Source organism: Cytobacillus sp. S13-E01 (genome assembly GCF_029193815.1).
Classification (GTDB): domain Bacteria; phylum Bacillota; class Bacilli; order Bacillales; family Bacillaceae_L; genus Bacillus_BV.
Genome location: NZ_JARFVC010000018.1, coordinates 1 through 57671, shown reverse-complemented (window position 1 = coordinate 57671; position 57671 = coordinate 1). Strand labels below are relative to the sequence as shown.

Here is a 57671-nt window from a genome sequence, read left to right as displayed (position 1 = left end):
TTCTTTTGGGTACTTTGTTAAAATTTCGACTCCATTTTCAGTAATCAACAAATCATCCTCAATTCTAACTCCGCCAACACTTGGAACATATATTCCAGGCTCAACCGTATAGGACATTCCTTGTTGAAGCTGCATAGTATTCGTAGCATTCATGGAAGGGAATTCATGCACTTCAATACCTAGTCCATGACCAATTCGATGTGTAAAATATTCACCATAACCAGCGTTAGTAATTATATCTCGAGCAATTGTATCAATCATACCAATTTCTACGCCAGGTTTACTAGATTCAACTGCAGCTAATTGGGCTTTTAAAACTGTTTCATATATTTCAGTTTGTTTTTCATTAATACTTCCAAACGCAACAGTTCGCGTGATATCAGAGCAATAGCCATCAAGTACTACACCAAGATCAAATAAGACTAAATCGCCTTTTTGAACCAGATCTAATCCAGGTTTTCCGTGAGGAGCAGTCGTTTTGGAGCCAGTTAATACCATCGTCGCAAATGACATTTGACTTATCCCTTTTTTCTTTAATTCATATTCGATTGTTGCTAGAATTTCAAGCTCTGCTTTTCCTTCTGCAATCGCATTAACCCCAGCTTCGACTCCGAAATCAGCCAACTCAGCAGCCTGCCTTAATAGGGCAATCTCTTTATCATCTTTGATCATGCGAAGTTGGTGCATTTTATCCTCTGCTGCAACAATAAAGATGTTTCCGCACATCGCCTGTAGTAATTCATATCTTTCAACATTCATATGTTCTTTTTCAACGGCCACTTTTGTCGGAGATATATTACGTTTTTTCAGAGTCTCATGAATCATATTCCATGGATTATCTGTGTCGCTATATCCAATAATTTCATATTCCCAGCCCTTGGATCGTGCTTGTGCAACTTCCATATTAGGGCATATTAAAATAGGTTCTTGATTTGGAAAAACACATAAGCCTAACAGTCTTTCATGTGGATCTGTATAAAACCCACTTAAATAAAAAACATTTGGGGTTGATGTAATAAATCCAAAAGTAATATCTTCTTGTTTTAGCCAATTTGAAAATTCTTCAATTCTATGTTTCATAGTTACCCACCTTTATTCAATAGTTTTCACTCAGTTTGTATTCCTTAGTTAAGAGTAGCAACTAGATTGAAAAATGTAAACGGACCAACCCAATGTTTATACACTTTTTTATAATAGATGAATTTATAAGTGAAAGCGTAAAATTTTGTACTTAGTTTTGTGTCTAGCTCCGGCCTCCATCGGACCTGAGGTCATAACACTATTCTTGATGGAAATAGGAAAAACTGCAGGAATTTATTATTGCAAGAACGAAATAGAATAGTTAGGTGGTATAAAAAAGATAATTGGGAGATGATATTTTGAAAGTTTCGTATCATGGACATTCTGTTGTGAAAATAATAACCAGTGAAAAATCGATTCTGATTGATCCATTTATTACTGGAAACGGTTCTACGGATTTAGACACTAATGTTCAGGTTGACGTCATTTTACTTACACATGGTCACAATGACCACGTTGGTGACACAGTTGAATTGGCAAAGAAAAATAATGCCTTGGTTATAGCACCGTTTGAGCTAGCTACTTTTTTAGGTTGGCAAGGAGTTAACGTACATCCAATGCATATAGGAGGCAAACATCAGTTTGATTTCGGGACAGTAAAGCTTACACAAGCTTTCCATGGTTCGAGCTATACCGATGAAGAAACAAAACAAATCACTTATACAGGTATGCCATCTGGTATATTGTTTTCTGCCGAGGGAAAAACAATCTTCCATGCTGGAGATACAGCCTTGTTTTCAGATATGAAGCTTATTGGTGAAATGAACTCCATCGATGTCGCTTTTTTACCAATAGGTGATAACTTTACTATGGGACCAGAAGATGCTGTAATTGCAGCTGATTGGTTACGAGCAAAAGTTGTCATTCCTGTTCACTACAATACTTTTCCTGTAATTGAACAAGATCCAAACGAATTTATAAAAAAGCTAAAAAATGGTGTCGGTTATGTTCTTAAGACCGGAGATGAAATGACCGTTTAAAATGCGGTGAGAAGTGCATCTATAATTTATGATGTACTTCTTTTTTTTACTTTTTAGCATAAAATGAAACAAGCTTATGTTGGGAGGATGAAAAATGAAAAATAGATTATTGTTATGCTTACTTATTTGTGGGGTACTTCTATATTACGCTATACCTAGATTGACAATTAGTGCTGCTGGTCCTGAAGGTATTTTCGCGTTGTCATGGATTGTTTTTGCTCTGATTGTGATTGGAGGTAATTTAGTAGGATTAATGTATTCTCCAAAGAAAAACAGGAAGCAGGTCAACCGGGTTGGTAAAATGTCACAGAACAGAAGAAGATTACGTCAATATCAATAGCAATCATTGAATATACGATCTTTCACCCTTATAATGAAGAAGATAGATAATGGAAAAATCATTATTATACTCTAAGTTCATTAAAGGGTGAAGAAGCTTGGCGACAAAGCATGAGCAAATATTAGAACATATAGACAGTTTACCTATAGGTGAAAAGATATCGGTCCGCCAAATTGCTAAAGACATGAAGGTGAGCGAGGGGACTGCTTATCGCGCTATAAAAGATGCAGAAAATAAAGGGTATGTTAGTACAATTGAACGTGTTGGCACAATTCGTATCGAAAAAAAGAAAAAAGAAAATATTGAGAAATTAACATTTGCTGAGGTTGTAAACATAGTTGATGGACAAGTATTAGGTGGACGAGCGGGATTACATAAAACACTTAATAAATTTGTCATTGGGGCTATGAAACTAGAAGCAATGATGCGCTATACAGGTGCAGGCAACCTATTAATTGTTGGTAATCGAACCAATGCACATGAGTTAGCCTTACAAGCAGGTGCAGCGGTTCTGATAACAGGTGGTTTTGACACAGATGACCACGTAAAGAAAATAGCTGATGATTTACAATTGCCGATTATTTCGAGCAGCTACGACACATTTACAGTAGCAACAATGATTAATCGTGCAATCTATGACCAATTAATAAAAAAAGAAATTGTCCTAGTTGAAGACATATTGACACCACTTGAAACTACCGTGTTCTTAAGGAGTAACGATACTGTTGATAAATGGTTTACCTTTAACAAGGAAACTGGTCATAGTCGATTCCCTGTAGTTGACCAACATATGAAGGTACTTGGAATGGTGTCGGGTAAGGATATTATTGGCCAAGATCATTCTCTACCAATTGATAAAGTAATGACAAGACAGCCGATGACCGCAAATGAAAAAACATCAGTAGCTTCTGCATCCCACATGATGGTTTGGGAAGGGATTGAAGTACTTCCAGTAGTTGATCAAAGCAATAGACTGCAGGGGATTATAAGCCGTCAGGACGTATTAAAAGCATTACAAATGGTTGGCCGACAACCACAGGTAGGTGAAACGATCGATGACATTGTTACCAATCGATTTGTTGAAATTGCAGGTGAGAAAAAAGGTGAAGAAATATATCGTTGTGAAGTATCACCTCAAATGACAAACTATCTTGGAACGATTTCTTATGGAGTATTTACAACGATTGTAACGGAGGCAGCCAATCGGGTGTTACGTGTATATAAAAAAGGTGACCTTGTTATTGAAAATATAACAATTTATTTTATTAAACCTGTTCAAATCGAAAGTATGATTGATATTAGACCAAAGGTACTTGAGGTTGGTAGAAAATTCGGTAAGGTTGATGTTGAAGTTTATAATGAAGGTGTAGTAGTTGGAAAAGCATTGATGATGGTCCAAATAATTGATCGGTAAAAAGAAAAGCGAAGAGCACCCCCCGGTAGGTGCCACCCGTCTCTATGGTTAAAAGCCGACTCCTTTAAGAAGGAAAAAACCACCTTCTTTAATAAACCGTCTTATGCTTGACTTGCACGGGATGTGCTGATGTCGATGTTCGCCACAGGACGTAGCGGGTGTTAATCGACGCACCGAAAGGCGGGCGCCTTCCCGCTTTTGTTCAAAGATAAGAAAGTATAAAAGTTTGTACCTAGTTATAGTGTCTAGCTCCGGACGCCATCGGCTCGAGGTCATAAGCCAATCCCTTCCCGAAGGCAAAAAACGCCTTCAGTCAGGGCTCGTCTTATGCTTGTCGCCGATAGGCGGGCGCCCTGCGCTTTTCTTAATCATTCAATTTGCTTTGCTTCTTGAATGGCTAACGGTAAAAGGTGCTTATAAGCACGGTAGCCTGCCCAGACACTTCCACCACCAACTAGTAAAAACACGATACCAACTATTGTTGATACTGTAGAGGTGCGTAGGAAAAACTGGTTTACCGCAAAAAATGATACAAATAGACCTAAAGCCATACTAGATTTGGCAGAAATCCATTGTTTTTCCACAGGGCGTTTTGTGCGGAAATACTTAGCTTTATAGAAAATATAAAAAGAAAATGAAATGATAATTAATATTACAAAAATAGGCATTAAACTACCTCCTTGATAAATACATGCTATTGTTTATTCTACAATACTTTCATGTAAGATTTCTACCTGCAATTTTTTGAAAGATAAGAAAGCAAAAAGGTTTGTACCTAGTTTTGGTGTCATGCTCCGGCTGCCATCGGACCTGAGGTCATAAGCATGTCAAACTTCAGCGAATAGAAACTAGGGGGGAATTCAATTCCTCCTGCACAAGCAAAGAACGCTTCTTTCGTCGTATTCTTCAAAGTACGCGATGTACAAGTAGCGACATGCCACAGGACTTGGCGGTTTTTAGTCGATGTTCCTCTGGAGCGAGAGCGCCCTCCGCCTTCCTTACCACCTTTTTGAACAGAAATTTTAATTAGCACTTTGCGATTATAGTGTTATATGTTTAAATTATAGGTAAATATTAGAAATGTCAGAAGGAGAGCAAAATGAAGGATAAAATATTAGAGACGGTTAAACAGTTTGAAACTATTATTATTCACCGCCATGTTCGTCCTGATCCTGACGCCTATGGCTCGCAATGTGGACTTGCAGAGATATTGAAAGCTTCCTTTCCTACGAAAAATGTCTATATTACTGGGAAAGATGAAGAATCGTTGCTATTCCTAAAAGAAATGGATGAGATCTCTGACGAATTATATAATGAGGCATTGGTTATTGTTTGTGATACTGCTAACCAGGAAAGAATATGTGATCAACGCTATAATCTTGGGAAAACGCTTATTAAAATCGACCACCACCCAAATGAAGATAAATATGGTGATATTTTGTGGGTTGATACAAATGCTAGTTCATCAAGTGAAATGATATTTGAATTTTACAAGTATGGCAAAGATAAAGGTCTTGTACTTAGTGTAGAGGCAGCACGCCTTATTTATGCTGGTATTGTTGGGGATACGGGTCGTTTTCTATTTCCAAGTACCAATCCTAAAACCTTTACATATGCTGGTGAATTAGTTGAATTTGGTTTTTCTTTTCCAGATTTATATGAAAATCTATACTCTACGAAACAAAATGTTGCCCATTTAAGTGGCTATGTACTTCAAAACTTTAATGTAACTTCTAATGGAGTAGCTTCAATGGTAATTACGAATGATATCCTCCAAAAGTACAATGTTGAACCAACAGCTGCTTCGCAGCTTGTAAGCATATTGGGTAACATTGATGGCATAAAAGCTTGGGTGTTTTTCGTGGAAGAAGAGGATCAGATACGGGTTCGGTTAAGATCAAAAGGTCCAATTATCAATGAGATCGCAAAAAGATACAAAGGTGGAGGCCATCCATTAGCTGCAGGTGCTTCCATTTATTCATGGGAAGAGGCTGAGAAGGTTATCGCAGATTTAGAAGAACTTTGCCTTAATTAAAGAAAAAGTCGCAATTTACGACTTTTTCTTTGTTAAGGAATTTATAAAATTGTAAGGTTGTGTATAACTTTGTGTCTCTGTCTATCTACGTCTAGCTCCAGGCACCATCGGACCTGAGGTTATAAGCCATTTCCTTTAAGAAGGAAAACCCACCTTCTTGAATAAACCGTCTTATGCTTGACTTGCACAGGATGTGCTGATGTCGATGTTCGCCACAGGACGTGGCGGGTTTTAATCGACGCTCAGGTAAGCGGGTGCGCCTTTCGCTTTTCTTATTTGGCTTGTAGGAATGAAACGACATTTTCCTAAAAAAAAGGAACTCTACTTTGGTTAAGTGCTTACAATGATTTTTAAAACAGTTGATTTGTGTGTTAGTAATTTGAGGTGAAGGAAGACTTCTTATTAACTATGGATAGAACGTGGTAACTATATTTTTTCAGGTATAAACCAAGATCCAACATCGGTTACGTCTTCGTGAACTTGTAGGTTAAGTGCTTGTATTTCCTTCTTTAACAGGTTTGCAATTTCAAAAGTTTCGGCATAGGCTGAATATCCATTTTTAATTAGGTCAAGCTTTTCCTGTACAATTGTTCTTCGATTAATGATTTTCATATCCCATCTCCCCCATATATAAAGGTTTTAACTAAGACGATAAGTCCCATACGTAGCCCCTTGCTAAAAGAGAAATCAAATTTAACATAAGAACTCGCTAGAAATTTTCTAACCATTAGTGTGATCACTCAATAAATGATCCTTTTATAGTTATTATCTATTTTATACAGAGGGGATGAAAAAGGCTAGTAATTTCTGATAATTTTAAAAAATGTTCACAAATTTAAAATTATTTTACTGATTCAATCTTTAGTGATATTTCCATCGTTGTGTCAAAGAAAATCGTGTACACTTGGAGACGGTATTTTTTATCATCTATTTCATACACTTTGTTTTCAATCGTACTACGAATAAGTTCTTTATTCTTAGAAACAGTATCAATATCTTTAGCGATTAGATGGTTGAGATCTTTTATAACCTCTGTTTGTAATTCATGCTTGGTTAGACCAGCAAGATCAATTTTTTTAGGGTCAATAAATTCTACTTTTAAATCCTGTATTTTTATTTTGCTTTTATTTTCTTCATTTAATTTATCATAATCCTCTATAAGTACATTATTATGATCTGTTAACTTTTTAATCTCAGCTTGCTGTTCTTTAAGAATATGAATTTGTTTTTCTTGTAAGACTCCGTACATATAAAGAAATACGAACCAGCTAATGAGTGCGCCTATTGTAACCCCTGCAAAAAAACGTTGCCAACCAGGTTTCTGATAGTATGGTGGTATTCTCATTATGAAACATGCTCCTGGGTAAACCATAGAATAATCATCCAACCAGTTTGGGAGCCACCCATTGCTGAGATGATTAGCAGAAGTTGTTTAAAGATATCCTTCGTTTGTCCTTCAAAAATCCCGTTCTCAAAACTAGTAAATGTATCAAATGTTCCGCCGATTGCTGCAACTAATGCCCAAATTTTAAGTTTACCAGCAAACTTGAAGATTTCAGTTAGTGGTGCCTCTCCTGCTATAAATGCTCCTATCCCACCAATTAAAGCGCCCCCTAATAGTACGCCTAGTGCAATAAAATAACTGTGTATAAATGCTGGAATAAACCCTTGATTCAAATCCACAATATCACCTTCTTTTCAGTCTTAAACAGGAGTGATTTCTCTGTCAATACGAAATATACAACATCCATTACTAATGTATATGGACAAACAGAAGCAAGTATGTTTGTCGGGTGAGAGTTATATTCCAGCCTATTGGTTACTCGTATAATTTTTGGTTTATATTTGTCAGTTATTTTCATTAGCCCTATAATTAATAAAAAGGTCGACTTCAAAAAAGATAAAGGTGGGATAGCTAGTGTCCTTTGTTCATCTACAAGTACGTAGTGCTTATAGCTTATTAAATAGTCCATCAACAATAGAGGGTCTTGTAAGGAAGGCTAAGGAGTTAGGATACAAGGCGCTTGCTCTTACCGATGAAAATGTGATGTACGGTGCCGTACCATTTTTTAAAGAGTGTAAAGAGCAAGGAATCAAGCCACTCATCGGATTGACAGTATCCGTCATTGGTAATTCGAATTCTTTTGAAGACTCTAGGCCGACAACATTTCCACTAGTATTACTAGCAACAAATAACGAAGGTTACCAAAATCTTTTGAAGATAAGTAGCATAGTACAAACGAAATCAAAAGAAGGCATGCCTAAAAAATGGATTCCCTATTATAGCAAGGGGCTTATTGCGATTTCACCTGGAATCCAAGGAGAAATTGAACAGCATTTATTACGTGAAAATGAAGAAGAAGCAGTAAAAATATTAACAGGCTTCAAAAATATTTTTGGAACGAAAGGTTTTTTTCTATCCCTACAAAACCATGGGTTAATTGAGGAAACTACATTAAATGACAAGGTTATCGCACTTGCCAAAGAATACAATATAAAGCTTGTGGTGACTAACGATGTTTATTATCTAGAAAACTCTGACTCCTTTGCTCATGAATGTCTCTTATCTATTAAAAATGGAACTAAACTTTCAGATGATGATCGTAAAACACTCCCAAGTGACCAATATTATATAAAATCACCTTCTGCAATGGTAGAGTTATTTTCGAGTACCCCAGATGCTCTTGAACAAACCATTCATATTTCAAACTACTGTAACGTAGAAATAGAATTCGGAAAAATGGCACTACCGAAGTTTCCGTTACAAGATGGAGAAAACACAGATGAATACTTAACTGCGCTCTGTATGAAAGGCTTAGAGGCAAGGTGTGGTGATTATACTTCCAATTATCAGGAGAGACTCTTTTATGAACTAGACATTATCAAAAAAATGAATTTTAGTGACTATTTTCTGATTGTTTGGGACTTTATGAGATATGCTCATTCAAACAGAATTATGACAGGACCAGGTCGAGGATCTGCGGCTGGGTCTTTGGTTGCTTTTGTATTAAGAATAACAGATGTTGATCCACTCAAGCATAATCTTCTGTTTGAACGATTTTTGAACCCAGAGCGAATTTCGATGCCGGATATTGACATCGATTTTCCTGATAATCGAAGAGATGAATTAATAAAATATGTTGCTACTAAATATGGAGAACTACATGTTGCACAAATCATTACATTTGGAACGCTAGCGGCGCGAGCGGTTCTTCGTGACATTGGCCGAGTAATGGGTATTTCTCCGAAAGAGGCAGATTATCTAGCTAAGCTAATACCTGCTAGGCCAGGGATCACTCTTAAACAAGCGTATGAGGAATCAAGCTCATTAAAAGAATATATGGAAGGTTCTACACTTGCAAAAAAAATCTATGAGACTGCAATTAAATTAGAAGGACTTCCACGTCACACGTCAACACATGCCGCAGGGGTTGTCATAAGTGAGCAACCATTAACCAATCTAATTCCAATTCAAGAAGGGCATAATGATGTCTATTTAACACAGTATCCAATGGAAGTTTTGGAGGAAATAGGATTATTAAAAATGGACTTTCTCGGGTTGCGTAATTTAACGATACTAGATAACATTATGTCACTTATTAATCGAGAAACACGAAAAAAAATTAACTTGTCATCAATTCCATTTAACGACGAAAAAACCTTTCAGCTTCTAGGTAGTGGTGACACAACTGGTATATTTCAACTAGAGTCTAGTGGAATGAGAAAGGTACTTGAAGATTTAAAACCTAATGATTTGGAAGATATCGTTGCTGTCAATGCACTATATCGTCCTGGCCCTATGGAGAATATTCCAACCTATGTAGAACGCAAGCATGGAAAAAAGCCAGTTGTATATCCTCACCCAGACCTTGAACCTGTTTTGAGTAAGACCTATGGTGTTATAATTTATCAAGAACAAATTATGCAAATTGCTTCTCAAATGGCTGGCTTCTCATTAGGTGAGGCAGACCTTTTACGAAGGGCTGTAAGTAAAAAAAAGAAGGAAGTACTTGACCAGGAACGTGAGCATTTTGTCAATGGTTGTTTAAATAAGGGGTATAGCGAGAGTATTGCAAATTCAATATACGATTTGATCGTTCGGTTTGCAAATTATGGCTTTAATCGAAGCCATGCTGTTGCATATAGTGTGATTGCATATCAACTTGCCTATTTAAAGGCAAATTATCCCCTTTCTTTTACAGCAGCTCTTCTAACAAGTGTAATAGGAAATGAGGATAAAATTTCGCAGTATATTCGAGAGGCTAAACAAAAGGGGCTGGTAATACTACCACCGTCAATTAATAAAAGTCTTTATCCATTTACTGTTGAAGAAGCTAAAATTCGCTTTAGTCTAGCTGCCATTAAGAGTGTGGGTGCTGCTGCATTAAGAGAGATTATCAATGTTCGTCAAACAAAGCGGTATACTGATTTGTTTGACTTTTGTATAAGAACCTCGATGAAGAATGTGAACAGGAAAACGTTAGAAATGTTAGTCGCTTCAGGTGCTTTTGACGAATTTGGCGAAGAAAGGTCTACACTATTTGCAAGTCTTGATTTAGCAATTGAACATGCAGATTTGGTCCGACCAAGTGAGGATGGCCAGTTTGACTTATTTATAAATGATGAATTTACCTTAAAGCCAAAATATATTAATGTTGAATCTTTTTTACCTGAAATAAGGCTGAAATTAGAAAAAGAGGCGCTGGGTTTTTATTTATCAAGTCATCCAACAACACCATATAAGCAAATTTTTGAGAAAGTATATGCGAAGTTAATTAATAATTTAATACCATCAAAATTTAATTCAGCTGTTAAAACAGGAGTGTACATTACGAATGAACGAACAATTCGTACAAAAAAAGGTGAGGTCATGGCATTTCTCACGTTAAGTGATGAATCGGGTGAGATTGAAGCTGTCGCATTTCCTGCTATCTATAAAAGGTTTTCTTTACATTTAAAAAAGGGAGCGATTCTCCTTGTAGAAGGAAACTATGACATACGTCGAGACAATCGTGGACAGTTAATCATTAAAAATGTCACACCAATAGATGAAATTCAAATTCCAAAGGTAGAAAACTCAGCACTATATTTAAAAATAGAAACAAAACATAAACAAGAGAGTACAACTATAAAGGAAGTGCAACTTATTTTAAAAAAGGACAAAGGAAATATTCCCGTACTTATCTATTATGGTGATGAACAAAAAACCTATAGGCTACAGAAAGAGTATTGGGTACTAGGTAGCGAGCAATGTTTACTAAAATTAAAAGAACTATTAGGACAAGAAAATGTTGTATTAAAAAAACATTAATCTTTACATAAAGTGTGATTATGTTATATTGTAAAGATGTTGACGTGGTCAGACCACCATTGCAAGAATTGAACATAATTGGAAAATAATTTTGCAGTAGCATAATTTTTCTATTTAAATAAGGAGTGAAACCAAAATGACCCTACGTGAAGAAGCTCTACATATGCACTTCGTTAATAAAGGGAAGTTAGAATCTAAGTCAAAAGTACCTGTTCGAAATGCAAAAGATTTGAGTTTAGCATACTCACCAGGAGTAGCTGAGCCGTGTAAAGCAATCTATGATGACAAAAATAAAGTATATGATTATACAATGAAGGGTAATATGGTTGCTGTTGTTTCTGATGGAACAGCAGTTTTGGGACTCGGAAATATTGGTCCTGAAGCAGCCCTACCAGTAATGGAAGGAAAAGCTGTACTTTTTAAAAGTTTTGCGGGTGTAGATGCCTTCCCAATATGCCTAAATACTACGGACGTAGAGAAAATAATTGAAACGGTCAAGTTATTAGAACCTACTTTTGGTGGGGTAAATCTCGAAGATATTGCCGCACCAAATTGTTTTGTGATTGAAGAACGCCTAAAAAAGGAAACCAATATACCAATTTTTCATGATGATCAACACGGTACAGCGATTGTTACAGTCGCTGGCCTAGTTAATGCTTTAAAATTGGTTGATAAAAAAATGTCTGATATTAAAGTTATCGCAAATGGTGCAGGCGCAGCAGGAATTGCGATTATTAAGCTATTATATCGTTATGGAGTACGCGATATTATTATGTGTGACTCAAAAGGAGCTATTTACGAGGGAAGACCATTTGGAATGAATTCAGTTAAAGCTGAGGTTGCTAAATATACAAACAGTGCTCAAGTTGAGGGTTCACTAGAGGATGTAATTAAGGGTGCGGATGTGTTTATCGGTGTGTCGGTCGAAGGAGCACTTACTCCTGAGATGGTTGATAGTATGAACCCTGATCCAATCATTTTTGCGATGGCAAACCCAAACCCGGAAATTATGCCTGAAGATGCAAAAGCAGCAGGTGCAAAGGTTGTTGGAACAGGTAGATCTGACTTTCCAAACCAGGTTAATAATGTTCTAGCTTTTCCAGGGATTTTTAGAGGGGCACTAGATGTGCGGGCAACACATATTAATGAGCAGATGAAAATTGCTGCAGTAGAAGCTATAGCAAGCTTGGTTTCAGATGAAGAGTTAAATGCAGACTATGTCATTCCTGGTCCATTTGATGCTCGTGTAGCTCCAGCAGTTGCAGCAGGGGTGGCGAAGGCAGCAATGGAAACAGGAGTTGCAAGAATTCAAGTAAATCCAGAAGATGTTGCCGAGAAGACAAGACGTTTAGCTATTATCGGAAAAGGTGAGTGATTGTAATAAGTGACTTCTTCAAACTCAAAGGTCTATATTGAAATTTTAAAACAAATACGTTCAATTGTTGAAGAAGATGGACTTGTTGCTGGTGATAAAATCCCTTCTGAACGCGAGCTCTCAGATCGACTTAATGTAGGCCGGTCGTCTGTTCGGGAAGCACTCCGTTCGTTGGAATTATTGGGAATTATTGAAACGAGGCGAGGCGAAGGAACCTATATAAAGAATTTTGGTGACCACCAACTCGTTCAAGTTCTAGGTACGTTCATTTTACAAGATGTTAAAGTTAAAAAAGACTTAATAGAAACAAAATATATGATTGAACGAAATTGTATAACGTTAGCTTGTGAACGAATTACATTTGAACAGATTAAAAATTTAACAAAACAAATTGAGCTAGAAACATGCACTCGTCACCACTTTTTTAGGGCGATAGCTGAAATTACTAATAATCAGCTATTTATACGAATTTGGCAGGTCATTAGTGAATATTTCAACGTTATTCAAGATGTTGATAAACCAATAAATAATAGAGTAGATTACCATAACATAGTGAGTGCGTTAGCTATCAAAGATGTAAATAAAGCATTAAATGTCTATGATCAAATTGCAATCACTGAAATTGTCGAATAGCTTGTGACATATTTCAACAAAAAGTTTGGCCGTTTTTCGTTAAAGTAATGTTAACTTAAAATAACGCTAGTCACCGTTTCTAAGTGGACTACGTCTAAAGATTGCTAATAAGTAAGGGAGGTTTCTGCTTGCTAAAGGATTTATTTGTAAAGAAAAAAAAGTATGCATCGATTCCATCTGAACAGGCAAAGCAAGATGTACCTGAGGGGATAATGACCAAATGTCCAAACTGCAAAAAGATAATGTATACAAAGGAATTGAATAAAAATTTACGAGTTTGTATGAACTGTCATTTTCATCATCAAATGACAGCTTATGATAGGCTTCAAAGTTTACTAGATGAGGATTCATTCATTGAATACGATAGTGAGATGATTTCAGAAAACCCACTTGGTTTTCCGGATTATCTTGAGAAGTTGGAAAAGGATCGCAAAAAAACAACTATCAACGAAGCTGTCGTTACAGGCAATGGCAAAATAAACGGCTTTAATGCAGTGCTAGCTATAATGGATTCAAGTTTCCGTATGGGAAGTATGGGTTCAGTCGTTGGTGAAAAAATTACAAGGGCAATAGAAAAAGCTACTGAGTTACGTGTGCCTTTTATTATTTTTACAGCTTCAGGTGGAGCTAGAATGCAAGAAGGTGTCCTAAGCCTGATGCAGATGGCAAAAACTAGTTCTGCACTCAAAATGCACAGTGAACAAGGGTTGTTAATCATTTCAGTAATGACACACCCAACAACTGGTGGTGTATCTGCAAGTTTTGCATCGTTGGGAGATTATAATTTTGCAGAGCCTGGTGCCCTTATTGGATTTGCAGGAAGAAGAATTATTGAGCAGACAATTCGTGAAGAATTACCTGCTGACTTCCAAACTGCTGAATTTTTGTTGAAGCATGGACAATTAGATGCAGTTATTCACAGAGAGAATTTAAAGGATACTCTTACGAATGTTCTAGATATACACCAGCCTGGAGGTGAATTGCAGTGGTAGGAGAATTAGAATTTGAGCGCCCGGTCATAGAGCTACGTAAAAAAATCTCAGAACTAAGAGAGTATACTAAGAATGCAGATGTTGATTTATCTGATGAGATAGAAAAATTAGAAAGTAGATTATTAAAATTAGAAAACGAGATTTATGGGAATATGAAGCCATGGGATCGGGTGCAATTTGCTCGGCATCCAGAACGTCCTACTACGCTTGACTATATAGGGCGGTTGTTCACAGATTTTTTAGAATGTCATGGTGATCGATTTTATGGTGATGATGAAGCAATTGTTAGTGGTATAGCTAAATATAGAGGGCTACCAGTGACTGTAATCGGTCATCAGCGTGGTAAAGATACGAAAGAGAATATTCGCCGTAATTTCGGAATGCCACATCCAGAAGGATATCGAAAAGCTTTACGACTTATGAAACAAGCTGAGAAATTCAATCGTCCAATTATTTGTTTTATTGATACTAAAGGAGCATATCCTGGTAAAGCAGCAGAAGAACGTGGACAAAGTGAAGCAATTGCGAAAAATTTATTTGAAATGGCTGGATTATCTGTCCCTGTTGTCTGTATTGTTATCGGGGAAGGTGGAAGTGGTGGTGCACTTGCGCTTGGGGTTGGCAATCACATCCACATGCTTGAAAACTCTACATATTCTGTTATTTCTCCTGAGGGTGCTGCAGCACTTCTATGGAAGGATGCAGGACTTGCTAAAAAAGCAGCTGAAACGATGAAAATCACTGCACCTGATTTAAAAGAACTTGGAGTAATTGATGAAATTATTCCAGAAGTAAAAGGTGGTGCTCATAAAGATGTCGAAGCACAAGCAGCCTTTATTGATGGGATTCTAAAACAGTCGATTTCAACATTATGTAAAATGGAGAAAGAGGAGTTAGTTAAGCATCGTTATGAGAAGTTTAAATCGATTGGTCAATATCAAACTGTCAACGAATATAGTAGTGTTCAGTAATAAATAGCAGAACGTGCAATCTTCCAATGGTAGGGTGCACGTTCTCTTTTTTGCGTATATGCAGGGATATAGTGTAACCGAAAATTGAACTTACATCCTGCTGTAATAGATTTAGAAGCTTTAAGAAACAATACATAAAAGAAATGAAAATTCTGCAACATAGTTTCATTGTAAATTCACATGTTTTCTATTGTTTTCAATAATTCTTCATGTTATGTTAAAAATACTGTAGGCGAATGATGAGTTCACGTATAAAAAAATGTATCGGAAATTATCGTGCAGCCAACTATACTATAGAGGTGAAAATTCAATGAAAAAAATGGGTGTATTAACAAGTGGTGGCGATTCTCCTGGTATGAATGCAGCCGTACGTGCGGTTGTACGTAAAGCCATTTATCATAACATCGAAGTATATGGAGTGTACCAAGGTTATGCTGGATTAATGTCTGGCCAAATAAAAAAGCTTGAACTTGGCTCTGTTGGTGATATAATCCATCGTGGTGGGACCATGCTCTATACAGCAAGATGCGAAGAGTTTAAGACAAATGAAGGCCAGATACAGGGGATTTCGCAGCTAAAGAAATTTGGAATTGAAGGTTTAGTTGTTATTGGTGGCGATGGTTCTTATAGAGGAGCAAAAAAGTTAACTGAACACGGTTTCCCTTGTGTAGGTGTGCCAGGAACGATTGACAATGATATACCTGGAACAGATTTCACAATTGGCTTTGATACGGCACTGAATACGGTTATCGATGCAGTCGATAAAATTCGTGATACTGCAACTTCACATGAACGTACATATATAATTGAGGTAATGGGTAGGCATGCGGGTGACCTCGCACTTTGGTCAGGATTAGCAGGAGGAGCTGAAACAATTCTCATTCCTGAGGCTGACTATGACATGAATGATGTAATTGCTCGTCTAAATAGAGGTCATGATCGTGGCAAGAAGCATAGTATTATCATTGTTGCTGAAGGTGTTGGTAGTGGTGTCGATTTTGCTAAGAAAATTAAGGATGTGACACAGTTCGAAACGAGAGTAAGTGTCCTAGGACATATTCAACGTGGTGGATCTCCTACGGCATTCGACAGAGTCTTGGCAAGCCGCCTAGGTGCAAGAGCAGTTGAGCTTCTGATTGAAGGAAAAGGGGGTCGTGCTGTCGGAATTGAAAATAACAAGCTAGTCGACCATGACATTCTGGAAATATTGGACAGACCACATACGATTGAACAAGACATGTATAAACTTTCAACAGAATTGTCAATTTAGTAAGGACATGGAATCGTTTCCATTATTGATGTAGGAGGAAATTTAGAATGAGAAAAACGAAAATAGTTTGTACGATAGGTCCTGCTAGCGAAAGTATTGACATGCTAGCAAAATTGATGGAAGTAGGCCTAAATGTTGCTCGGCTTAATTTCTCACATGGTGACTTTGAAGAACATGGAGCGAGAATTAAAAATATTCGTGAAGCAGCTGAAAAAACAGGTAATACTGTTGCTATCTTACTTGATACAAAAGGTCCGGAGATTAGGACCCATACAATGGAGGGCGGTGCGATAGAACTACAAGAAGGTTCAGAAATTATTCTTTCTATGAAAGAAGTAGTTGGTACTCCGAATAAGTTTTCAATTACATACTCAGGGTTAATAGAAGATGTTCATGTTGGATCAAAAATCTTATTAGATGATGGCTTAATTGGGTTAGAAGTTATTTCGGTTGATAAAGGTAAAGGCGAAATCACAACTAAGATATTAAATAGTGGAACTTTAAAGAATAAAAAAGGTGTAAATGTACCCGGAGTTAAAGTTAACTTACCAGGAATTACAGAAAAAGATGCAAGTGATATAAAGTTTGGTATTGAGCAAGGCGTCGATTTTATAGCTGCTTCATTTGTACGTAGGGCCCAAGACGTATTAGAAATCCGTGAACTACTAGAGAGGCACAATGCTTCCCACATAGAAATTATTCCTAAGATTGAGAATCAAGAAGGTGTAGATAATATCGATGAGATTCTAGAAGTTTCAGATGGGTTAATGGTAGCTCGTGGTGATCTCGGTGTCGAAATACCAGCTGAAGAAGTTCCATTAGTGCAAAAAGAGTTAATAAAAAAATGTAATGCACTGGGCAAGCCGGTGATAACTGCAACGCAAATGTTAGACTCGATGCAGCGTAATCCACGTCCAACCCGTGCAGAGGCAAGTGATGTTGCAAATGCAATCTTTGATGGTACTGATGCAATAATGTTATCTGGTGAAACAGCTGCGGGGTCATATCCAGTAGAGGCAGTTCAAACAATGCACAATATTGCTTCACGTGCAGAGCAGGCACTTGAGTACCGTAACATGTTATCTACACGTAGTAAACAAAGTGGGATAACAATTACTGATGCTATTGGGCAATCCGTTGCTCACACAGCTTTAAATCTAGATGTTTCAGCGATCATAACGCCTACACAAAGTGGTCACACCGCTAAAATGATTTCAAAATATCGACCAAAGGCACCGATAGTTGCAGTTACAGCAAGCCAGTCTGCATCAAGAAAACTAGCTTTAGCCTGGGGAGTTTATCCTAGAGCTGGACGTCAGGCTACCTCAACAGATGAAATGCTCGATATCGCTGTTCAGGAAGGCTTGCTATCTGGCATCATAACACCAGGGGATTTAGTTGTGATTACTGCCGGAGTACCAGTTGGTGAAACCGGCACAACTAACCTTATGAAAATTCATGTGGTTGGTGATGTAATTGTGAAGGGTCAAGGTATCGGTCGAAAAACGGCATACGGAAAGGCAGTTATTGCTAATTCGGGTGATGAAGCCAACCAAAAAATGACAAATGGTGCAATATTGGTTACTGTTGGAACAGACCGTGACATGATGAGAGCACTAGAAAAGGCTTCTGCACTAATTACAGAAGAGGGTGGCCTAACAAGTCATGCGGCTGTTGTGGGCTTAAGTCTTGGTATTCCTGTTATCGTTGGGGTAGAAAATGCGACAACTGTAATACAGGATGGTCAAGACATAACAGTTGATGCTTCTCGTGGTATTATTTATGAAGGGCATGCGAGCGTATTATAGGGATTTACAAAAGCGCAGGGCGCCCGCTTATCGGCGCGTCGATTAAAACCCGCCACGTCCTGTGGCGAACATCGACATCAGCACATCCTATGCAAGTCAAGCATAAGACGGTTTATTCAAGAAGGTGGTTTTTCCTTCTTAAAGGAAATGGCTTATGACCTCAGGTCCGATGGCGCCTGGAGCTAGACACTAAAACTGGATACAAAATTTTATGCTTTCACATATAAATTCTTTCTGATATTAGGAAAAAGAGGGGGATTCCTTCTCTTTTTTGCGTTGAGGACATATAATAAGGACAAGGAACTAATTTTCTAGTTATATATATATGAAAATTCATTTTTTTACCATAATATCCCGTTTTTTTCAGCTGTTTCTTAATGTAATAGACGGAAAATCTGTTATATCATTACATCCTGTTAGGGGGAGTAAGTTGATGCGAATATTATTTGCTTTAATTATTATTGTTCCGGCAATGGAAATTGGGCTATTGATTCTTTCAGGTAATACGCTAGGTGTATGGCCTACACTATTATTAATTATAGCAACTGGTGTGTTAGGAGCATGGTTGGCAAAAAAACAAGGTCTTGAAGTAATTCGTAAAGCCAGAGAAGATATGCATTATGGCCAAATGCCTGGATATGCAATAATAGATGGAATGTGTGTATTAGTTGGTGGAACGCTATTATTAACACCTGGATTTATCACAGATTCAATCGGATTCTTTCTTTTGTTCCCAGCAACTAGAAATACTATCAAGCCATTTATCGGTAAAATCATTCAACGTATGATTAATAACGGACAATTTACAATAATAAGAAGATAGATAGAAAAAAGCCTTAACGTATTCAGCATCACGTTAAGGCTTTTTCCTATACTGTCTTTTTATCAATAATAAAGCTCCAAATATCTTTAAATACACCGGCTGAATTTAATGTTTTAATTATCACTAGTATAACCGGACCAACAATAAGGCCTAAAAAGCCGATTAGTTTAAATCCTACAAACAATGCAATAAGTGTAGCTAAAGGATCTAACCCTATACTTGAAGATAATATTTTTGGCTCCATTACCTGTCTTTGTACAATAACAATTAAATAGAGAACACCTAGACCTATTGCGAGTTGAACATCGCCACTTAAAGCTGAATAGATAATCCATGGCACAAAGACAAGCCCTGTGCCTAAGTAAGGGAGAATATCGACTACTCCTATTAACAGTGCGATAGTAATCGCATAGTCTACACGTAGCACCAATAAACCAATTAAGACGATTACGGTTGTGATTGAGATTAATGTTGCTTGAGCTCGGATAAAGCCGAATAATGCTTTTTGTAAATCCGCGAAAACGGTTTTTCCTGAATTTCGTGCTTTAGCAGGTAATACTTTTCTTCCGATTTTTAATAAGCGTTCCCAATCCTTGCTGATAAAAAACGTTGCTAAAAGAGAGAAAATAATAACGGTAGCAGCATTTGGAAGCCAACCAAGTACATTGGGGATATTTTGTAATATAGTTTGAATAAACTGCCCAACATTAGTTGCTACAGATGTGCCTACATTTTGGATATTATCAACGATTGTTGTCTGCTGACCTGTTTCTAAGTTATTGAAAAGGTTAGTAAGTTGATTATAGAATGGTATAATTTGCGCTGTTATGATTTGTTCTATATAAACTACTAGCTTTTCAAAATGCGATGGGACTACATTTGCTAAATAATTTGCACCTGCTATGATTTCAGCTATTAGTAACGTTAAAAAACCTGCAATAAGTGCAAATACTAATATTAATGCTAAAAAGACGGCTAGTGCTCTTGGCATTTTTCCTTTTATCTGGAAAAAGTTAACTAATGGATTCATTATAAATGCTATCAAAAGTGCAATAATAAAAGGATATGTAACTGTGGAAATAAAATAAAGCGTAATAAACCCTACAATAATTAAAATAACGACTACTAAAAACCTAAGAGTACTATAAAGATGTTGTCTATTCAATCTCAGCCCTCCTGTAAAGTTATGCTTATCCTTATTCTACATGCTCATGTAAATTATGGAAAGTAGTTAGTGTATTTCCTAAACTAAAGCACAATTCGTGGAGAAAAAATCATATATATGGTACGATATAGAGGTTACACATAGGAAGGATGAAGAAGACCTTGATTAGTCAAGCCACATTGTTTCTTATAGTGTTGCTAGCGATTGGAGTCATCGGTAAGAATCAATCAATAATAATTGCAGGATCGGTATTATTATTGTTGAAGTGGATGGGATTGGATTCAAAGATATTTCCTTATTTACAAAGTAAGGGTATTCATTGGGGTGTGACCCTTATTACGATTGCTGTGCTAGTACCAATTGCGACTGGAGAAATTGGTTTCAAACAATTAACAGAAGCGATGAAATCATCTTTTGCATGGATAGCTTTAGCATCGGGAATTGCAGTAGCCATTATTGCAAAAAGTGGAATCCAGCTTTTAGCAGATGACCCCCATATTACTGCAGCACTTGTATTTGGGACAATTATTGCAGTAGCTCTATTTAATGGGGTTGCGGTAGGTCCACTAATTGGTGCAGGAATAGCATATTTTGCGATGAAGATTTATAATTTGTTCACATAATATTTTTGTGTAATAATATTTTTGGGTTTAATTTGCCTCTTGTGATTCACAAAAATCTGATAATTGTTTATAATAATAGAGTAAGATTGCATCCTTCCTACATACAGTTTTTTTATATGCAATTTTTCATTATTTTAAAAGTTACTTGCAATAATAGAAATAAGTGACTGGTAACTTAGAGCCGCTTGAAATGTAAGCATTTTCTTTCCAATAAAGGTCAAAATGGTTTTATAATGTTGCATTTTTGAGCAACCGCTCACCAAATTAGATTCAGGTAGAATAATGGGTAATGGGGAATTTTTTAAAAAAGGAGAGGGTTTTATGACAGCAACACGCGGTCTAGAAGGAATTGTAGCAACTACATCATCTATCAGCTCTATTATTGATGATACACTAACATATGTTGGGTATAACATTGATGACCTTGCTGACAATGCTAGTTTTGAAGAAGTTATTTATTTATTATGGCATCGTAAATTACCAACTCAATCAGAGCTTGCGGAATTAAAGCAGCAATTGGCTGAAAATGCAAGTTTACCACAAGAAGTGTTAAATCATTTTAAAACATACCCTATCGACAAAGTACACCCAATGGCAGCTTTACGTTCAGCTGTATCCTTATTAGGATTATATGATGAAGAAGCAGATAATATGGATAAAGCATCAAACTACAAGAAAGCTATTCGTTTACAGGCGAAGATGCCAGCTCTTGTAACAGCGTTTTCACGTGTTAGAAAAGGCTTAGAGCCAGTAGCACCACGAACTGATATAGGTTTTGCGGCAAATTTCTTATACATGCTTACAGGCCAAGAGCCAAGTGAAATCGCGATTGAAGCATTAGATAAAGCTCTAGTATTGCATGCTGACCATGAGTTAAATGCATCTACATTTACTGCACGTGTTTGTGTAGCAACATTATCGGATGTTTATTCTGGTGTTACAGCAGCAATTGGCGCACTAAAAGGACCTCTTCATGGTGGAGCGAATGAAGCCGTTATGAAGATGTTATCTGAAATTGGCGAAGTTGAGAATGTAGAGCCATATATAAGTTCAAAACTAGCCAATAAAGAAAAAATAATGGGCTTTGGCCACCGTGTGTACGAAAAAGGTGACCCACGTGCAAAACACTTGAAAGAAATGTCTCAAAAATTAACTACCATTACTGGGGAACCGAAGTGGTATGAAATGTCTACTAAAATTGAAGAGATAGTAACTAGTGCAAAACCACTACCTCCAAACGTAGATTTTTATTCTGCATCTGTATACCACAGTTTAGGTATTGACCATGATTTATTTACACCGATCTTTGCGGTAAGCCGTGTATCTGGTTGGTTAGCTCACATTTTAGAACAATATGAAAACAACCGTTTAATTCGTCCACGTGCTGACTATACTGGTCCTGGTATGCAGACTTTCGTACCAATTGACCAAAGAGCATAACCCTAGTAACTAGATTCTGTTAACGGTTTACAGTTATGAGATAGTATAATTAAATAGTAGTCAAGTGCAGAACAGGTTGATCATTGTCCTGCACTTAATCTAGCTGGTATTATATAACCGGCAAAAACATAGAACTTATTGGAGGTTTTTCTAGTGACTCAAGGAGAAAAAATTACAGTTACAAATGGTGTATTAAACGTTCCTAATAATCCTGTTATTCCTTTTATTGAAGGTGACGGAATTGGACCAGATATTTGGGCATCTGCTTCTCGTGTTTTAGAAGCAGCGGTTAAAAAAGCATACAATGGTGAGAAATCAATTGTATGGAAAGAAGTGTTAGCTGGAGAGAAAGCATTTAACCAAACAGGTGAATGGCTACCAGAAGAAACATTAGATGCAATTCGTGAATACATAATTGCGATAAAAGGTCCTCTAACAACTCCTGTTGGTGGAGGGATACGTTCATTAAACGTTGCATTACGTCAAGAATTAGATTTATTTACGTGCTTACGACCTGTTCGTTATTTTACTGGAGTACCATCTCCAATTAAGCGTCCAGAAGATACTGATATGGTAATTTTCCGTGAAAATACAGAGGATATCTATGCGGGCATCGAATACGCAAAGGGATCTGAAGAAGTTCAAAAACTTATTAATTTCCTTCAAAATGAAATGGGTGTAAATAAAATTCGTTTCCCAGAAACTTCTGGTATTGGAATTAAACCTGTATCTGAAGAAGGTACTAAGCGTTTAGTTCGTGCTGCGATAAATTATGCAATTGAACAAGGCCGTAAATCAGTAACACTAGTACACAAAGGTAACATTATGAAATATACTGAGGGTGCTTTTAAAAACTGGGGTTATGAACTAGCTGAAAAAGAATTCGGTGATAAAGTATTTACATGGGCTGAATACGATCGTATTGTCGAAACAGAAGGTAAAGAAACTGCAAACAAAGCTCAAGCTGACGCTGAAGCAGCTGGCAAAATTATCGTAAAAGATTCTATTGCAGATATCTTCTTACAACAAATTCTAACACGTCCTCGTGAATTTGATGTAGTTGCTACAATGAACTTAAATGGAGATTATATTTCTGATGCTCTAGCAGCACAAGTTGGTGGAATTGGTATCGCCCCAGGTGCAAACATCAACTATGAAACAGGACACGCTATTTTTGAAGCCACCCATGGCACAGCTCCTAAATACGCTGGACTTGATAAAGTAAATCCATCTTCAGTTTTATTGTCAGGTGTACTATTACTTGAACATCTTGGATGGAATGAAGCAGCAAATCTTGTTGTTAAATCTGTTGAGAAAACAATCGCTTCAAAAGTCGTAACATATGACTTTGCACGTCTAATGGAAGGTGCAACCGAAGTTAAATGTTCTGAATTTGGAGACGAATTAATTAAGAATATGGCTTAAATTAACATGAAGCTTCCCTGATCTTTTTCGGGGTAGCTTCACTACATAATTAAACTACAATTATTTTAATAAATGGGTCTATAGGAGGCTGTCGTTATGAGTCAATTCAAGCGTAAAAAGATTTCAGTAATCGGTGGCGGTTTTACAGGTGCAACTACAGCATTTTTACTAGCTCAAAAAGAACTTGGTGATGTTGTATTGGTTGATATTCCACAAATGGAAAATCCTACAAAAGGGAAAGCGCTTGATATGTTAGAGGCTAGCCCTGTCCAAGGTTTCGATGCTAATATTACTGGCACATCTGATTATGCAGATACTGCGGATTCCGATGTTGTTGTAATTACAGCAGGTATCGCACGTAAACCAGGAATGAGCCGTGATGATTTAGTACAAACAAACCAAAAAATTATGAAAAGTGTAACACAAGAAATTGTTAAACATTCTCCTAATTGCTACATCGTTGTTCTTACGAACCCAGTAGATGCAATGACTTATACTGTATTTCAAACGTCTGGATTCCCGAAAAATCGTGTAATCGGGCAATCTGGAGTTCTTGATACAGCAAGATTCCGTACATTTGTTGCACAAGAATTAAATCTTTCTATTAAAGACGTAACTGGATTTGTATTAGGAGGCCACGGTGATGACATGGTCCCACTTGTGCGATATTCTTACGCTGGCGGTATTCCATTAGAAACACTTATTCCAAAGGATCGTTTAGATGCAATTGTAGAGCGTACACGTAAAGGTGGAGGAGAGATTGTAAACCTTCTTGGAAATGGAAGTGCTTATTATGCTCCAGCTGCATCATTAGTTGAAATGGTTGAGGCAATTATTAAAGACCAACGTCGTGTTCTACCTTCAATTGCGTACCTTGAAGGTGAATATGGTTATGATGGAATTTACTTAGGAGTCCCAACCATTTTAGGTGGAAATGGAATTGAAAAAATTATCGAGTTAGAGCTAACTGATGAAGAAAAGGTTCAACTTGATCAATCTGCTGAGGCAGTAAAAAGTGTTATGCAGGTTCTCGTATAGATTAACGTACAAAAAAAGTTCGGGGCAAACCCCCGAATTTTTAGTAAGATAAGAAAGTATAAAAGTTTGTTCATAGTTTTAGTGTCTAGCACCGGGCGCCATCGGACCTGAGGTCATAAGCCAATCCGTCCGGAAGGTTAAAGAACTACCTTCCAGCCGGCTTGTCTTATGCTTGTCGCCGATAGGCGAGCGCCCTGCGCTTTTCTTATCTAAAAATGTAAACGTTTTCAAATGTAGCGGAGGTGTTCATTACATGTTACTAGGAAAAAAGCGGAAACTTGGTAGAAGTATCGAAGAAATGACAACCGGTGAAAAGCTTAGTTTAACGGAAAAAATTGAAGACAAAGATTTGCTATTATATTTAGGATTAACGAATGATGCAAATCCTTTATACATTCAACATGATTATGCTTCACAAACTCCTTTTAAAAAGCCAATTGTGCCAAGTGTTATGTTAACGGGGATAATTACATCTGCAATTTCGAAATATTTGCCAGGTCCTGGTAGCCACATTTTGTCACAAAGTATTGATTTTGCTAAGCCTGTATATCATTATGGAACCGTTCAATTCCTATTTGAAATAATTAGTGTAGATCGTGAAAAGCATACAATAGAGATATCTGTAAAAGCAACTAATGAACAAAATGAGAATGTGATTGAGGGAAAGTTAACTGTTTGCCCACCACACAGGTTACAACCAATGGATGGGAATGCTTTAGAAAACTTTTGATATCATGTAAGTACCAAGAGTGGGAAACTCCTATTCTTTAGCTAATTTAGAATTTATATCCATAAATTCTAAAACGCATAAGGGCAACTACGCCTCTGTCTTCGCCCTTCTTGCTCGCCACTCGGCGAGTTTTCTTTATTGTTAGGAATTTAGAGTATTTTAAAGTTGTCTATTAAATTTAGTCTATGTCCACTTCGTCTAGCTAAAGAGCCTTAGGTGTTAGTTGACTTCCCTCTCATGCTTACGACGAAGGGACAGGATGAGTAGGTTGAGAGAATAATGTGTTGGTATGATCCGACAATTATGTATATAATTAAAGTGAAATATAATAACTGGATGAAGGGGTTTTACTATATTTTGTTGGAGGAATTTATGAGTATAAAAGTGTTAGTAGTGGATGACGAACAATCAATTTTAACATTACTTCAGTACATTCTAGAGCAAGCAGGATTTGAGGTTATTACTGCTATGGATGGTGAAGCCGGGTTCAATGCCGCAATGAGTGAGCAGCCTGATATTATGGTTTTGGACTTAATGTTGCCAAAAATGGATGGAATTGAAGTATGTAAGAAGCTACGCCAACATAAAATTTCGACCCCAATTTTAATGTTAACAGCAAAAGATGATGAATTTGATAAAGTACTAGGATTAGAACTTGGTGCTGATGATTATATGACAAAGCCTTTTAGTCCCAGAGAGGTTGTGGCTAGAGTCAAAGCCATTTTACGTAGAACTAATTTACAAGTAGAAAAAGTGAGCGAGGATGATTCTGAACAAATTGTAATAGGGCATATAAAAATATTGCCTGATCGTTACGAAGCATATTCTAGTGATGAGAGATTGGAATTAACACCAAAAGAGTTTGAACTACTTCTTTATTTGGCTAGAAATAAAGGCAGAGTTTTAACAAGAGATCTGTTATTGAGTGCTGTGTGGAATTATGATTTTGCTGGGGATACAAGAATAGTTGATGTACATATTAGTCACCTGCGAGAGAAGATGGAGAATAATTCTAAGAAACCTGTGTATATCAAGACGATTAGAGGTTTGGGTTACAAATTAGAGGAGCGAAAAGTGAATGAATAGGTTTCGTTCACGCCTTCTTTTTGCACTTATTACATTAATAATAATCGTATTAGTAGGCTTAGGACTATTACTTGGTCAAATGTTTAAAAGCTTTTATTTAAATACTTTCAATCAGAGAATGGAGAAAGAAGCTAACTTAGTCGCAATTTATGTAACAGAAGGTGAACAATCAAGGATTTCTATTCCCGATAGGATGAAAAGAATAAAAGAGGCATTGCAATCTCGTATAACGATAATAGATCGTGAGGGAGCTATACTTTATGATACAGATGGAAGTAATAATGAAAGTGATGCTATTCATGAAATACAAATTAAAAACATTGTAAAAAACTATTTAAATGATGCAAAAGACTTTCATCTAATTGAAGCTGAATATGATATGTATTATTATGGAGTTCCACTCATAAAAGGCGAAACAATTGATGGCTATGTTGTATTAAGTTCCCCAGTTGATTCTTTAAGGAAGGTAAACGGACAAATTTGGGTATTGCTCATTAGTAGTCTAGGAGTTGCCTTTATTGTTATACTACTGCTTGGTATTAGAATCACTTCCCAGTATACAAAGCCAATTGAAGCTGCTACAAAAGTAGCAATTGAATTAGCGAAAGGGAATTATAAGGCGAGAACCTATGAAGCACATGCTGACGAAACGAGTGCACTCAGTCAATCAATTAACATTCTGGCAAGAAACCTCCAAGACATGACAAAGGCTCATGAAATGCAGCAGGACAGACTTCGCACGTTAATTGAAAATATGGGTAGTGGACTAATCCTAATTGATAGCAGAGGCTATATTAATCTCATAAATATTGCTTACAAGGAACTATTTGATATTGATCCAACTGATTATTTATATCGTATCTATTATGAGGCTATACCACACAAATCAATAAATTCGATAGTCGAAGAGGTATTCCTGACAGAGGAAAAAGTCCGAAGGCAATTGGTACTTTCGCTAAATATTGAACGACGCCATTTTGAGGTATATGGAGCGCCGATCATAGGGACGAATGATGAATGGAAAGGTGTTGTCCTTGTTTTTCATGATATTACTGAACTAAAAAGGCTGGAGCAAATGAGAAAAGACTTTGTAGCAAATGTATCCCATGAGCTTAAAACACCGATAACTTCAATTAAAGGTTTTTCAGAAACATTATTAGATGGGGCAATGAAAGATGAACAAACATTAGAAAATTTCCTTTCAATTATACTTAAGGAAAGTGATCGTTTACAGAGTCTCATTCAAGATTTATTAGATTTATCAAAAACGGAACAGCAAGGCTTTCAATTAAATATTCAAAAGGTAAATGTAATTGAAACAATACAAGAAGCAATTTTTATGCTTAAAGGTAAGGCAGATGATAAACAAATAACATTACGTTTTGATAGTCAAAATGAATCAGTGTCTATTCCTGGTGACTTATATCGAATAAAGCAGGTCTTTATCAACTTAATTAACAATGGGATTGCCTACACTCCCATTGAAGGTCAGGTGCTAATAGAAGTAATTGATCTGGAAAACTCTGTGGAAATTTCGGTATCAGACACTGGTATTGGAATAAGTGAGGACGAAATCACACGAATATTTGAGCGGTTTTATCGTATTGATAAAGCAAGGAGTAGAAATTCTGGTGGAACTGGGTTAGGTTTAGCGATTGTTAAACATTTAATAGAAGCACATCAGGGTACTATCACAGTTAAAAGTGAACTTGGTAAGGGGACAACATTTATCGTTAAGCTAAAAAAATAAATTGCTTAACTAAGGTGTTTACAATTTGTTTACAAAAGAGTTAATTTTCCTTAATAATCAAATTGTATAATAATAGATGAAGACCCCTTCATCCAAGGAACAATTTACTCATTAAAAATAACTCACAGTTTGTGGGTTGTTTTTAATGAGTAAATAATTTAAAGTTAAAGTTTTTGTAACTTTTCATGTTATCATTCGTATATAGATTTAGAGAATAATAAAGAGGGGGATAACAACATGATAAGCCTGAAACGCATATATTCAATAGCTGGATTATCAGTCGTAGTTTTACTACTAGGTGTTACTGCATTGACTTCTTGGTATACTGTTGACGAATCCGAGCAAGCGGTTATTTTAACATTTGGTAAAGTTAATGAGGGGATAAGTGAACCAGGACTACATTTTAAGATGCCTTGGCCTATTCAAGATGTTGAAAAGTTATCTAAAGAAACCTTTAGTTTACAGTTTGGATATGAACAAAAAGACGGTCAAGTAGTTGAGTTTCCAGATGAGACAAAAATGATCACTGGTGATGAGAATATCGTATTGGCAGACTTAGTAGTTCAATGGAAGATTACTGACCCAGGCAGTTTTTTATATAATTCAGAGGATCCAGAACTAATACTTTATAACGGAACATCTGCAGCACTAAGAAGTATTATTGGTAGTACAAAAATTGATGATGCATTAACCTCAGGAAAAGCACAGATTGAGGCTGAAGTACGAGATCTCTTAATCCAGTTAATAGATAGATATGATATTGGAATCTCAATTACTGCAGTAAAACTACAGGATGTTGAGCTTCCAAATGAAGATGTTAGAAAAGCATTCACAAATGTTACAGACGCACGTGAAACAATGAATACGAAAATTAATGAAGCGAATAAATATAGAAATAAACGAACGCAAGAAGCAGAAGGTGAAAAGGATGCACTTATTTCGAGGGCACAAGGTGATAAAGCAGCCCGAATCGAAATAGCACGTGGTGATGTTGCGAAATTTAACGCTTTATACCAAGAGTATAAAAATTCACCGGAAATTACAAGACAACGTTTGGTTTTAGAAACATTAGATCAAGTATTACCAGGAACTGAAATTTATATTATGAAAGATGAAGGTAATACAATGAAATATTTACCTCTTAGACCTCTTGATCAGAAACAAACACCTCCGGTTACGCAGGAAGGGAGTGGAAATTAATGACTGATGAAAATGTAATTGACATGAATGATAGAAAACAAAATGATTGGAAGAAATACACAAAGGGCGGTATATTTTTAGTTATCATTTTAGCGCTACTTGTTACTTTACTAATGAATTTATTTATTGTTAAAGAGGGCGAGTATAAAGTTGTTCGTCAATTTGGTGAAGTTGTTAGAATCGTTTCTGAACCGGGTCTTACTTATAAAATTCCATTTATTCAATCTGTAACAACATTGCCGAAATTTCAAATGGTATATGATGTAGAAGAAGCAGAAATAAACACGAAAGATAAGAAAAGAATAATAATTGACAATTATGCTGTTTGGCGTGTCGAGGATCCGAAAAAAATGATTGCCAATACCCGTACTGTTGAAAATGCTGAAGCAAAGCTAGAGGAATTCGTTTATTCAGCTCTTCGTGCAGAATTAGGTCAGTTGAACTATGATGAAATAATTAACGATGAAAAGTCTTCAAGGGGTAGTTTGAATGACCGTGTGACACAAAAGGTTAATGAGTTAATAAGTGCTGATAATTACGGAATATCTGTTACAGATATTCGTATGAAGCGAACGGATTTACCAGAAGAAAATGAGCAATCAGTGTTCACACGTATGATCTCTGAACGTGAATCAAAGGCTCAAGAGTATTTGTCAATGGGAGACGCTGAAAAAAATAGAATTATAGCAAACACAGACAGAGAAGTAAAAGAATTACTTGCTAAAGCCCAAGCGGATGCGGAAATTATTCGTGGTGAAGGTGAGGGAGAAGCTGCCAGGGTCTACAATAATACCTTTGCTCAAGATGGTGAATTTTATAGTTTATACCGTACCTTAGAATCTTACAAGCGTACGATTGATGGGGAAACTGTAATTATATTACCTGCTGATTCACCATATGCAAGAATGTTAATGGGCTATACTGAATAACAAATAAATAATCTAGTATCAGCCTAACTGCACTATTTTCCTTTCTGTTCTATCTCATGATAAAATAGAAAATAGGAAAATAGTGCTTTTACTTTTTGTAAATGCAGAAATGGGAGGGGTTTAGATGACTAAAAAGATAGTATTAATAGATGGAAATAGTATTGCTTACCGAGCGTTTTTTGCATTGCCTTTGTTAAGTAATGATAAAGGTGTACATACAAATGCAATTTACGGTTTTACGATGATGCTGATGAGGATTTTAGAGGATGAAAAGCCAACGCATATCCTTGTAGCATTTGACGCAGGGAAAACGACTTTTAGACATAAAACATTTAGCGAATATAAAGGTGGACGTCAGAAAACACCACCGGAGCTATCGGAACAATTTCCGTTTTTAAGAGAGTTATTAGATGCTTACAATATTCCAAGGTATGAGTTAGTGAATTATGAAGCTGATGATATTATTGGAACATTATCAACGCAAGCCGATAAAAAGGGTTATACAGTAAAGGTTATTTCTGGTGACAAAGATTTAACTCAATTAGCATCAGAAGCGGTAACAGTTGATATTACAAAAAAAGGTATTACAGAAGTTGATTCCTATACTCCAGATTTTATAATGGAGAAATACGGAATTAGTCCTGAACAAATTATTGATATGAAAGGGTTAATGGGGGACAACTCCGATAATATTCCAGGTGTACCAGGAGTTGGAGAGAAGACTGCTCTAAAACTACTTAAAGAGTTTAGGACATTAGAAAATTTATTTGAGTCTATCGACCAGGTTAGTGGAAATAAACTAAAAGAAAAGTTGGAGGAAAACAAAGAGCAAGCGATTATAAGTAAAGAATTGGCTACGATTTTCAGAGAAGCTCCAATTGAGATTACGTTAGAAAAAATGATATATGAGGGTTATGATGCAAAGAAACTAACGGGCATCTTTAAAGAACTAGGCTTTAATTCATTATTAGACAAGCTAGGGGAATCTGCCCAAGATGAAGAAATTCCTTTAGAGGATATTAGTTTTACTATTGTCTACGAGGTTACTGAGGAAATACTTGCTAAGGATTCAACATTAATTGTCGAAATGCTTGAAGATAATTATCACCAAGCAGATATTCTCGGTTTTGCGATCGTAAATGAGCAGGACAATTTCTTTATTCCAACAGACATTGCATTGCAATCTGATCTATTTAAAAAATGGGCTGAGGATGAAAATTATAAAAAGACTGTTTTTGATGCTAAGCGGGCGATCGTTGGATTAAGTTGGAAAGGGATACACTTAGTGGGAGTTGACTTTGACTGCTTGATTGCAGCTTATGTACTAGATCCATCTGACGGAACGGTTGATATTGCTTCAATTGCAAAGGCAAAGGGCTATACAAATATTCAACCAGATGAAGCAGTTTACGGAAAGGGTGCGAAACAATCTATACCGAGCCAAGAGATTTTGGCTGAACATCTCATAAGAGAAGCTGTCGCATTACATAATCTTAAAGAAGCTTTTGAAGTAGATTTAAAACAAAACGAACAATATGAGTTATTTACAGAGCTAGAGATGCCATTATCACTCATTCTCGCTGAAATGGAAGCCGTTGGGATAAAAGTTGATGTTAAACGTTTAAAAGCAATGGGCATTGAATTAAAAGAGAAACTAAACTCACTAGAACAAAAGATTCATGAAGGTGCTGGTGAAAAATTCAACATTAATTCGCCAAAACAACTTGGTGTAATACTATTTGAAAAATTAAACTTACCTCCTGTCAAAAAGACGAAAACAGGATATTCGACGTCTGCTGAGGTTTTAGAAAAACTAGCTGATAAGCATGAGATCATACAGCATATATTACATTATCGCCAACTTGGTAAGCTTCAATCTACCTATATAGAAGGCCTTTTAAAAGTCGTGCATGAAGATACGTGTAGAATACATACTCGTTTTAACCAAGCTTTAACTCAAACGGGGCGTTTGAGTTCAATAGATCCAAACCTACAAAATATTCCGATTCGACTTGATGAAGGAAGAAAGATAAGACAAACATTTATACCGACAGAGGATGATTGGGTTATTTTTGCAGCTGACTATTCACAAATTGAGCTTAGGGTACTTGCGCATATTGCCAATGATGAAAACTTGATTCATGCATTCAATAATGATTTAGATATACACACGAAAACAGCGATGGACGTTTTTCATGTTGCCGAAAACGAAGTAACCTCTAACATGAGACGCCAAGCAAAAGCTGTGAACTTCGGTATTGTTTATGGAATTAGTGACTACGGGTTATCGCAAAGTCTTGGGATTACGAGAAAGGAAGCAGGACAATTTATAGAGCGATATTTAGAGAGTTTCCCTGGTGTTAAGGAGTATATGGATGAAATTATTCAGGATGCCAAGCAAAAAGGATATGTATCAACATTGTTACAGCGTCGCAGGTATATTCCAGAGATAACAAGTCGTAACTTCAATATCCGTAGCTTTGCAGAAAGAACAGCAATGAATACACCAATCCAGGGAAGTGCTGCAGATATCATAAAAAAAGCAATGATTGATATGGCTACCAGATTGAAAAAGGAAAAACTCCAAACTAAACTTTTACTACAGGTACATGATGAACTGATATTTGAGGCGCCTAAAAATGAAATTGAAATTTTAGAAAAACTTGTTCCTGAGGTTATGGAACATGCGGTTACACTTAATGTGCCGTTAAAGGTTGATTACTCATTTGGAGCGACTTGGTATGATGCGAAATAATCTCCTAGAAAATGTTAGCTTATTTAACCTTTATGCTGACCCTCACTTTATGATACGTAAAAGTTAAGGTCTTATTAAAAGAAGGGGATGAAAAGCCAAATGCCAGAACTACCAGAGGTTGAAACAGTAAAACGCACCCTTGCACAATTAGTAATTGGTAAGACAATACGAGAAGTTACAGTTCTTTGGCCGAAAATCGTAAAAAAACCTGATAATGTAGAACAATTTATTGATGCACTAAAAGGGCAAAAAATAAACGGGATTGAAAGAAGAGGAAAATTTTTAAAACTAATGTTAGATGACTATGTCCTTGTTTCCCATTTAAGAATGGAAGGTAGGTACGGTTTGTATGAAGAATCCGAGCCATATGATAAACATACTCATGTGTTGTTTTCTTTTACTGATGGAACTGAACTTAGATATCGGGACGTAAGAAAGTTTGGAACAATGCACCTTTTTACAACTGGATTAGAAGAAAGTGAGTTACCACTTTCCCAACTTGGACCTGAACCGTTTTCAGATCACTTTACTGAGAAGACATTAAGGAACAACTTAATGAAAACAAATCGTAAAATAAAGGTTGCTTTACTGGATCAAAAAATTGTTGTGGGGCTCGGCAATATTTATGTAGACGAAGCTCTTTTTAGATCGGGAATTCATCCTGAAAGAGAAGCTAACACCTTAAAGCCAAAAGAAATAAAGAGGCTTTATGAGGAAATCGTTAATACATTACAGGAGGCTGTAAATAAAGGGGGTAGTACTATTAGATCGTATGTTAATACGCAGGGGGAAATGGGGATGTTCCAACTTGAATTGTTTGTTTATGGGAGGAAAGGTGAGCCTTGTAAGTCATGTGGAACAGCACTTGAAAAAATCGTGGTAGGTGGGAGAGGAACACACTTTTGTCCCCACTGTCAAAAAAAGAAGTAATTGTTAAGTCTGAACGAATGTTAAGAGGCTAGGCAGGCATCCTGCACATTTTTTAAATTTTTGTACCTAGTTTAGATGTCTAGCTCCGGGCGCGCCTTTCGCTTTTCTTGTTATCACACAGGATAGGCTTCTTCCATATACTATCGTAGCGATTGATAGGGAGGAGCTTCCTGAATGGTTCAATATTTGTCTTTAGTTCTTTTAGCATTTGCTGTTAGCTTGGATAGTTTTAGTGTGGGTTTCACATATGGACTGCGTAAAATGCAAATTCCGTTTAAATCAATTATAATTATTGCTAGTTGTTCGGCTCTTACATTACTACTGGCAATGGGGGTTGGTAACACAATTGCGACGGTTATATCACCAGATGCTGCGGATAAAATCGGTGGATTGGTTTTAGTGTTAATTGGTGCATGGGTTTTATTACAATTTTTTCGTCCATCAAAACAGTCATCAGAACAAAATGAAGAAAAGATCTTGATCAACTTTGAAATTAAATCTTTAGGTGTAGTAATCAATATTTTGCGCAAACCATTGGTAGCTGACTTTGATAAATCCGGGACAATTACAGGGATTGAGGCATTCATGTTAGGTCTAGCACTCTCCTTAGACGCATTTGGCGCAGGAGTCGGTGCGGCATTATTGGGTTATTCACCATGGTTAATGGCTCTTTTTGTAGCTTTAATGAGTTCACTATTTGTAACATTGGGAATTAAAAGTGGTCGTTTATTTTCCGAACTCAAATGGGTACAAAAGTTTTCATTTATCCCTGGTATCTTATTAATTGTAATTGGCGTTTGGAAATTTTAGTAAAAAAATTATACAAGATTCCCTAAAAAGGAGACGAATCATAAGTGGCATTAGTTATTGGACTAACGGGTGGTATTGCAAGTGGAAAAAGTACAGTTTCTAAGATGTTAATTGATTTTGGACTTGCTGTAATTGATGCTGATAAAATTGCCCACCAAGTAGTTGAAGTAGGGACACCAGCATATAAAGAAATCGTAAACGCTTTTGGGGAGGAAATAATTCTTACCGACCAGAAAATTAATCGCCCCATGCTAGGATCTATTATTTTTAATAACAAAGAAAAGCGCAATATTTTAAATAATATTGTACACCCTGCAGTTCGAAAGGAAATGCTTGATCAAATGGATCAACATGTTAAACATGGATCAAAAGCAGTTATCCTTGATATTCCTTTATTATTTGAAAGTCAGCTAACGTATATGGTTGAGAAAACAGTTTTGGTTTATGTGAATAAAGATATTCAACTTACAAGGCTCAAGGCTAGAAATGGGTTGACTGTAGAGGAGGCAGAGGCACGAATTGCATCGCAACTACCACTTGATCAAAAAATTGCTTTAGCCGATGCTATCATTGATAATAATGGTTCAATCCAAGAAACAAAGGAACAGCTTTTAGATCTATTACATGAATGGAAAGTCATCGATGTAATTTAACGAAATTCGAGTGATTGTAGGCGCAAATTAGCTTACTGTCTGCTCGGATTTTTTATTTTTAGAATTTATATGTGAAAGCATAAAATGCTAAGTTTTGGTGTCTAGCTCTCGGCGCTACCCGTCTCTAAGGTATAAGCAAGTTCCTTTAAGAAGAAACCATTAAAATAATATCGGAATTATTCAACATTAAGAAAATGTGCAATTTAACCATCACATTTTTGGCGAATTATGTTATACTAATTACACAAAGATCTTGTAAAGAGTATAACATATATCTTGGAAGGAGAAATTATTATGAACCCAAGAATCGCTATTAATGGATTTGGACGAATTGGTAGAATGGTATTTAGAAAAGCAATTTTAGAAAATGACTTAGATGTGGTAGCCATTAATGCAAGTTACCCTGCGGAAACGCTAGCGCATTTAATTAAATATGATACTAACCATGGAAAATTTGATGGCGATGTAATTGCGGAAGATGATGCTATTGTTGTTAATGGTAAGCGTATTCAACTTTTAAATTCTCGAGATCCCCTACAACTTCCTTGGAAAAAATTAAACATTGACATAGTGATAGAAGCTACTGGTAAGTTTAATTCAAAAGAAAAAGCGAGTTTGCACTTAGATTCAGGTGCAAGAAAAGTTATTTTAACAGCGCCTGGTAAAAGTGAAGATATAACAATCGTAATGGGTGTTAATGATCATGAGTTTAATGCTGACATTCATAATGTTATATCAAATGCCTCTTGTACGACTAATTGCCTGGCACCAGTCGCTAAGGTATTAGATGACCAATTTGGAATTGAAAATGGTCTTATGACAACAGTACACGCATATACAAATGATCAAAACAATATAGATAACCCTCATAAGGACCTAAGAAGAGCAAGGTCATGCGCACAGTCAATTATCCCAACATCCACTGGTGCAGCAAAAGCCTTGTCCTTGGTCTTACCGGGGTTAAAAGGGAAATTACATGGGATGGCTCTCCGTGTTCCAACACCAAATGTATCGTTAGTTGACTTAGTAGTCGATCTAAAATGTGATGTAACAATTGATGATATTAATGAGGCATTTGAAAATGCAGCAAATGGAACATTTAAAGGTATTATACAGTTTACAACTGAACCTTTAGTATCAATTGACTTTAATACAAATCCGCATTCATCAATTATTGATGGTTTATCTACAATGGTAATTGGCAATCGAAAGGTTAAAGTACTAGCTTGGTATGACAATGAATGGGGTTATTCATGTCGAGTGGTTGATTTAGCAAAGCGTGTGGGAGCGCATATGTTTCAAATGTCGGAAGTAAGAGTTGGATGAATTTTTGTTTAACTTAACTTGAGTTTCGCACCCTTAATAAACAGGGTTTTCTAACTCATAATCCTTCCTAAACCCTTGTTATATAAGGCTTGTCTATTATTCCATTTTAATTGCCTATGCAGCTTTATCCTCTTGAAATTTGAAATAATTGCTTACCTAAAAATGAGTCTTCAAATAGCTCCCTTTAGAAATTGATATTCTGGGGAGTTTTGGAACTCTTTGATGTCGACCGTTCCAGAGTCTGCTACCTGCCGTGATCACTACCTGCAGAAGCTCCTCGAACATACCCCATAACCTTTGGGCTAAATTTTTTTCAATCATCTCGTCTTTGTCATGTTCAAATAGGCCTCCAAGTGTCTCGTAATCATTGACCCTGCGAAAATAGGCAAGAAACACTTAGAGGATATAGGTGGTGGTCACATGGCTAATTTGGGCGTCAAAATCCTGGGAATGACACTTTCCAAACTTAAAATACTGTTTGACCTCAGAGCGAACCCTCAAGGACCAAGAGATGAGGGAATCAGCATGGTTTAATAAATAAGCGGAGAAATTTCTCTTAATTACGAAATAGCACTTAAAATAGCTTAAATAGACGGAAGGATTCCGACTATTTACACAAAAAACGTCAAAAAGGATCATTTTGCATTGCATAAGCGGAAAACCTCCGCTTATATACCCTGAACCAAGCATTATTACGCAGTTTAACCGGAAAATCTCCTCTTATTTTAACTATCACTGGGATTTGGTAAGGTACCTTTATCATACCAAAAACCTTGTGTTCTTGCGGACTTTCTTGTTTTTTGTTCCGATTAAAATATGGGATAAATCGCGTTGTTGCTAGGTGCGAAACTCAAGAACTTAAAAAAACATTAAGCGCTTATCTCGTGAGATAAGCGTTTTTAACGTGGAAATTTTTTCTCGTTTTAATTTTATTCAAAGAGGGTAAATAGTGTCTAACGGGGAAGAGTAGATACTGAAACACTGTGATAAACCCTTTAACTTAAAGAAAATATTTGAAAAGTGTGTTGCAAATACACTGTAAACAAAGTATACTATTTTTCGTGAACTTAAACGCTCGGTAATGTTCCTACTTAAAGGGTTAGGACCTCTCTGGACTAACTTTCCCCCGTGGTAGATTACACGACCATAATGCGTAAGATTCATGGAAGAAAGAAAAATTGTTAAAGGGGGAAATGAATATGGAAACAATGGGTCGTCATGTAATATCTGAATTATGGGGTTGTAATTTTGAAATATTAAACAATATGGAAGAAATCGAAAAAATCTTTGTAGATGCTGCATTAAAATCAGGTGCAGAAGTTCGCGAGGTAGCGTTTCATAAATTTGCACCACAAGGAGTAAGTGGTGTAGTTATTATCTCAGAATCTCACTTAACTATTCACAGCTTTCCTGAGCACGGCTATGCAAGTATTGATGTTTATACATGTGGTGATATGGATCCTAATATAGCTGCCGATCATATTGCTGAAGCATTAGGTGCACAAACACGTGAGAATATTGAATTACCACGTGGCATGGGTCCTGTACAAGTTAAGCAAGCACAAGCTAAAGCACTTTAAAAATAAATACTAATCGACTAAAATGGTAAGAGGTGTATACTACACCTCTTTTTATTATGGTTATAAAATGTTTGTTTTTTTTTAAAAGGAGTGAGGAATGTGGGGTTTAAGCAAAGTATGCAAACATACATATCAAACCATTCTGAAACAAGTGATAATCATCAAGATGAATTGTTACGAAGTCATTACTACAAAACAACTAGTAAAAAGGCGATGGAAGCTGTTAGAGGGTTAATTAACCAACTTGATGGATATTCATTGACTTCTTTTTCTGAAGAGCATGGCGAAATGAGTGTATCTGTTTCAAAAGGACGTAAAGCATTTATGGTAATAACAATCATATCCGTTCGACCATTTGAAACAGCAATAGATTTTTCAGTTACAACAGAAACTACATTACTTCCAATGGACTTTGGATATAGCAAGAAGTTGGCTTTGTTAATGTATGAAAAAGTGGATGCAGTTCTCCCTCTATTAAAACGAAATTAGTCATAAAGTAATACCTATTTCGTTTAAGTACTTGTAGTATGACAAGCTTTCTTATAAGATAAAAATAGTACAATGTATAATGATAATCTGGCGCCCTGCGCTTTTCTTTAAAAGATAAGAGAGTATAAAAACTTGAACCTAGTTTTAGTGTCTAGCTCCGGGCGCAATCGGCTCTATGGTATAAGCCAATAGGCGGGCGCCCTGCGCTTTTCTTTAGTTGGTAGTAAAGGCTCTTGCTTTCACCAACTCCTTTAGTATAGATTGGAGCTGATCCTATGAAATGCCCAACATGTCAACATAATGGAACAAGAGTACTTGATTCACGGCCAGTTGATGAAAGTCGATCAATTAGGCGCAGACGTGAATGCGAAGAGTGCCAATATCGTTTTACAACGTTTGAAAAAGTGGAGGAAATTCCTTTAATTGTCGTTAAAAAGGAAGGGATTCGCGAGGAATTTAGTCGTGATAAGGTGCTACGTGGACTTATTAAAGCTTGTGAAAAACGACCGGTCTCTTTAAAACAATTAGAAGACATTGCACATGAAGTCGAAAAGGAATTACGTAATCAAGGTAATTCAGAAATTATTAGTGGTAAAATTGGTGAAATGGTAATGGACCGTTTAGCTAAAGTTGACGAAGTTGCGTATGTTCGTTTCGCATCTGTCTACAGACAATTTAAAGATATTAACGTATTCATTGAAGAACTTAAAGAATTAATTAATAAAGAAAAATAAAGAAAAAATTCCACTTGGTTAGGATTGCTTTTTTTAATGGGGTGTCAGTTAAGTTTATTTTAGCATGTACATCCAGTTAATCATATAAACGTAGCGAGATTAGTAAGAGGAACTACTGCCGATTATTCCCGCTAAGCTCGGCTTAAAATGGTTACAGCATAAAAATATTTTTATCATCTTAAATGCAGAACATTTGTATTACTTTTTAATCATTACGGAAGGTTGAGTTGAGAAGGATGGAACAGCATTGGAAAGATTTACTTCCCGTTGATCGCTATATTGTTCGTACGTCTGATATATTGCAAGATAACGATCGAAAAGTATTAACTTTACTCTATCAACCGCTAATTGGATCTAAGTGTTTTAGCCTTTACATGACTTTATGGAGTGAACTGGAGCAAAATCGAGTATGGGGAGAAGAGTCAACCCATCATAGTATTATGGCGATCATGCAAAGTAACTTACGAGAGATTTACCAAGAAAGATTGAAACTTGAGGGAATTGGTCTTTTAAAAACATTTGTAAGTGACCAAGAAGATTTTCGTTTATTTGTATATGAACTACAGCCTCCATTGCCCCCGAAAAATTTTTTCACAGATGGAGTCCTTAATGTTTATTTATATAATCGGCTCGGAAAAAATAAGTTTACTACTTTAAAACGATTTTTCTCGGATGAAGAGCTTGATGCTACTAAATTCAAGCCAATTACTAAAAATTTTAATGAGGTTTTCCAATCAGTTAATGCTTCTGAGATGGTGACAAAGATAAACGAAGAAATGAATAATAACCTACAACTAGACCGAAATCGCGAGTATGTGAAAAGATCAACCATATCAGAGGTTGCTGTAAGTGACAATGTCTTTAATTTTGATTTGTTTTTTGCAGGTATCTCTGAAGTTATGATTCCGCAAAAGTCGATTACTCCTAAGGTGAAAGATGCCATAAAAAAATTAGCCTTTCTTTATACTATTGATCCAATTGAAATGCAAAATATAGTTATGAGTGCATTAGACCACAATGAAACAATTGATATTGAAAAGCTTCGTAAGTCATCTCGAGACTGGTATCAGTTCGAAAATGGCGATAATTTACCTACACTTAGTGAGAGTATTCAGCCATTGCCATATCAAACGATGGTAAATCGTGAGCCTTCCACAAAAGAAGAAGAACTGATTAAACAGCTAGAAACAATATCACCAAGAAAATTATTAATTGATATATCAGGAGGGGCAGAACCATCATCTTCCGATTTACAAATAGTAGAAGACGTTATGTTTGGGCAAAAGCTACTCCCCGGAGTGGTAAATGTATTAATCTATTATGTTATGCTACGAACTGATATGAAGCTTTCTAAAGCCTATGTTGAAAAAATTGCAGGTCATTGGTCTCGGAAGAATATTATTACAGTTACAGATGCTATTGACTTAGCTAAGCAAGAACATCGTCAATATCAAAACTGGGCGCAGTCTAAGAAAGAACCAAAAACAACGAAACGCAAACCGGTTAGGACTGAGATGCTTCCAGATTGGTTACATCAAGATCAAGATGACAAAACAGTAAATGATGGTGCTAAATCAGAACCGAATGAGTATGAACTAGAAAAAAAACAGCTTGAAGAAAGAATTAAAAATTTTAAAAAGAAAACGTAATATCAAAAGTTAACTGCTCTTGGAAGAGGTGAGTTTACGTGGAGCCGATTAATAAGTCTTTTAAAAATCTAACGAATAATAATAATTTTAAAAATCGCTTTGATACTTTGAAACAAGAAGTTCTTAAGCATCCTCATATACTAGCATTTATTGAAGAACATCAGGACAATATTACTGATGAGATGATTAATCGTAGCTTAGGTAAGCTATATGAATACATTAATCAAAGTAAAGAATGTGATCAATGTGAAAGTCTAGAAGGGTGTAAGAATATGCTGCAAGGCTATCACCCTCACCTCGTTCTCGAAGGGAAAATAATTGGCTTGAAATATGATCGTTGTCCGAGAAAAGTTATCTATGATGATCGTTCAAAATTTAAGTCGCTCATTAAGAGTATGTATATTCCTAAAGATATTTTACAGGCGACAATAGACCAGATTGACCTAGACGATCCAGCAAGATTTAAAGCCATATCAATGGCACAGGATTTTGTAGAGAATTATGAGGATGGCAATAACTCGAAAGCATTATTTATTCATGGACCGTTTGGTACGGGTAAAACATATATCCTTGGTGCAATAGCCAATGAACTTGCCCAGAGAAATGTTCATTCGATGTTAATCTATGTTCCAGAATTTATGAGAGAAATAAAGGGTTCATTACAAGACTCTTCGTTTAATGAAAAAATAGAGGCTGTTAAAATGGCACCTGTGTTGATGCTCGATGACATTGGTGCAGAATCAATGTCAAGTTGGATTAGAGATGATATTTTAGGGGCAATCCTACAGTATCGAATGTTAGAGAACAAACCGACATTCTTCACCTCGAATTTTGACTTTACACAATTAGAACACCACCTTTCTTTCACTCAAAGAGGAGAGGAAGAAAGAGTCAAGGCTGCAAGAATTATGGAAAGAATTAAGTACCTAGCAAAGCCCGTGGAGTTAAAAGGTAAGAACCGTAGAAGTAATTAAAATTTTAACGAAAAGTCGATCTGTTAACACGATCGGCTTTATTTTTGTTTGGTTAGGTTTTTAAATGACAAGCCACATGAAATTCTTATTCTAAAATCCCTTTTGTCCCCATATAAATAAAACAGGTATCGGTGAAAAGGGGGGACAAACTTGATTGAAATTTACTTTCAAGAATCCTTGGATGCAGCAAAAGTATATGAACTCTTTTGCTTACAACAACAAATACAAAACATAAATTACATAGAACTTAAGTTTGATCAGGAAAATATCATATCGATTATAATGAAAAAACATAATAAAGCGGTAATAAAAACCTTAGTCATTCCCGTTTTGACTGGATTTATTATTCAAACGAAAGAAGATCATTGGATGTTGTCCATGCTAGAAGATATATTTTACTTTAGCGACCATGAAGAAAAGCATCAAATTTTAGAGATAGCACATTCCATTGTTGAAGGTGAACGCGAGGAAATACCAACAACAACAGATTTAGCTCCTCGAGAAAAGCTGATAATGAAAGCGTTACAAGAATTTTTAGTGGTGCCTATTTCGTTTTCCTTTGAGTCATTTTTAAAATTCAGACTTAGGAAATATACTGAAAGACTTTTACACTATGTAGAAGTCTCGATTGATGAGTATAAATTAGAGCAAGAATACCAAAATTTTATTCAAACTTTAAGAGACTTTACGTCAGAACGGATGGCGAAGATGGAGCATGTCAATATCCTTCATGGTGACCAATTGACGATATACAATGAGCATTTTACGGAATTAAGAAAAAATGAATTAATGAAATTTGTTGACCGAAAATTGTTTCAAAATCATCCAATGCATATCGATTCATCCATTATTGCTCCTTTAGTATCAATTGCTCCAGAAGTTATTCACCTATACACAAATCAAGTGGATCATGGTATCGTGCAAACCATTCGGAATATATTTCAGGAGCGCGTCCAAATTTTTTCTAAAAAGGAATTTCAAATCGCTCAACATATAAGGTTACACAAGAAAATATAAATTATATAAAAGCACTCTTGATTTCCATTATAATTAACACTATAATACTTTACATATAATATTAATTAAAAGTTATGACGAGGACAAGAGTGTTTAAATAACGGTTGCAAGAGAGGGAAGACTAGGCTGAAAGCTTCCTAACACGATTCATACACTTACCACCTCTAAACTTCAGTAGTGAACATTAACCATTGGTTAATCCAGTAAATACTGACGGCAATTACCGTTATCAAATTCTTGAGCCATTCACACGGCAATGTAAGCTATCTGACGAAGAGATTCGGAGCTTATCATTCACCGAAGTGAGGTGAAGGAGAAGCAAGAAGGTCGAGGAAGTGAAGTTCTGAAGGAACGGAGCGTATACCAATACGTGAGTACCGGAAGAATGAAACTGACGAAGAGATTCGGAGCTTATCATTCACCGAAGTGAGGTGAAGGAGAAGCAAGAAGGTCGAGGAAGTGAAGTTCTGAAGGAACGGAGCGTATACCAATACGTGAGTACCGGAAGAATGAAACTGACGAAGAGATTCGGAGCTTATCATTCACCGAATGGGAACAAGGGTGGAACCGCGAATAAACAACTCGTCCCTTTTTATAGGGACGGGTTTTTTTATTTTTAATAAAATAATTAGGAGTGAACACGATGTCAGAAGTAGTAAAAATCTCATTTCCAGATGGCGCAGTAAAGGAGTTTCCAAAGGGCACGACAACTGAAGATATCGCTTTTTCTATCAGCCCTGGATTAAAAAAGAAATCCTTAGCTGGAAAGCTAAATGGTCAGCAAATTGATTTACGAAGAGAAATCCATGAAGATGGTGAAATAGCCATTATTACGCAGGATAGTGATGAAGCACTTGAAATAATGCGTCACAGTACTGCACATTTAATGGCTCAGGCGATTAAACGTCTATATGGAAATGTGAAGTTAGGTGTGGGTCCAGTTATTGAAAATGGTTTCTATTATGATATTGATATTGAAGAATCTTTGACACCTGAGGATCTTCCTAAGATAGAAAAAGAAATGAAAAAAATAGTGAATGAAAATATTGATATCGTTCGTAAAGAGGTTAGCAGAGAAGAAGCTCTAAGCCGCTATGAACAAATAGAGGATAACCTAAAGGTAGAGCTTATCGGAGCTATCCCAGAAGGTGACACTGTCACTATTTACGAGCAAGGAGATTTCTTCGATCTTTGCCGTGGAGTTCACGTACCGTCTACTGGAAAGATAAAGGAATTCAAGCTGTTAAGCATTGCAGGTGCCTACTGGCGTGGTGATAGTAAAAATAAAATGCTTCAACGTATTTACGGAACTGCCTTCTTTAAAAAAGCAGAGCTTGACGAATATCTACATTTACTTGAAGAAGCAAAAGAGCGCGACCATCGTAAGCTAGGTAAAGAGTTAAGCCTATTTGCTAATTCGCAAAAAGTGGGTCAAGGGCTACCTTTATGGCTACCTAAGGGTGCAACAATTCGCCGTGTGATTGAGCGTTACATTGTAGATAAAGAAGAAAGATTAGGTTATCAACATGTTTACACTCCAGTTCTAGGTAGTGTGGACTTATATAAAACTTCTGGTCACTGGGATCACTATCAAGACGGTATGTTTCCGAAGATGGAAATGGATAATGAGGAGCTTGTTCTTCGCCCAATGAACTGCCCACATCATATGATGATCTACAAAAACGATATTCATAGCTATCGTAAGCTCCCAATTCGAATTGCGGAATTAGGATTAATGCATCGTTATGAAATGAGTGGTGCATTATCAGGACTACAACGTGTGCGTGGTATGACTTTGAATGATGCACATATCTTTGTTCGTCCTGATCAGATTAAAGACGAATTCATCCGTGTAGTGAAATTAATTCAAGCGGTTTATAAAGACTTTGGTCTTGAAAATTACAGTTTCCGTCTCTCATATCGTGATCCAGAGGATAAAGAAAAATACTTTGATGATGATGCTATGTGGGAAAAGGCTCAAAAGATGCTTAAAGAAGCAATGGATGATCTTGATGTAGAGTACTATGAAGCAAAAGGAGAAGCAGCATTCTATGGCCCTAAGCTCGATGTTCAAGTTCGTACAGCTTTAGGTAAGGATGAAACACTATCTACAGTACAGTTGGACTTCCTACTACCAGAGCGATTCGATTTAACTTATGTGGGTGAGGATGGAAAACAACATCGACCTGTAGTTATCCACCGCGGTGTTGTATCAACAATGGAACGTTTTGTGGCCTTCTTAATTGAGGAATACAAAGGGGCATTCCCAACTTGGTTAGCACCTGTTCAAGTACAAGTGATTCCTGTATCTCCTGAAGTGCATCTTGATTATGCAAAGGATGTACAAGAAAAGCTTCAAGCTGAAGGCTTCAGAGTTGAACTTGATGATCGTGATGAAAAAATTGGATATAAAATCCGAGAAGCGCAGATGTTAAAGGTTCCATATATGCTAGTTGTTGGAGATAATGAAATTAATGAGAAGGCTGTAAATGTTCGTAAATATGGTGAACAAAAGTCTGAGACTGTCGCTTTTGCTAGCTTCACTGAAGAGTTACTTGAAGAGGTAAAAAGGAAATAGTTTTAAAAACAACTTGATATTAGTGTAGATTTTTATTATAATAAGTTTTGTTGCAAATGAAAGGTCTTCATCTTGACGCACATCATGTGACATGTTATACTAACTAAGGTAAAAATTAATTGAATACTTGTTTAAAAGAAGAAGCACCCGCTTCTCACCTGATTGACGCAATTGTTGCAGTTGGTAGGTATACAATCGAAATCTTTTACATTCTAAAAAAGAAATCGTATAGTGTGGGTGTTTTATACACCCACACTTTTTTGTTTTTACAAACCTATGCTAGATTTAAAATCGGGATCATGGTGAATTACCTTTCACATGATGTAAACTACAATGTATTCATTCGTTCATATTTCCTTGGAGGTGTCTAATTATTAGCAAAGACATGATGGTAAACGACGGCATTCGTGCTCGTGAAGTACGTCTTATTGGACAAAATGGTGATCAACTTGGTATTAAATCAAAGGTAGAAGCACTTGAAATTGCTGCGACAGCAAATCTTGATTTAGTTATGGTTGCACCAACTGCGAAACCACCTGTATGTCGTATAATGGACTATGGTAAGTTCCGTTTTGAGCAACAAAAGAAAGAAAAAGAAGCGCGCAAAAATCAAAAGATTATCAATCTTAAAGAAGTGCGCTTAAGTCCGACAATTGAAGAACATGACTTTAATACAAAGTTACGTAACGCAATTAAATTTCTTGAAAATGGTGACAAGGTTAAAGCGTCAATTCGCTTTAAAGGTCGTGCAATTACCCACAAAGAAATTGGTCAACGTGTACTAGACCGTTTTTCTGCAGCTTGTTTAGAGGTTGCAACAATAGAATCCCATCCGAAAATGGATGGTCGTAGTATGTTTTTAATATTAGCACCAAAAAACGAAACTAAGTAAGTAATGAAATGAGGAGGAACACCTTATGCCTAAAATGAAAACTCATCGTGGCGCTGCAAAGCGTTTTAAGAAAACTGGATCTGGTAAATTAAAACGTTCACATGCTTATACAAGCCACTTATTCGGTAACAAATCTCAAAAACAAAAACGTAAATTACGTAAAGCTACAGTAGTAAGTAAAGGCGATTTCAAACGTATTCGTCACTTATTAGATAATCTGAAATAATATCGGGTCTTTATAGATTTTTAGGAGGGAAACAAAATGCCAAGAGTAAAAGGCGGTACAGTAACACGCAAACGTCGTAAAAAGGTATTAAAATTAGCTAAAGGTTATTATGGTTCAAAACATACATTATACAAAGTAGCAAACCAACAAGTAATGAAATCATTAATGTATGCTTACCGTGATCGTCGTCAAAAGAAACGTGATTTCCGTAAATTATGGATTACACGTATTAACGCAGCAGCTCGTATGAATGGTCTTTCGTATAGCCGCTTAATGCACGGTTTAAAATTAGCAGGTATTGAAGTTAACCGTAAAATGCTTGCTGACTTAGCTGTTAATGACGAAAAAGCATTTGCAGAATTAGCAACTGTTGCAAAAAACGCTAAATAAATAGTGCTAGGTTAAGTCATCCTCATGTTGGGGGTGGCTTTTTTATATTTAGGTACTGGGGGGAAACTAGAAATGTGGATTGTAATTTTACTTTTTATACTTTTAAATTTTTATGGCTATATTTTAATGAATCTTGATAAACAAAAAGCGATTAAACGGGAATGGAGGATTTCTGAAAGGAAATTATGGATTGTCTCCATTTTAGGGGGAGCACTTGGTGCAATGATAGGAATGAAGCAGTTTCGCCATAAAACAAAACACGTAACCTTTAAATACTTATTACCTCTATTATCTATTATCACTACTGGATTTTACATATTTATTATCATGAAGTTGGTATAAGGGCTAGGCCGATTGTATATGTTTAAATAGTATTAAAATGTTGCAAATCACCTTCCATTTAACACCAGGAGAATACTCTAAAAAGGGGTGATAACTATGGATGAAACACTGACCATGCTATTTGTTTTTGTCGGGGCAACAGGATTTCTGGCACCAATAGTATTTATTTGCTTGCATGTACTCCGTCCTTTTTTCTTTATTCCAGTACCTGTCATGTGTATTGTAGGAGGAATTCTGTTTGGATCTGTCTTTGGTACACTCTATTCTTTAATTGGTTTAACCGCGTTAAGTATTGTTTTTTATATTATGTATAAAAAGATGCCAACAACCTTCAAAAAACTAATCCTTCTAAAAGAGAAATGGTTAGGTAATAAAGTCAATTTTACGATTGGGCAAATTGCTATTTTAAGACTAATCCCTTTTATTAATTTTCATCTCTTATCGTTATGCATAATTGAAACAACAAGAAATTTTCGCGAGTATGTAAAAGGTTCAATATTTACAAATGTATCTGTAGCATTATTTTACACAGTTTTTGGACAGTTTATTAGAGAGTTTTCAACATCTATAATCATTATGATCTTATTGGCATTGACCCTTTTATTCTACTTATTGCGGGAGAAGCAGGTTATCATCAAGTGGGATGTTTTCTTTAAAACAAAAACGGAAAAATCTTTTCTATAGGAAAAAAAGCTTTGGGGATAATAATTTTATCCTCAAAGCTTTTTTGATGAAAAAAACTAAAATCTATCTTTTGGTTGTAAGAATTCTTTGATAGGACTTTTCCAGTCGAGTTTAGAATTAGGATAGTGTGACTTTAGCTTGCTCTCAATAAATTTAAAATCATCTCGTGTTAAGCCTTTTAATTCTGATGGGTTTTTCACCCACACAAAGATAGAAACAACTTCAAAGGAACGTTCGGTAGTACCTAAATACTTTTCGCCTTCAAATAAAACACCTTTATACGTTAATAAGAAGTTCTTTCGTACATTTTTTACATCATCATATAAAAAGTATTTCTTTTGTTCATGAGCAAGTTCTAGCTTTCTCTTTGAACTGAGCAAATATTTAATAATGCTATAGATGATAAAAAATATCAAAGCAAACATTAGCAAACGTATCAATAGTACCAACATAGATGCTCCTCCTGAACGATTATTATTTTTCTATACGAGTGAAATGCAATAAGGTTTCATCTTTTTGATAATTTGATATAATTTTTTATGAAAGTTAACGACAATTTCCATGCAAATTTAATCAACTGGAGCTGATCTTTAATGAAACTAAAAGCTATGTTTGACATGCAGGCTACATTAGATTCATATATTAATGAAAAACATCAACTTGAAAAGGAAAATTTAATCGAACGAAAAATTCTAGCCTTACTTGTAGAAGTTGGAGAGCTGGCAAATGAAACTAGGTGTTTTAAATTTTGGAGCCTTAAACCTCCTGCAAGTAAAGAGAAGATCCTTGAGGAATTCGTAGATGGGATCCATTTTATCCTTTCGTTAGGACTCGATTTATCTTTTGGTAAAGAAATAGAAATATCTACTGAACAGGTCGAAATTCCCTTGGTTAGCCAATTTATATCTATTTATAATAGAATTGCAGAATTCCAAAAAGAACAAACGAAAGAAAATTATCAACAATTGTTTTCAGAGTACTTCAATCTTGGCAGAATCCTTGGGTTTACTAATGAGGAAACAGTATTTGCCTATGTCGCCAAAAATGAAGTTAATCATGAACGACAGAATCAAGGCTATTAGTAACATTTTGTACTTTTGATAACGTTTTCTGTATAATGGAAATTGTGTTATATAGATACTCAGACTACATTATTATAAGGGGAGTCAGACAGTATGGAAAAGCTAGATGAGACATTAACGATGTTAAAAGACTTGACAGATGCAAAAGGAATACCAGGCAATGAACGTGAAGCACGCGAAGTTATGAAAAAATACATAGCACCTTTTGCTGATGAAGTGACAACGGACGGGTTAGGAAGCTTAGTTGCGAAAAAAGTAGGTAAAGCAGACGGCCCGAAAATTATGGTTGCAGGGCATCTTGATGAAGTCGGATTTATGATTACTCAAATCGATGACAAGGGATTTTTACGCTTCCAAACAGTAGGTGGCTGGTGGTCTCAGGTTATGCTAGCTCAACGTGTTACGATTGTAACAAGTAAAGGTGACGTAACAGGTGTTATTGGTTCAAAACCACCACATATCCTATCACCTGAAGCTCGTAAAAAGCCTGTCGATATAAAAGATTTGTTTATTGATATTGGTGCAACTAGTCGTGAGGAAGCAATGGAATTTGGCGTACGACCTGGAGACCAAGCTGTACCGTACTTTGAATTTACAGTAATGAATAACGAAAAAATGTTATTAGCTAAAGCATGGGATAACCGTATTGGATGTGCAATTGCGATTGATGTATTAAAGCAATTAAAAGGTGTTGACCATCCAAACGTGGTTTATGGAGTAGGAACAGTGCAAGAAGAGATCGGCTTACGTGGAGCAAAAACGTCAGCTCAACTAATTCAACCTGATATTGGATTTGGAGTAGATGTAGGTATTGCAGGAGATACTCCTGGAATTTCTGAAAAAGAAGCTATGAGTAAAATGGGTGAGGGACCACAAATCGTTCTTTACGATGCTTCAATGGTTTCACATAAAGGCCTACGTGATTTTGTAACAAATATTGCTGATGAGCAAAACATTCCATATCAGTTTGAGGCAATGCCTGGTGGTGGAACGGATTCTGGCGCTATCCATTTAACAGCAAATGGTGTTCCTTCGTTATCTATTACGATTGCAACCCGTTACATCCATTCACACGCAGCCATGCTCCATCGTGATGACTATGAAAATGCAGTAAAATTAATAGTGGAAATTATTAAGCGTCTTGATGCAGATACAGTAGAAACGATTACTTTTGAATAAAGCTAAGCCGGATGATTCGTAAGGGTCACCGGCTTTTTTATATTTCAGAATTTAACGTTTGAAATAACATTTACAAAACAAAAAGACTCGTACCATACAAATAGTTAGGTACAAGCCTTTTAAATATTCAAAGAATAGTGTTTAAAACCAATACAATCCTTATTACTTTAAGCCTTGCTCTAAAGTTTGAAGCATTTCTTGCTTGTCTTGCTCGCTTGCATTTTGCCATATTACTTCAAAAAGAACTCCTAAACCTGGTAGCATCTTTTCCTCACCACTTTGGATTGCATCAAGAATTGTATCTTGTAATTCACTTTGAGAGTTTCCAGATACGTTTGAAATGACAGCATTACGTAGATTAAGATTCATTATGAGCACCTCTTTATGTATATTTTCACTATTATCATTTGTAGTTGTTGGTTTTATTATGCAGTAAATTTGGGATATAATTAAGAAAAATTGCTGTAAATAAAGGAGTATATATTTTGAAAAGAATCGAATCGGTTAAAAATACACAAGTAAAACAATGGAAAAAACTCCATACAAAAAAAGAACGAGAAACTACACAAACCTTTTTAATAGAAGGCTTTCATTTAGTTGAAGAAGCATTAAATAACAAGGAGCTTATTCGCGAGATTATTATTAGCGAGTCAGTTGATTTTCCGCCAACATGGAATGTAGATAACGTGGCGGTTACGGTTGTTACAAATGAGGTTATGAAGTTTATAAGTGAAACAGAGACAAATCAAGGTATAGCTGCAATCTGTGAGCAGTTTTCCACTAAAGAAGTAAGCAAGGAATTCTCTAAATTACTTCTTATCGATGCAGTGCAGGACCCAGGTAATCTTGGAACGTTGATTAGAACGGCTGACGCAGCTGGCATCGATGCAGTCATTATTGGAGATGGTAGTGTTGATGTGTATAACTCCAAAGTTGTCAGGTCGACTCAAGGAGCAATCTTTCACATACCTATCATAAAAGGGAGTCTATTTCATTGGTTTGAGTTATTAAAAAAAGAAAGTATTACTATATATGGTACTGCCTTAGATGAGGAATCAGTTACTTATAAAGAGGTAAACCCAGCTAAATCCTTTGCATTAGTGGTTGGTAATGAGGGAAGCGGTGTTAATCCTGAATTATTAAAAGAAACAACACAAAACCTCTACATTCCAATTCATGGGAAAAGCGAATCACTTAATGTAGCGGTGGCAGCAGGAATATTATTGTATCATTTGCAAGCTTAATGTAGGGAGGGAGTAAAATTCTACATTTTTTTAGTCCTACAAACGTCGGCGAGCCATTTCAGTTTTTAGCCTCTTCACACCTAGTCATGCTGGGATTGTTTCTGTTTTTAGCTATCTTGCTTTATCTATCCCGAAATCGAATAAGTGGTACAAGAAAACAAGAAATAATTAGGTTTACATTAATAGCTATTTTGGTTTTAAGTGAGGTTACTTTAACACTTTGGTATAACTATACAGACTACTGGGATCCAGCAGACACTTTACCCTTACAACTTTGTTCTATCTCGTTAATATTAAGTGTCCTAATGTTAATCACAAGGAATCCTTTCTTGTTTGAGGTTACTTATTTTTTGGGAGTTGGTGGTGCACTACAAGCATTGCTTACCCCTGAACTTTTTTACGATTTTCCACATTATCGCTATTTTCACTTTTTCTTAGCTCATATCGCTATTATTTTGGCTAGTTTTTATATGATTTGGTTTGAAAAATTTACTCCAACACCTAAATCAATAATAAAAGCGTTTTTAACCTTGAACGTTATTGCTTTGTTTGTCTATTTGGTAAATATAATAACAAAAGGAAACTATATGTTTCTTGCAAGAAAACCAAGTAACCCAAGTTTGATTGACTTTTTAGGACCCTATCCATGGTATATCATCTCGTTAGAACTTGTTGCACTCACGATGTTCATTTTGCTATATATTCCGTTCTTTATTTTTAAAAAGAAAAAAAGACTCTAGCAGGTTGATTTGCACAATAAAAATTCATATACTATAATAATAAACGAAAAATATAAAATGACTGTGATAGAGAAAAGTAGCTTATTATTCACCATCTAGGGAGAAAATGCCTTGTACTGAAAGCATTTTCATGGTAGAACTAAGTGAATTCGCCTCTGGAGTTGGCACCAGGACCGTATTTAACGTAAAGGTGTACCGGTTTTTGCCGTTATCAAAATGAAGTGAACAGATGAAGTAGTCTGTTAACAAGGGTGGTACCGCGATGATATCCTCGTCCCTTTTTTAGGGGCGGGGTTTTTGTATTTTCTTGGGTGCTACCTATAGAATACATACAAAAAGGAGGATTACAAATGAAAGATCGTTTAAAAGAGCTTCAAGTAGAAGCAATTGCAAAAGTTGAGGCAGTAAGTGATTTAAAAGGGTTAAATGACATTCGTGTTGAGTATTTAGGGAAAAAAGGACCAATAACCGAAGTTCTTCGAGGGATGGGTAAGTTATCAGCTGAAGAGCGTCCATTAATGGGGGCACTTGTTAATGAAGTTCGCGAATCGATTACAGATAAAATAACCGAAAAGCAAGTAGAGTTGGAAAAAGCTGAGGTTGAAAAGAAGCTAGCAGGTGAAACGATTGATGTTACCTTACCTGGTCGCCCTGTAAAGGTAGGAAATCACCACCCATTAACGGCAGTGATTGAGGAAATTGAAGACCTATTCTTAGGAATGGGCTACACAATCGCAGAAGGTCCAGAGGTAGAAAAAGACTATTATAATTTCGAGGCTTTAAATTTACCAAAAGGACATCCAGCGCGCGATATGCAGGATTCATTCTACATAACTGAAGAAATTTTACTCCGTACGCACACTTCACCAGTACAGGCTAGAACAATGGAAAAGCATCAAGGAAAAGGTCCAGTGAAAATCATCTGTCCAGGTAAGGTATATCGCCGCGATAATGATGATGCTACCCATTCACATCAGTTCATGCAAATTGAAGGTTTAGTAATAGATGAAAATATTCGTATGAGTGATTTAAAAGGTACACTAGAGGTATTTGCTAAGAAAATGTTTGGTGAAGATCGAGAAATTCGATTACGCCCTAGCTTCTTCCCATTCACAGAACCTTCCGTAGAGATGGATATTTCTTGCTTTATCTGCAGCGGGAAAGGCTGTAATGTTTGTAAGAAAACAGGTTGGATTGAAATTCTAGGTGCTGGGATGGTGCATCCAAACGTACTTGAGATGGCTGGATTTGATTCGAAAAAATATACGGGCTTTGCGTTTGGTATGGGGCCAGAACGAATTGCCATGCTGAAATATGGAATTGATGACATCCGTCATTTTTACACAAATGATATTCGCTTTGTAAATCAATTTAAAAGAGCATAAATAAAGGAGGGAAAGCTAATGTTTGTTTCATATAAATGGTTATCTGAGTATGTTAATTTAGATGGTATAACGGCAAAAGAGCTAGCAGATAAAATAACAAAAAGTGGTATTGAAGTTGAAGGTGTTGAAGGGTTAAGCGAAGGAATTAGTGGTGTTGTAGTGGGTCATGTTATAGAGCGTGTAAAACATCCCGATGCTGAAAAATTAAATAAATGTTTGGTTGATATTGGTGCAGAAGAAAATGTACAAATTATATGTGGAGCGGCTAATGTTGATAAAGGTCAAAAAGTCGTTGTGGCAAAAGTTGGAGCAGTATTACCAGGTAACTTTAAAATTAAGAAAGCAAAGCTCCGTGGGGAAGAGTCTCATGGAATGATTTGCTCACTTCAAGAGCTTGGAATTGAATCAAAACTAGTATCCAAGGAGTATGCTGAAGGTATATTTGTTTTCCCTAATGAAGTTGAAGTTGGGACTGATGCACTAGGTCATTTAAACCGTCATGATCAAATTTTGGAATTAGGACTTACACCAAACCGTGCAGATTGCTTAAATATGCTTGGAGTTGCATATGAAGTCGCTGCGATTTTAGGCAGAGAAGTGAAGTTTCCGACTATAGAACTAACAACAAACTCAGAACAAGCAAGTGATTATATTTCAGTTTCAGTTGATGCAAATGAAGATAATCCACTATATGTTGCACGAGTTGTTAAAAATGTAAAAATAGAAGCTTCACCACTATGGTTACAAACTCGTTTAATGGCAGCGGGTATTCGTCCCCATAATAATGTAGTGGATATAACAAATTATGTGCTACTCGAATATGGACAACCTCTCCACGCTTTTGACTATGACCGCCTTGGTTCAAAGGAAATTCTAGTTCGTCGCGCTACTGATGGTGAAAAAATGACGACACTTGATGAGTCAGAAAGAACCTTAACATGCGATCATCTTGTCATTACAAATGGCAATGAACCAGTCGCTCTTGCTGGGGTAATGGGTGGAGCAAATTCAGAGGTTCGTTCAGATACAACCACAGTCCTTATTGAATCAGCTTACTTCACTGGTGCAGCTATTCGTAAAGCCTCTAAAGACCATGGATTACGTAGCGAAGCTAGTACTCGTTATGAAAAGGGGATTGACCCAACTCGTACTCGTGAAGCAGCAGACCGGGCTGCAGCATTAATGGCCGGATTAGCTGGTGGTGAAATAGTGAATGGTGTAGTTGAGGTGGACACACTTTCAACTGAGCCTGTTGTAGTATCGATAACGTTAAATCGTATAAACAGTGTATTAGGAACAGCGATTAGTAAAGAGCAAGTAGCTCAAATTTTCACAAATTTAAAATTTAAATACCGTGAAGACAATGAGACTTTTCTTGTTACCATCCCTTCTCGTAGAGGTGATATTACGATTGAAGAAGACCTTATCGAAGAGGTTGCAAGGATTTACGGCTATGATGAAGTACCAACGACATTACCTGTTGGAGAGGGAACACCAGGTAGATTGACCGACTATCAACAAAAACGTCGTAGTGTCCGTCGTTTCTTAGAAGGAGCTGGCCTGTATCAAGCTGTCACATACTCTTTAACAAGTGAAGCAAGAGTAAAACAGTTCGCCCTAGAGGATGCAGCTCCAATTCGTCTTTCGATGCCTATGAGTGAAGAGCGTAGCTTACTGCGTTTAAGTATTGTGCCACATTTACTAGAAGTGGTGAGTCACAATACAGCACGTCAAATTGATTCTGTCGGTATTTATGAAACAGGATCGGTTTTCTTATCGACGAGTGAAAATGAGCTGCCATTAGAAAAAGAACGTCTTGCAGGCGCTATAACTGGATTATGGCAATCTCATCCATGGCAAGGGGAAAAGAAGGCTGTCGATTTTTATATTGTAAAAGGGATCCTAGACGGTTTATTTCGACTACTTGGAATAGAAGAAAGAGTCAACTATAAACAGGCATCATTTGAAGGCATGCACCCTGGTAGAACAGCAGATGTAATTTTAGATGGTAAATCGGTCGGATTCATTGGCCAAATACATCCAAAAGTACAAAAAGAGCTGGATCTGTATGAGACCTATGTTTTTGAATTATCTTTAAAAGATCTTTTAGAAGCAGATGTCGCTGAAACTACGTACAAAGCAATTCCTCGCTATCCATCCATGACTCGCGATATCGCACTCGTTGTTGATAAAGTAATTGCAGCAGGTGATATGAAGCATGTTATTACTGAAGTTGGTGGAAAGCTGTTAAAAGATGTCTCAATCTTTGACCTGTACCAAGGAGAAAAAATGGAGCCAGGTAAAAAGTCAGTAGCCTTCTCGCTTCGCTACTTTGATCCAGAACGAACACTAACAGATGAAGAGGTTACAAAAACACATAATAAAGTGTTAAAAGCTGTTGAAGAGAAATTTGCAGCTACATTACGTTCATAAGGAAAAACGTTCTTAACGACTGTCGTTAAGAACGTTTTCTTGTGCGCCCTGCATGGGTGAATACTCGGTGGTGAAAGTCCACTACAGGCTTGGCAGTAGGAACTGTTAGCGAAAGACAAGGTGGCTATCGTGAGGTAGTGGCTGAAGGAAGTCGGACGCAAACTCCTGAACTGACGAACAGAAACTAGATATAAGGCTGAATTAGGTCGGATAAGGTTGCAAGACAAACTGAAGTCCAATACTGCTCGAAACCTATACAGTAAATCTAGCAGTTACATGGGAGGAAAGTATTCACTCTTACCAGGGGAGGTCTTACGAGGGCACAGTGCAAGTTAAGTGATAACGAACCAGTGCAATCTTCATGGTGACATGAGGATGAATCGTAAGAAGTCAGCCGAGGTCATAGTAGCGTTCGCTGACAGGACGTGAAGGACTGAACAATAATAATTTTGAGGATACAAGGAGGTGTGGAAATTGCGACAACCGCAGAAAACAGGGAAACCTGGCTACCGTCAGAGAGATAATGTGGAACATGAAGAGTATAACGGAGTGCATAGTAATTTCCATGGTGAACTGAACAATCAAAATGGTGTAAATCTGTATGAGAGAATTCTTACAAGGAATAATCTCAATCAAGCCTACCTCCAAGTTGTCAGAAATAAGGGAGCCGCAGGCGTAGACGGTATGACTTACGACCAGTTACTCCCGCACTTGAAGGAGCACAGGGAAGAGTTACTAACGAAATTACATGACGGAACTTATAGCCCACAACCCGTGTTGCGGGTTGAAATTCCAAAACCTAACGGTGGTGTAAGAAAATTAGGGATTCCAACTGTTATCGACCGGATGATTCAGCAAGCAATCAATCAAGTCTTACAACCAATATTTGACCCTACGTTCTCCGATAATAGCTTTGGGTTTCGTCCGAAGCGTAGTGCACACCAGGCTATCATACAAGCGAAGTCGTACTACGAGCAAGGGTACAGATACGTTGTAGATATGGATATGAAAGCTTATTTTGACACAGTGAACCACGATAAACTCATGTACTACATCGAGGAAAAGGTAAAAGATAAGCGTGTTTTACATCTTATCCGCCAATACCTCAAAAGCGGTATTATGGTAAACGGTTTAGTTCAAGCATCCAAAGAAGGAACTCCA

General features: G+C 36.5%; 54 protein-coding genes, 1 pseudogene and 2 other annotated features (1 of these 57 running past the window's edge). Of the genes and pseudogenes, 46 read left to right on the top strand and 9 right to left on the bottom strand.

The genetic code is table 11. The annotated features are described in order from the left end of the window. Nucleotides 1–1080, bottom strand: partial view of a M24 family metallopeptidase gene (locus PY093_RS12580; protein WP_275646222.1) — the 5' portion only. It extends 18 nt beyond the left edge of the window; the window shows 1080 of its 1098 coding nt (coding positions 1–1080); the start codon lies at nt 1078–1080; its stop codon lies beyond the left edge, outside the window. Nucleotides 1081–1379: 299 nt separating this feature from the next. On the opposite strand from PY093_RS12580, the gene PY093_RS12575 reads away from it, so the two are divergent. The 3 genes from PY093_RS12575 (at nt 1380) to PY093_RS12565 (ending at nt 3814) form a co-directional block, all read left to right on the top strand. Further along, a complete protein-coding gene (locus tag PY093_RS12575) occupies nt 1380–2060 on the top strand; it encodes a metal-dependent hydrolase (protein WP_275646221.1) in 681 nt (226 codons plus the stop codon). 94 nt (nt 2061–2154) lie between these two features. After that, nucleotides 2155–2400 (top strand): hypothetical protein, encoded by a 246-nt coding sequence (locus PY093_RS12570; RefSeq protein WP_275646220.1) that lies wholly within the window; start codon nt 2155–2157, stop codon nt 2398–2400. 97 nt (nt 2401–2497) lie between these two features. Next, complete coding sequence (locus tag PY093_RS12565; protein ID WP_275646219.1) at nt 2498–3814, top strand: DRTGG domain-containing protein; 1317 nt, start codon at nt 2498–2500, stop codon at nt 3812–3814. A gap of 368 nt (nt 3815–4182) precedes the next feature. On the opposite strand, the gene PY093_RS12560 is transcribed toward PY093_RS12565, so the two are convergent. After that, on the bottom strand, nt 4183–4482 hold the full coding sequence (locus PY093_RS12560) for a YtpI family protein (RefSeq protein ID WP_275646218.1): 300 nt from the start codon (nt 4480–4482) through the stop codon (nt 4183–4185). 431 nt (nt 4483–4913) lie between these two features. Here PY093_RS12560 and PY093_RS12555 point away from each other — a divergent pair, with 431 nt between their 5' ends. Further along, entirely contained in the window at nt 4914–5849 is a 936-nt protein-coding gene (locus tag PY093_RS12555) for a DHH family phosphoesterase (protein WP_275646217.1), read from the top strand. 426 nt (nt 5850–6275) lie between these two features. Here PY093_RS12555 and PY093_RS12550 read toward each other — a convergent pair whose 3' ends face one another. From PY093_RS12550 to ytrH, 3 genes are all read right to left on the bottom strand, one after another. Next, the gene (locus PY093_RS12550) at nt 6276–6461 is read right to left on the bottom strand and encodes a YtzJ family protein (protein ID WP_275646216.1); all 186 of its coding nucleotides are present in this window, start codon (nt 6459–6461) and stop codon (nt 6276–6278) included. Nucleotides 6462–6690: 229 nt separating this feature from the next. Continuing rightward, nucleotides 6691–7194, bottom strand: a complete 504-nt coding sequence (gene ytrI / locus PY093_RS12545) for a sporulation membrane protein YtrI (RefSeq protein WP_275646215.1) — start codon at nt 7192–7194, stop codon at nt 6691–6693. Next, complete coding sequence (ytrH, locus tag PY093_RS12540) at nt 7194–7532, bottom strand: sporulation membrane protein YtrH (RefSeq protein WP_275646214.1); 339 nt, start codon at nt 7530–7532, stop codon at nt 7194–7196. Before ytrH ends, ytrI begins: the two co-directional genes overlap by 1 nt. Nucleotides 7533–7767: 235 nt before the next feature. On the opposite strand from ytrH, the gene PY093_RS12535 reads away from it, so the two are divergent. From PY093_RS12535 to PY093_RS12500, 8 genes are all read left to right on the top strand, one after another. After that, the gene (locus tag PY093_RS12535; RefSeq protein WP_275646213.1) at nt 7768–11160 is read left to right on the top strand and encodes a DNA polymerase III subunit alpha; all 3393 of its coding nucleotides are present in this window, start codon (nt 7768–7770) and stop codon (nt 11158–11160) included. 136 nt (nt 11161–11296) lie between these two features. After that, nucleotides 11297–12535: an NADP-dependent malic enzyme gene (ystJ, locus tag PY093_RS12530; protein ID WP_275646212.1), complete on the top strand. Its 1239-nt coding sequence runs from the start codon at nt 11297–11299 to the stop codon at nt 12533–12535. 9 nt (nt 12536–12544) lie between these two features. Continuing rightward, nucleotides 12545–13168, top strand: a complete 624-nt coding sequence (locus tag PY093_RS12525; protein ID WP_275646211.1) for a FadR/GntR family transcriptional regulator — start codon at nt 12545–12547, stop codon at nt 13166–13168. A gap of 128 nt (nt 13169–13296) precedes the next feature. Next, nucleotides 13297–14160: an acetyl-CoA carboxylase, carboxyltransferase subunit beta gene (gene accD / locus PY093_RS12520; protein ID WP_275646210.1), complete on the top strand. Its 864-nt coding sequence runs from the start codon at nt 13297–13299 to the stop codon at nt 14158–14160. Continuing rightward, nucleotides 14154–15131: an acetyl-CoA carboxylase carboxyl transferase subunit alpha gene (gene accA, locus PY093_RS12515; protein ID WP_275646209.1), complete on the top strand. Its 978-nt coding sequence runs from the start codon at nt 14154–14156 to the stop codon at nt 15129–15131. Before accD ends, accA begins: the two co-directional genes overlap by 7 nt. A 310-nt stretch (nt 15132–15441) precedes the next feature. Further along, nucleotides 15442–16401 carry a 6-phosphofructokinase gene (gene pfkA, locus PY093_RS12510; protein ID WP_275646208.1) on the top strand — a complete coding sequence of 320 codons (960 nt, stop codon included), beginning with the start codon at nt 15442–15444 and terminating at the stop codon, nt 16399–16401. 47 nt (nt 16402–16448) lie between these two features. Beyond that, nucleotides 16449–18209: a pyruvate kinase gene (gene pyk / locus PY093_RS12505; RefSeq protein ID WP_275646207.1), complete on the top strand. Its 1761-nt coding sequence runs from the start codon at nt 16449–16451 to the stop codon at nt 18207–18209. 433 nt (nt 18210–18642) lie between these two features. Continuing rightward, nucleotides 18643–19032 carry an FxsA family protein gene (locus PY093_RS12500; protein WP_275646206.1) on the top strand — a complete coding sequence of 130 codons (390 nt, stop codon included), beginning with the start codon at nt 18643–18645 and terminating at the stop codon, nt 19030–19032. 46 nt (nt 19033–19078) lie between these two features. Here PY093_RS12500 and ytvI read toward each other — a convergent pair whose 3' ends face one another. Next, a complete protein-coding gene (gene ytvI / locus PY093_RS12495) occupies nt 19079–20197 on the bottom strand; it encodes a sporulation integral membrane protein YtvI (protein ID WP_275646205.1) in 1119 nt (372 codons plus the stop codon). A 161-nt stretch (nt 20198–20358) separates the two neighbouring features. On the opposite strand from ytvI, the gene PY093_RS12490 reads away from it, so the two are divergent. The 14 genes from PY093_RS12490 (at nt 20359) to PY093_RS12425 (ending at nt 36892) form a co-directional block, all read left to right on the top strand. After that, nucleotides 20359–20820 carry a DUF441 domain-containing protein gene (locus tag PY093_RS12490; RefSeq protein ID WP_275646204.1) on the top strand — a complete coding sequence of 154 codons (462 nt, stop codon included), beginning with the start codon at nt 20359–20361 and terminating at the stop codon, nt 20818–20820. A gap of 321 nt (nt 20821–21141) precedes the next feature. Further along, the gene (gene citZ, locus PY093_RS12485) at nt 21142–22260 is read left to right on the top strand and encodes a citrate synthase (RefSeq protein WP_275646203.1); all 1119 of its coding nucleotides are present in this window, start codon (nt 21142–21144) and stop codon (nt 22258–22260) included. A 153-nt stretch (nt 22261–22413) separates the two neighbouring features. Continuing rightward, on the top strand, nt 22414–23685 hold the full coding sequence (icd, locus tag PY093_RS12480; protein ID WP_275646202.1) for an NADP-dependent isocitrate dehydrogenase: 1272 nt from the start codon (nt 22414–22416) through the stop codon (nt 23683–23685). A gap of 96 nt (nt 23686–23781) precedes the next feature. Continuing rightward, complete coding sequence (mdh, locus tag PY093_RS12475; RefSeq protein ID WP_275646201.1) at nt 23782–24723, top strand: malate dehydrogenase; 942 nt, start codon at nt 23782–23784, stop codon at nt 24721–24723. 253 nt (nt 24724–24976) lie between these two features. Further along, nucleotides 24977–25453 (top strand): MaoC/PaaZ C-terminal domain-containing protein, encoded by a 477-nt coding sequence (locus PY093_RS12470; RefSeq protein WP_275646200.1) that lies wholly within the window; start codon nt 24977–24979, stop codon nt 25451–25453. A 372-nt stretch (nt 25454–25825) separates the two neighbouring features. Beyond that, complete coding sequence (locus PY093_RS12465) at nt 25826–26539, top strand: response regulator transcription factor (RefSeq protein ID WP_275646199.1); 714 nt, start codon at nt 25826–25828, stop codon at nt 26537–26539. Then, on the top strand, nt 26532–28289 hold the full coding sequence (pnpS, locus tag PY093_RS12460; protein WP_275646198.1) for a two-component system histidine kinase PnpS: 1758 nt from the start codon (nt 26532–26534) through the stop codon (nt 28287–28289). The genes PY093_RS12465 and pnpS overlap by 8 nt, the downstream gene beginning before the upstream one ends. 237 nt (nt 28290–28526) lie before the next feature. After that, nucleotides 28527–29489, top strand: coding sequence for an FtsH protease activity modulator HflK (gene hflK, locus PY093_RS12455; protein ID WP_275646197.1), 963 nt, complete (start codon nt 28527–28529; stop codon nt 29487–29489). After that, entirely contained in the window at nt 29489–30418 is a 930-nt protein-coding gene (gene hflC / locus PY093_RS12450) for a protease modulator HflC (RefSeq protein WP_275646196.1), read from the top strand. The genes hflK and hflC overlap by 1 nt, the downstream gene beginning before the upstream one ends. A 124-nt stretch (nt 30419–30542) precedes the next feature. Continuing rightward, entirely contained in the window at nt 30543–33173 is a 2631-nt protein-coding gene (gene polA / locus PY093_RS12445; RefSeq protein WP_275646195.1) for a DNA polymerase I, read from the top strand. 99 nt (nt 33174–33272) lie between these two features. After that, the gene (mutM, locus tag PY093_RS12440) at nt 33273–34103 is read left to right on the top strand and encodes a DNA-formamidopyrimidine glycosylase (protein WP_275646194.1); all 831 of its coding nucleotides are present in this window, start codon (nt 33273–33275) and stop codon (nt 34101–34103) included. Nucleotides 34104–34277: 174 nt separating this feature from the next. After that, on the top strand, nt 34278–34913 hold the full coding sequence (ytaF, locus tag PY093_RS12435; protein WP_275646193.1) for a sporulation membrane protein YtaF: 636 nt from the start codon (nt 34278–34280) through the stop codon (nt 34911–34913). A gap of 44 nt (nt 34914–34957) precedes the next feature. Beyond that, nucleotides 34958–35566 (top strand): dephospho-CoA kinase, encoded by a 609-nt coding sequence (gene coaE, locus PY093_RS12430; protein ID WP_275646192.1) that lies wholly within the window; start codon nt 34958–34960, stop codon nt 35564–35566. A gap of 294 nt (nt 35567–35860) precedes the next feature. Beyond that, nucleotides 35861–36892 carry a glyceraldehyde-3-phosphate dehydrogenase gene (locus PY093_RS12425; RefSeq protein ID WP_275646191.1) on the top strand — a complete coding sequence of 344 codons (1032 nt, stop codon included), beginning with the start codon at nt 35861–35863 and terminating at the stop codon, nt 36890–36892. Between the two features lie 124 nt (nt 36893–37016). Here PY093_RS12425 and PY093_RS21430 read toward each other — a convergent pair. Next, nucleotides 37017–37363 (bottom strand): annotated as a pseudogene (locus PY093_RS21430) (IS4 family transposase); the annotation flags it as partial. Between the two features lie 728 nt (nt 37364–38091). Between PY093_RS21430 and speD the strand changes: the two are divergent. The 13 genes from speD (at nt 38092) to PY093_RS12360 (ending at nt 48447) form a co-directional block, all read left to right on the top strand. Further along, nucleotides 38092–38472 (top strand): adenosylmethionine decarboxylase, encoded by a 381-nt coding sequence (gene speD / locus PY093_RS12420; protein ID WP_275646190.1) that lies wholly within the window; start codon nt 38092–38094, stop codon nt 38470–38472. Between the two features lie 99 nt (nt 38473–38571). After that, a complete protein-coding gene (locus PY093_RS12415; RefSeq protein WP_275646189.1) occupies nt 38572–38961 on the top strand; it encodes a cytosolic protein in 390 nt (129 codons plus the stop codon). 275 nt (nt 38962–39236) lie between these two features. Continuing rightward, nucleotides 39237–39695 carry a transcriptional regulator NrdR gene (gene nrdR / locus PY093_RS12410; RefSeq protein ID WP_275646188.1) on the top strand — a complete coding sequence of 153 codons (459 nt, stop codon included), beginning with the start codon at nt 39237–39239 and terminating at the stop codon, nt 39693–39695. 236 nt (nt 39696–39931) lie between these two features. Beyond that, nucleotides 39932–41344 carry a replication initiation and membrane attachment family protein gene (locus PY093_RS12405; RefSeq protein ID WP_275646187.1) on the top strand — a complete coding sequence of 471 codons (1413 nt, stop codon included), beginning with the start codon at nt 39932–39934 and terminating at the stop codon, nt 41342–41344. A gap of 38 nt (nt 41345–41382) precedes the next feature. Further along, complete coding sequence (gene dnaI / locus PY093_RS12400) at nt 41383–42318, top strand: primosomal protein DnaI (protein ID WP_275646186.1); 936 nt, start codon at nt 41383–41385, stop codon at nt 42316–42318. Between the two features lie 150 nt (nt 42319–42468). Continuing rightward, the gene (gene ytxC / locus PY093_RS12395) at nt 42469–43335 is read left to right on the top strand and encodes a putative sporulation protein YtxC (protein ID WP_275646185.1); all 867 of its coding nucleotides are present in this window, start codon (nt 42469–42471) and stop codon (nt 43333–43335) included. A 643-nt stretch (nt 43336–43978) separates the two neighbouring features. Continuing rightward, on the top strand, nt 43979–45913 hold the full coding sequence (gene thrS / locus PY093_RS12390) for a threonine--tRNA ligase (RefSeq protein ID WP_275646184.1): 1935 nt from the start codon (nt 43979–43981) through the stop codon (nt 45911–45913). Nucleotides 45914–46032: 119 nt separating this feature from the next. Next, a complete protein-coding gene (locus tag PY093_RS12385) occupies nt 46033–46284 on the top strand; it encodes a hypothetical protein (RefSeq protein ID WP_275646183.1) in 252 nt (83 codons plus the stop codon). Beyond that, nucleotides 46043–46181: a sequence feature (ribosomal protein L20 leader region), on the top strand. It overlaps the preceding gene by 139 nt. Next, nucleotides 46284–46805: a translation initiation factor IF-3 gene (gene infC / locus PY093_RS12380; protein WP_275646234.1), complete on the top strand. Its 522-nt coding sequence runs from the start codon at nt 46284–46286 to the stop codon at nt 46803–46805. The genes PY093_RS12385 and infC overlap by 1 nt, the downstream gene beginning before the upstream one ends. A 25-nt stretch (nt 46806–46830) precedes the next feature. Further along, the gene (gene rpmI / locus PY093_RS12375; RefSeq protein ID WP_193469963.1) at nt 46831–47031 is read left to right on the top strand and encodes a 50S ribosomal protein L35; all 201 of its coding nucleotides are present in this window, start codon (nt 46831–46833) and stop codon (nt 47029–47031) included. Nucleotides 47032–47067: 36 nt separating this feature from the next. After that, a complete protein-coding gene (rplT, locus tag PY093_RS12370; RefSeq protein ID WP_275646182.1) occupies nt 47068–47421 on the top strand; it encodes a 50S ribosomal protein L20 in 354 nt (117 codons plus the stop codon). A gap of 72 nt (nt 47422–47493) precedes the next feature. Next, nucleotides 47494–47763, top strand: coding sequence for a DUF1294 domain-containing protein (locus PY093_RS12365; protein WP_275646181.1), 270 nt, complete (start codon nt 47494–47496; stop codon nt 47761–47763). A 96-nt stretch (nt 47764–47859) separates the two neighbouring features. Further along, nucleotides 47860–48447, top strand: a complete 588-nt coding sequence (locus tag PY093_RS12360; RefSeq protein WP_275646180.1) for a TVP38/TMEM64 family protein — start codon at nt 47860–47862, stop codon at nt 48445–48447. A gap of 56 nt (nt 48448–48503) precedes the next feature. Here PY093_RS12360 and PY093_RS12355 read toward each other — a convergent pair whose 3' ends face one another. Continuing rightward, complete coding sequence (locus tag PY093_RS12355) at nt 48504–48899, bottom strand: sigma-w pathway protein ysdB (protein WP_275646179.1); 396 nt, start codon at nt 48897–48899, stop codon at nt 48504–48506. A gap of 141 nt (nt 48900–49040) precedes the next feature. On the opposite strand from PY093_RS12355, the gene PY093_RS12350 reads away from it, so the two are divergent. Both PY093_RS12350 and PY093_RS12345 read left to right on the top strand, forming a co-directional pair. Then, nucleotides 49041–49529, top strand: coding sequence for a dUTP diphosphatase (locus tag PY093_RS12350; protein ID WP_275646178.1), 489 nt, complete (start codon nt 49041–49043; stop codon nt 49527–49529). 93 nt (nt 49530–49622) lie between these two features. Continuing rightward, entirely contained in the window at nt 49623–50708 is a 1086-nt protein-coding gene (locus PY093_RS12345) for a M42 family metallopeptidase (RefSeq protein WP_275646177.1), read from the top strand. A 162-nt stretch (nt 50709–50870) separates the two neighbouring features. Here the strand turns inward: PY093_RS12345 and sspI are convergent, their stop codons facing one another. Next, a complete protein-coding gene (gene sspI, locus PY093_RS12340; RefSeq protein ID WP_275646176.1) occupies nt 50871–51077 on the bottom strand; it encodes a small acid-soluble spore protein SspI in 207 nt (68 codons plus the stop codon). A gap of 116 nt (nt 51078–51193) precedes the next feature. Here sspI and PY093_RS12335 point away from each other — a divergent pair, with 116 nt between their 5' ends. From PY093_RS12335 to PY093_RS12315, 5 genes are all read left to right on the top strand, one after another. Further along, nucleotides 51194–51952, top strand: a complete 759-nt coding sequence (locus PY093_RS12335) for a TrmH family RNA methyltransferase (RefSeq protein WP_275646175.1) — start codon at nt 51194–51196, stop codon at nt 51950–51952. Between the two features lie 17 nt (nt 51953–51969). Beyond that, on the top strand, nt 51970–52692 hold the full coding sequence (locus PY093_RS12330) for a YwaF family protein (protein WP_275646233.1): 723 nt from the start codon (nt 51970–51972) through the stop codon (nt 52690–52692). 54 nt (nt 52693–52746) lie between these two features. Continuing rightward, nucleotides 52747–52974, top strand: a binding site (T-box leader). 68 nt (nt 52975–53042) lie between these two features. Next, on the top strand, nt 53043–54077 hold the full coding sequence (gene pheS / locus PY093_RS12325; protein ID WP_275646174.1) for a phenylalanine--tRNA ligase subunit alpha: 1035 nt from the start codon (nt 53043–53045) through the stop codon (nt 54075–54077). 18 nt (nt 54078–54095) lie between these two features. Next, on the top strand, nt 54096–56510 hold the full coding sequence (gene pheT / locus PY093_RS12320) for a phenylalanine--tRNA ligase subunit beta (RefSeq protein ID WP_275646173.1): 2415 nt from the start codon (nt 54096–54098) through the stop codon (nt 56508–56510). 474 nt (nt 56511–56984) lie between these two features. Next, on the top strand, nt 56985–57671 hold a 687-nt coding region (locus PY093_RS12315; protein WP_275643805.1), incomplete at its 3' end, for a reverse transcriptase domain-containing protein.

Coding starts and splice junctions, on each gene's coding strand:
- PY093_RS12570 (WP_275646220.1), top strand. CDS start 2,155: ATGAAAAATAGATTATTGTTATGCTTACTTATTTGTGGGGTACTTCTA.
- PY093_RS12560 (WP_275646218.1), bottom strand. CDS start 4,482: ATGCCTATTTTTGTAATATTAATTATCATTTCATTTTCTTTTTATATT.
- PY093_RS12555 (WP_275646217.1), top strand. CDS start 4,914: ATGAAGGATAAAATATTAGAGACGGTTAAACAGTTTGAAACTATTATT.
- PY093_RS12550 (WP_275646216.1), bottom strand. CDS start 6,461: ATGAAAATCATTAATCGAAGAACAATTGTACAGGAAAAGCTTGACCTA.
- ytrI (WP_275646215.1), bottom strand. CDS start 7,194: ATGAGAATACCACCATACTATCAGAAACCTGGTTGGCAACGTTTTTTT.
- ystJ (WP_275646212.1), top strand. CDS start 11,297: ATGACCCTACGTGAAGAAGCTCTACATATGCACTTCGTTAATAAAGGG.
- pfkA (WP_275646208.1), top strand. CDS start 15,442: ATGAAAAAAATGGGTGTATTAACAAGTGGTGGCGATTCTCCTGGTATG.
- pyk (WP_275646207.1), top strand. CDS start 16,449: ATGAGAAAAACGAAAATAGTTTGTACGATAGGTCCTGCTAGCGAAAGT.
- PY093_RS12500 (WP_275646206.1), top strand. CDS start 18,643: ATGCGAATATTATTTGCTTTAATTATTATTGTTCCGGCAATGGAAATT.
- citZ (WP_275646203.1), top strand. CDS start 21,142: ATGACAGCAACACGCGGTCTAGAAGGAATTGTAGCAACTACATCATCT.
- mdh (WP_275646201.1), top strand. CDS start 23,782: ATGAGTCAATTCAAGCGTAAAAAGATTTCAGTAATCGGTGGCGGTTTT.
- PY093_RS12470 (WP_275646200.1), top strand. CDS start 24,977: ATGTTACTAGGAAAAAAGCGGAAACTTGGTAGAAGTATCGAAGAAATG.
- PY093_RS12465 (WP_275646199.1), top strand. CDS start 25,826: ATGAGTATAAAAGTGTTAGTAGTGGATGACGAACAATCAATTTTAACA.
- pnpS (WP_275646198.1), top strand. CDS start 26,532: ATGAATAGGTTTCGTTCACGCCTTCTTTTTGCACTTATTACATTAATA.
- hflK (WP_275646197.1), top strand. CDS start 28,527: ATGATAAGCCTGAAACGCATATATTCAATAGCTGGATTATCAGTCGTA.
- hflC (WP_275646196.1), top strand. CDS start 29,489: ATGACTGATGAAAATGTAATTGACATGAATGATAGAAAACAAAATGAT.
- polA (WP_275646195.1), top strand. CDS start 30,543: ATGACTAAAAAGATAGTATTAATAGATGGAAATAGTATTGCTTACCGA.
- mutM (WP_275646194.1), top strand. CDS start 33,273: ATGCCAGAACTACCAGAGGTTGAAACAGTAAAACGCACCCTTGCACAA.
- ytaF (WP_275646193.1), top strand. CDS start 34,278: ATGGTTCAATATTTGTCTTTAGTTCTTTTAGCATTTGCTGTTAGCTTG.
- PY093_RS12425 (WP_275646191.1), top strand. CDS start 35,861: ATGAACCCAAGAATCGCTATTAATGGATTTGGACGAATTGGTAGAATG.
- speD (WP_275646190.1), top strand. CDS start 38,092: ATGGAAACAATGGGTCGTCATGTAATATCTGAATTATGGGGTTGTAAT.
- nrdR (WP_275646188.1), top strand. CDS start 39,237: ATGAAATGCCCAACATGTCAACATAATGGAACAAGAGTACTTGATTCA.
- PY093_RS12405 (WP_275646187.1), top strand. CDS start 39,932: ATGGAACAGCATTGGAAAGATTTACTTCCCGTTGATCGCTATATTGTT.
- thrS (WP_275646184.1), top strand. CDS start 43,979: ATGTCAGAAGTAGTAAAAATCTCATTTCCAGATGGCGCAGTAAAGGAG.
- rpmI (WP_193469963.1), top strand. CDS start 46,831: ATGCCTAAAATGAAAACTCATCGTGGCGCTGCAAAGCGTTTTAAGAAA.
- rplT (WP_275646182.1), top strand. CDS start 47,068: ATGCCAAGAGTAAAAGGCGGTACAGTAACACGCAAACGTCGTAAAAAG.
- PY093_RS12365 (WP_275646181.1), top strand. CDS start 47,494: ATGTGGATTGTAATTTTACTTTTTATACTTTTAAATTTTTATGGCTAT.
- PY093_RS12360 (WP_275646180.1), top strand. CDS start 47,860: ATGGATGAAACACTGACCATGCTATTTGTTTTTGTCGGGGCAACAGGA.
- PY093_RS12355 (WP_275646179.1), bottom strand. CDS start 48,899: ATGTTGGTACTATTGATACGTTTGCTAATGTTTGCTTTGATATTTTTT.
- PY093_RS12350 (WP_275646178.1), top strand. CDS start 49,041: ATGAAACTAAAAGCTATGTTTGACATGCAGGCTACATTAGATTCATAT.
- PY093_RS12345 (WP_275646177.1), top strand. CDS start 49,623: ATGGAAAAGCTAGATGAGACATTAACGATGTTAAAAGACTTGACAGAT.
- sspI (WP_275646176.1), bottom strand. CDS start 51,077: ATGAATCTTAATCTACGTAATGCTGTCATTTCAAACGTATCTGGAAAC.
- pheS (WP_275646174.1), top strand. CDS start 53,043: ATGAAAGATCGTTTAAAAGAGCTTCAAGTAGAAGCAATTGCAAAAGTT.
- pheT (WP_275646173.1), top strand. CDS start 54,096: ATGTTTGTTTCATATAAATGGTTATCTGAGTATGTTAATTTAGATGGT.